Annotated in this window: 52 protein-coding genes, 1 tRNA gene and 2 riboswitches (1 of these 55 cut by a window edge); of the genes, 48 read left to right on the top strand and 5 right to left on the bottom strand. The window is 66.7% G+C overall.

The features are described from left to right. From HUW43_RS00810 to HUW43_RS00665, 31 genes are all read left to right on the top strand, one after another. Positions 1 to 843: the 3' portion of a cysteine synthase A gene (locus HUW43_RS00810; protein WP_188235695.1), read on the top strand. 126 nt of this gene lie to the left of the window's left edge; only the last 843 of its 969 coding nucleotides appear in the window; its start codon lies beyond the left edge, outside the window; its stop codon occupies positions 841 to 843. A gap of 8 nt (positions 844 to 851) precedes the next feature. Then, positions 852 to 1,250, top strand: coding sequence for a hypothetical protein (locus HUW43_RS00805; RefSeq protein WP_188235694.1), 399 nt, complete (start codon positions 852 to 854; stop codon positions 1,248 to 1,250). After that, positions 1,247 to 2,410, top strand: a complete 1,164-nt coding sequence (locus HUW43_RS00800; RefSeq protein WP_188235693.1) for a hypothetical protein — start codon at positions 1,247 to 1,249, stop codon at positions 2,408 to 2,410. Before HUW43_RS00805 ends, HUW43_RS00800 begins: the two co-directional genes overlap by 4 nt. 277 nt (positions 2,411 to 2,687) lie before the next feature. Then, positions 2,688 to 3,188: a division/cell wall cluster transcriptional repressor MraZ gene (locus HUW43_RS00795; RefSeq protein ID WP_188235692.1), complete on the top strand. Its 501-nt coding sequence runs from the start codon at positions 2,688 to 2,690 to the stop codon at positions 3,186 to 3,188. Beyond that, positions 3,185 to 4,174 carry a 16S rRNA (cytosine(1402)-N(4))-methyltransferase RsmH gene (gene rsmH / locus HUW43_RS00790; protein WP_317450799.1) on the top strand — a complete coding sequence of 330 codons (990 nt, stop codon included), beginning with the start codon at positions 3,185 to 3,187 and terminating at the stop codon, positions 4,172 to 4,174. Before HUW43_RS00795 ends, rsmH begins: the two co-directional genes overlap by 4 nt. Then, positions 4,168 to 4,764: a hypothetical protein gene (locus HUW43_RS00785; protein ID WP_223181161.1), complete on the top strand. Its 597-nt coding sequence runs from the start codon at positions 4,168 to 4,170 to the stop codon at positions 4,762 to 4,764. The genes rsmH and HUW43_RS00785 overlap by 7 nt, the downstream gene beginning before the upstream one ends. Continuing rightward, the gene (locus HUW43_RS00780; RefSeq protein ID WP_188235690.1) at positions 4,761 to 6,449 is read left to right on the top strand and encodes a peptidoglycan D,D-transpeptidase FtsI family protein; all 1,689 of its coding nucleotides are present in this window, start codon (positions 4,761 to 4,763) and stop codon (positions 6,447 to 6,449) included. Before HUW43_RS00785 ends, HUW43_RS00780 begins: the two co-directional genes overlap by 4 nt. After that, positions 6,449 to 7,888, top strand: a complete 1,440-nt coding sequence (locus tag HUW43_RS00775) for a UDP-N-acetylmuramoyl-L-alanyl-D-glutamate--2,6-diaminopimelate ligase (RefSeq protein ID WP_188235689.1) — start codon at positions 6,449 to 6,451, stop codon at positions 7,886 to 7,888. The genes HUW43_RS00780 and HUW43_RS00775 overlap by 1 nt, the downstream gene beginning before the upstream one ends. Then, entirely contained in the window at positions 7,885 to 9,261 is a 1,377-nt protein-coding gene (locus HUW43_RS00770; protein ID WP_188235688.1) for a UDP-N-acetylmuramoyl-tripeptide--D-alanyl-D-alanine ligase, read from the top strand. The genes HUW43_RS00775 and HUW43_RS00770 overlap by 4 nt, the downstream gene beginning before the upstream one ends. Beyond that, a complete protein-coding gene (gene mraY, locus HUW43_RS00765) occupies positions 9,261 to 10,331 on the top strand; it encodes a phospho-N-acetylmuramoyl-pentapeptide-transferase (RefSeq protein ID WP_188235687.1) in 1,071 nt (356 codons plus the stop codon). Before HUW43_RS00770 ends, mraY begins: the two co-directional genes overlap by 1 nt. After that, on the top strand, positions 10,328 to 11,632 hold the full coding sequence (gene murD, locus HUW43_RS00760; RefSeq protein WP_188235686.1) for a UDP-N-acetylmuramoyl-L-alanine--D-glutamate ligase: 1,305 nt from the start codon (positions 10,328 to 10,330) through the stop codon (positions 11,630 to 11,632). The genes mraY and murD overlap by 4 nt, the downstream gene beginning before the upstream one ends. Next, positions 11,629 to 12,861, top strand: coding sequence for an FtsW/RodA/SpoVE family cell cycle protein (locus tag HUW43_RS00755; RefSeq protein ID WP_188235685.1), 1,233 nt, complete (start codon positions 11,629 to 11,631; stop codon positions 12,859 to 12,861). The genes murD and HUW43_RS00755 overlap by 4 nt, the downstream gene beginning before the upstream one ends. A 10-nt stretch (positions 12,862 to 12,871) precedes the next feature. Then, positions 12,872 to 14,050 (top strand): undecaprenyldiphospho-muramoylpentapeptide beta-N-acetylglucosaminyltransferase, encoded by a 1,179-nt coding sequence (murG, locus tag HUW43_RS00750; RefSeq protein WP_188235684.1) that lies wholly within the window; start codon positions 12,872 to 12,874, stop codon positions 14,048 to 14,050. Continuing rightward, positions 14,050 to 15,480 carry a UDP-N-acetylmuramate--L-alanine ligase gene (gene murC, locus HUW43_RS00745; RefSeq protein ID WP_188235683.1) on the top strand — a complete coding sequence of 477 codons (1,431 nt, stop codon included), beginning with the start codon at positions 14,050 to 14,052 and terminating at the stop codon, positions 15,478 to 15,480. The genes murG and murC overlap by 1 nt, the downstream gene beginning before the upstream one ends. Next, positions 15,477 to 15,602, top strand: a complete 126-nt coding sequence (locus HUW43_RS15810) for a hypothetical protein (protein WP_262926776.1) — start codon at positions 15,477 to 15,479, stop codon at positions 15,600 to 15,602. Before murC ends, HUW43_RS15810 begins: the two co-directional genes overlap by 4 nt. Beyond that, a complete protein-coding gene (murB, locus tag HUW43_RS00740; protein ID WP_188235682.1) occupies positions 15,599 to 16,498 on the top strand; it encodes a UDP-N-acetylmuramate dehydrogenase in 900 nt (299 codons plus the stop codon). Before HUW43_RS15810 ends, murB begins: the two co-directional genes overlap by 4 nt. Further along, positions 16,495 to 17,421, top strand: a complete 927-nt coding sequence (locus tag HUW43_RS00735) for a D-alanine--D-alanine ligase (protein WP_188235681.1) — start codon at positions 16,495 to 16,497, stop codon at positions 17,419 to 17,421. Before murB ends, HUW43_RS00735 begins: the two co-directional genes overlap by 4 nt. Before the next feature lie 10 nt (positions 17,422 to 17,431). After that, positions 17,432 to 18,370 (top strand): cell division protein FtsQ/DivIB, encoded by a 939-nt coding sequence (locus tag HUW43_RS00730; protein WP_188235680.1) that lies wholly within the window; start codon positions 17,432 to 17,434, stop codon positions 18,368 to 18,370. 3 nt (positions 18,371 to 18,373) lie between these two features. After that, positions 18,374 to 19,630, top strand: coding sequence for a cell division protein FtsA (ftsA, locus tag HUW43_RS00725; RefSeq protein WP_188235679.1), 1,257 nt, complete (start codon positions 18,374 to 18,376; stop codon positions 19,628 to 19,630). Between the two features lie 152 nt (positions 19,631 to 19,782). Beyond that, positions 19,783 to 21,231 (top strand): cell division protein FtsZ, encoded by a 1,449-nt coding sequence (gene ftsZ / locus HUW43_RS00720; protein WP_188235678.1) that lies wholly within the window; start codon positions 19,783 to 19,785, stop codon positions 21,229 to 21,231. Between the two features lie 107 nt (positions 21,232 to 21,338). Further along, a complete protein-coding gene (locus HUW43_RS00715; protein WP_317450798.1) occupies positions 21,339 to 22,922 on the top strand; it encodes an SPOR domain-containing protein in 1,584 nt (527 codons plus the stop codon). Further along, the gene (locus tag HUW43_RS00710) at positions 22,919 to 24,091 is read left to right on the top strand and encodes a deoxyguanosinetriphosphate triphosphohydrolase (protein ID WP_188235676.1); all 1,173 of its coding nucleotides are present in this window, start codon (positions 22,919 to 22,921) and stop codon (positions 24,089 to 24,091) included. Before HUW43_RS00715 ends, HUW43_RS00710 begins: the two co-directional genes overlap by 4 nt. Next, complete coding sequence (locus HUW43_RS00705) at positions 24,084 to 24,731, top strand: NAD-dependent dehydratase (RefSeq protein WP_188235675.1); 648 nt, start codon at positions 24,084 to 24,086, stop codon at positions 24,729 to 24,731. The genes HUW43_RS00710 and HUW43_RS00705 overlap by 8 nt, the downstream gene beginning before the upstream one ends. 57 nt (positions 24,732 to 24,788) lie before the next feature. Beyond that, a riboswitch (glycine riboswitch) is annotated at positions 24,789 to 24,890 on the top strand. After that, a riboswitch (glycine riboswitch) is annotated at positions 24,891 to 25,013 on the top strand. It begins immediately after the preceding riboswitch. Positions 25,014 to 25,066: 53 nt separating this feature from the next. Then, on the top strand, positions 25,067 to 26,191 hold the full coding sequence (gcvT, locus tag HUW43_RS00700) for a glycine cleavage system aminomethyltransferase GcvT (protein WP_188235674.1): 1,125 nt from the start codon (positions 25,067 to 25,069) through the stop codon (positions 26,189 to 26,191). Positions 26,192 to 26,194: 3 nt separating this feature from the next. Next, complete coding sequence (gene gcvH / locus HUW43_RS00695) at positions 26,195 to 26,566, top strand: glycine cleavage system protein GcvH (RefSeq protein ID WP_188235673.1); 372 nt, start codon at positions 26,195 to 26,197, stop codon at positions 26,564 to 26,566. Between the two features lie 40 nt (positions 26,567 to 26,606). Further along, positions 26,607 to 27,428, top strand: a complete 822-nt coding sequence (locus HUW43_RS00690; RefSeq protein WP_223181159.1) for a glycosyltransferase — start codon at positions 26,607 to 26,609, stop codon at positions 27,426 to 27,428. A 3-nt stretch (positions 27,429 to 27,431) separates the two neighbouring features. Then, positions 27,432 to 28,790: an aminomethyl-transferring glycine dehydrogenase subunit GcvPA gene (gcvPA, locus tag HUW43_RS00685; RefSeq protein ID WP_188235671.1), complete on the top strand. Its 1,359-nt coding sequence runs from the start codon at positions 27,432 to 27,434 to the stop codon at positions 28,788 to 28,790. Further along, complete coding sequence (gene gcvPB, locus HUW43_RS00680; RefSeq protein WP_188235670.1) at positions 28,787 to 30,340, top strand: aminomethyl-transferring glycine dehydrogenase subunit GcvPB; 1,554 nt, start codon at positions 28,787 to 28,789, stop codon at positions 30,338 to 30,340. Before gcvPA ends, gcvPB begins: the two co-directional genes overlap by 4 nt. 51 nt (positions 30,341 to 30,391) lie before the next feature. Further along, positions 30,392 to 30,841: an abscisic acid-deficient protein Aba4 family protein gene (locus tag HUW43_RS00675; protein WP_188235669.1), complete on the top strand. Its 450-nt coding sequence runs from the start codon at positions 30,392 to 30,394 to the stop codon at positions 30,839 to 30,841. 14 nt (positions 30,842 to 30,855) lie between these two features. Then, positions 30,856 to 31,473: a DUF938 domain-containing protein gene (locus HUW43_RS00670; protein WP_188235705.1), complete on the top strand. Its 618-nt coding sequence runs from the start codon at positions 30,856 to 30,858 to the stop codon at positions 31,471 to 31,473. Positions 31,474 to 31,575: 102 nt separating this feature from the next. Then, complete coding sequence (locus HUW43_RS00665; RefSeq protein ID WP_188235668.1) at positions 31,576 to 33,135, top strand: fatty acid--CoA ligase; 1,560 nt, start codon at positions 31,576 to 31,578, stop codon at positions 33,133 to 33,135. A gap of 265 nt (positions 33,136 to 33,400) precedes the next feature. Here HUW43_RS00665 and HUW43_RS00660 read toward each other — a convergent pair whose 3' ends face one another. Together HUW43_RS00660 and HUW43_RS00655 are read right to left on the bottom strand one after the other, a co-directional pair. Beyond that, entirely contained in the window at positions 33,401 to 34,021 is a 621-nt protein-coding gene (locus HUW43_RS00660) for a glutathione S-transferase family protein (protein WP_188235667.1), read from the bottom strand. Further along, positions 34,018 to 34,962, bottom strand: coding sequence for a DMT family transporter (locus HUW43_RS00655; protein WP_188235704.1), 945 nt, complete (start codon positions 34,960 to 34,962; stop codon positions 34,018 to 34,020). Before HUW43_RS00655 ends, HUW43_RS00660 begins: the two co-directional genes overlap by 4 nt. A gap of 104 nt (positions 34,963 to 35,066) precedes the next feature. On the opposite strand from HUW43_RS00655, the gene HUW43_RS00650 reads away from it, so the two are divergent. The 5 genes from HUW43_RS00650 to leuC all read left to right on the top strand — a co-directional run bounded on the left by HUW43_RS00650 (position 35,067) and on the right by leuC (position 40,530). Further along, positions 35,067 to 35,142 (top strand) — tRNA-Trp (locus tag HUW43_RS00650). A gap of 220 nt (positions 35,143 to 35,362) precedes the next feature. Beyond that, positions 35,363 to 36,256 (top strand): EamA family transporter, encoded by an 894-nt coding sequence (locus HUW43_RS00645; RefSeq protein ID WP_188235666.1) that lies wholly within the window; start codon positions 35,363 to 35,365, stop codon positions 36,254 to 36,256. Between the two features lie 227 nt (positions 36,257 to 36,483). Further along, positions 36,484 to 37,767: a phosphotransferase family protein gene (locus HUW43_RS00640; protein WP_317450796.1), complete on the top strand. Its 1,284-nt coding sequence runs from the start codon at positions 36,484 to 36,486 to the stop codon at positions 37,765 to 37,767. A 16-nt stretch (positions 37,768 to 37,783) separates the two neighbouring features. Then, positions 37,784 to 39,079 (top strand): acyl-CoA dehydrogenase family protein, encoded by a 1,296-nt coding sequence (locus tag HUW43_RS00635; RefSeq protein WP_188235664.1) that lies wholly within the window; start codon positions 37,784 to 37,786, stop codon positions 39,077 to 39,079. Positions 39,080 to 39,087: 8 nt separating this feature from the next. After that, positions 39,088 to 40,530 carry a 3-isopropylmalate dehydratase large subunit gene (leuC, locus tag HUW43_RS00630; protein ID WP_188235663.1) on the top strand — a complete coding sequence of 481 codons (1,443 nt, stop codon included), beginning with the start codon at positions 39,088 to 39,090 and terminating at the stop codon, positions 40,528 to 40,530. A gap of 98 nt (positions 40,531 to 40,628) precedes the next feature. Here leuC and leuD read toward each other — a convergent pair whose 3' ends face one another. Next, positions 40,629 to 41,228, bottom strand: a complete 600-nt coding sequence (gene leuD, locus HUW43_RS00625; RefSeq protein WP_188235662.1) for a 3-isopropylmalate dehydratase small subunit — start codon at positions 41,226 to 41,228, stop codon at positions 40,629 to 40,631. Between the two features lie 173 nt (positions 41,229 to 41,401). Between leuD and HUW43_RS00620 the strand changes: the two genes are divergently transcribed. Then, a complete protein-coding gene (locus tag HUW43_RS00620) occupies positions 41,402 to 41,908 on the top strand; it encodes a MarR family winged helix-turn-helix transcriptional regulator (protein WP_188235661.1) in 507 nt (168 codons plus the stop codon). A gap of 69 nt (positions 41,909 to 41,977) precedes the next feature. Continuing rightward, complete coding sequence (locus tag HUW43_RS00615; RefSeq protein WP_188235660.1) at positions 41,978 to 42,598, top strand: NADPH-dependent FMN reductase; 621 nt, start codon at positions 41,978 to 41,980, stop codon at positions 42,596 to 42,598. A gap of 31 nt (positions 42,599 to 42,629) precedes the next feature. Here HUW43_RS00615 and HUW43_RS00610 read toward each other — a convergent pair whose 3' ends face one another. Further along, positions 42,630 to 43,070, bottom strand: a complete 441-nt coding sequence (locus HUW43_RS00610) for a MarR family winged helix-turn-helix transcriptional regulator (protein ID WP_188235659.1) — start codon at positions 43,068 to 43,070, stop codon at positions 42,630 to 42,632. A gap of 145 nt (positions 43,071 to 43,215) precedes the next feature. On the opposite strand from HUW43_RS00610, the gene HUW43_RS00605 reads away from it, so the two are divergent. The 7 genes from HUW43_RS00605 (at position 43,216) to HUW43_RS00575 (ending at position 52,041) form a co-directional block, all read left to right on the top strand. Further along, on the top strand, positions 43,216 to 44,850 hold the full coding sequence (locus HUW43_RS00605) for a long-chain-fatty-acid--CoA ligase (protein ID WP_188235658.1): 1,635 nt from the start codon (positions 43,216 to 43,218) through the stop codon (positions 44,848 to 44,850). 27 nt (positions 44,851 to 44,877) lie between these two features. After that, the gene (locus HUW43_RS00600) at positions 44,878 to 46,005 is read left to right on the top strand and encodes an alpha/beta hydrolase family protein (RefSeq protein ID WP_188235657.1); all 1,128 of its coding nucleotides are present in this window, start codon (positions 44,878 to 44,880) and stop codon (positions 46,003 to 46,005) included. A 1-nt stretch (position 46,006) separates the two neighbouring features. After that, positions 46,007 to 46,984, top strand: a complete 978-nt coding sequence (locus HUW43_RS00595; RefSeq protein WP_317450795.1) for an aminoglycoside phosphotransferase family protein — start codon at positions 46,007 to 46,009, stop codon at positions 46,982 to 46,984. After that, positions 46,981 to 48,279: a phosphopyruvate hydratase gene (eno, locus tag HUW43_RS00590; protein ID WP_188235656.1), complete on the top strand. Its 1,299-nt coding sequence runs from the start codon at positions 46,981 to 46,983 to the stop codon at positions 48,277 to 48,279. The genes HUW43_RS00595 and eno overlap by 4 nt, the downstream gene beginning before the upstream one ends. Further along, positions 48,276 to 49,196: a 2-hydroxyacid dehydrogenase gene (locus HUW43_RS00585; RefSeq protein ID WP_188235655.1), complete on the top strand. Its 921-nt coding sequence runs from the start codon at positions 48,276 to 48,278 to the stop codon at positions 49,194 to 49,196. The genes eno and HUW43_RS00585 overlap by 4 nt, the downstream gene beginning before the upstream one ends. Positions 49,197 to 49,317: 121 nt before the next feature. After that, positions 49,318 to 50,013, top strand: coding sequence for an alpha/beta fold hydrolase (locus HUW43_RS00580; RefSeq protein WP_188235654.1), 696 nt, complete (start codon positions 49,318 to 49,320; stop codon positions 50,011 to 50,013). 462 nt (positions 50,014 to 50,475) lie between these two features. Next, on the top strand, positions 50,476 to 52,041 hold the full coding sequence (locus HUW43_RS00575; protein WP_188235653.1) for a long-chain-fatty-acid--CoA ligase: 1,566 nt from the start codon (positions 50,476 to 50,478) through the stop codon (positions 52,039 to 52,041). A gap of 179 nt (positions 52,042 to 52,220) precedes the next feature. Here HUW43_RS00575 and HUW43_RS00570 read toward each other — a convergent pair whose 3' ends face one another. Beyond that, positions 52,221 to 54,524 (bottom strand): LPS-assembly protein LptD, encoded by a 2,304-nt coding sequence (locus HUW43_RS00570; protein ID WP_188235652.1) that lies wholly within the window; start codon positions 54,522 to 54,524, stop codon positions 52,221 to 52,223. Between the two features lie 132 nt (positions 54,525 to 54,656). Between HUW43_RS00570 and HUW43_RS00565 the strand changes: the two genes are divergently transcribed. The 3 genes from HUW43_RS00565 to ndk all read left to right on the top strand — a co-directional run bounded on the left by HUW43_RS00565 (position 54,657) and on the right by ndk (position 57,183). Further along, a complete protein-coding gene (locus tag HUW43_RS00565) occupies positions 54,657 to 56,102 on the top strand; it encodes a leucyl aminopeptidase (protein ID WP_188235651.1) in 1,446 nt (481 codons plus the stop codon). Positions 56,103 to 56,224: 122 nt separating this feature from the next. Further along, positions 56,225 to 56,674 carry a DNA polymerase III subunit chi gene (locus HUW43_RS00560; RefSeq protein ID WP_188235650.1) on the top strand — a complete coding sequence of 150 codons (450 nt, stop codon included), beginning with the start codon at positions 56,225 to 56,227 and terminating at the stop codon, positions 56,672 to 56,674. Between the two features lie 86 nt (positions 56,675 to 56,760). After that, positions 56,761 to 57,183, top strand: a complete 423-nt coding sequence (ndk, locus tag HUW43_RS00555; protein WP_188235649.1) for a nucleoside-diphosphate kinase — start codon at positions 56,761 to 56,763, stop codon at positions 57,181 to 57,183. Positions 57,184 to 57,337 lie beyond the last annotated feature (154 nt).

Genomic DNA, 57,337 nt, shown 5'->3' with positions numbered 1-57,337 from the left:
GTGAAGGACCGCGCCGCGCTGTATATTGTTCGCGATGCCGAAGCGAACGGCAGCCTGGCGCCCGGCGGAACGATCGTCGAGGGGACCGCGGGCAACACCGGCATCGGGCTTGCGCTCGTCGCCAACGCGCTGGGTTACAAGACGATCATCGTCATGCCCGACAATCAAAGCGCCGAAAAAATGGCGACGATCCGCGCATTGGGCGCCGAGCTGGTGCTCGTGCCGCCCGCGCCTTTCGCCAACCCCGGCCATTTCGTCCACACCTCGCGCCGAATTGCTGAGGAAACCGACAATGCGATCTGGGCGAACCAGTTCGACAATATCGCCAACCGCAAGGCACATGTGTGCGGCACGGCAGAGGAAATATGGGCGCAGATGGAGGGGCGGATCGACGGCTTTACCTGCGCCGCGGGGACCGGCGGGACGATTGCCGGGACCGGGCTGGGGCTGAAAGCCAGGGATCCCGACATCACCATTGCGCTGACCGACCCGCATGGCGCGGGCCTTTACAATTATTACCAGTGCGGTGAGCTGAAGGCCGAAGGGTCGAGCGTCGCCGAAGGCATCGGGCAGAACCGCATCACGGCGAACCTCGAGGGCGCGCCGATCGACACGCAATTCCGCATCTCCGATGCCGAGGGGCTCGCCGTCGTGCGCCGCCTGCTCGACGAGGAGGGGCTGTGCCTCGGCCTTTCGTCGGGCATCAATGTTGCGGGCGCGATGGCGCTGGCGCGGCGCCTGGGGCCGGGCAAGCGCATTGCAACCATCCTGTGCGACAGCGGGTTTCGCTATCTTTCGACGCTCTACAACCCTGAATGGCTGGCCAGCAAGGGACTGGCATAGGTGAAAGGATGAGTGTGCGTATCGACAGCGGTTCGACCACGCCGGCAGGACAGAAAGCCGCGCCGCCGCCCCCGCAGGCGCACGATGCCATGCGCCGACTGCAGATCGGCATCGCCGGGGTGTTGACGGTGCTGCTGCTCGTCGGCATGGCCGGGCTGATCGGCGACCGCGCGCGCGAACAGGTGGCGGCCGAAGAGGCATCGAGCGCGGAGGTCAAGCTGCCCGGCGACAATCAGGCGGGCGGCGCGCCGCTCGAAGAATTGGGGGTTCAGCCGGTGTCGCCCTCGTCGAAGGATGAAAATGTCGACCCGTCGATAAAGGTGCCACAGGCGGTGGCGCCGACGGCCACCGTCCCTGACCTTGAACCCGATCCCGAACTTCAGCGCGCGCGCCAGTCGGCGCCGTGACCGCGGGGTTACGCGGGTCTGTTCTGCGCGCGGGTTCGATTGCGATCCTGACTGTCGCGTTCACCTGGTGGGTCGGCGGGCAGGCGCTGCTCGGCCGGATCGACCCCGCGCTCACGGTTCCGCTGCTCGCGCCGCCGATGCTGTTGCTTGCCTGGTGGCAGCGGCGCGATCCCGCCATCATTCGGCGGTGCACCGTCCTGCTGGCACTGGGGCTGACCGCAGCGGCGCAGGCGGCGCTCGCTTTCGCGCTGGCCGGATTTGTGGCGACGCTCCAATTGCTGCTGGTCGCGCTGGCGGGCGGGGCTGCGGCGCTCGCCGCCGATGCACTGGTCCGGTGGCGCCCGTCGCTTCGCGCGCTGCCCTGGCTTGCGGCGCTGCTGTTCGTTTCCGTCTGGTGGAGCGCCGGTCATGCGCTGCTCGCAGCGCTTTATCGGCCCGCGACCGCGTCCGCCGATGCGCCCGCGGCGACGATGCTGACCGGCCTGCCGCTGCGTTGGCCGGGCGGCGAAAGTCTGGCGTCGATGATTGCCGCGGGCGCGAACGACGATCCCGCGCTGGTGCGGATCGAGCGGCTGGGACCGACGCTGCTTGTCGACAGTCTGGCTGACCATGTGCCGCCGCCGGGCGGGGCGCTGCTGATCGCGCACCCGCGCGCGCTGGCGCCGCAGGAACTGGTTGCAATCGACGCCGTTGTGCGCGGCGGCGCGCGCGCGGTCATCCTCGCCGATGCGCTGTCGAGCTGGCCGCCACGCCATCCGCTCGGCGATCCGCGCAACCCGCCGGTGACGAGCCTGCTCACGCCGCTGTTCGATCATTGGGGAGTCGCGCTGGGCGGCGCACCGGTCGGGGAAGGCGCGGCAGTTGCGGTCGACGTCGAACATGGGCGGCTCCGCCTGTCGAGCGCCGGGCGCTTTGACCGGCTTCCTTCGGCATGTCGGCGCCTTGCGGACGGTCATGTCGCTCATTGCCGGATCGGCAAGGGCGAGGTCTGGCTCGTCGGCGACGCCGATCTCTTTCATGCGTCGCTGTGGCGGCCGATTGTCCCCGGCGCCGATCATCTGCGGCAAGCCGATACGATGGAATGGATTGCGGCGCGACTGTGGCCCGGCGCTGGGCGGGCGACGCTGAACCCGATCTGGATTCATTCGCGCGCCGACTGAGTCGCGCCTTTCCGTCTCAAATCCCCCCGATAGCACCCGGTTCGGTTCCGCGACTTTGCGTCGTGGGACCGATATTTGCCCGGTTCGAGGGATGTTTTGCGGCAAATAGGGGCTAGAATCCCTATTCTGCCCTAAAATACCCCTTTTCACCCCGATCTATAGTTGATACTCAGATTGTCGGAGAGGGGCATTCTCCACTCGTGCCGACTCAGCCGGAATCCTGCGATTCCGGGGACGGGAAAGTTATGCCCGGTGACGCGAGGCAGGGGGCAGAGCGATGGCGATTGTGACGCCCGGCCAATATGCGGGCACCAGTTTCGCCGCGATCGATGGCAAGGGGCGCATCGCCGTGCCCTCGCAGTTCCGCAACAATGTGCCCCTCACTGCGGACGGTCAGCGCGTGCTATGGGTTGGCTTCCATGAAAAGCTGCCGTGCCTCGTTGCCTATGGCCAGGATCAATATGACCGGCTGAACGGCGAGATCGAACGCGACCGCGAAACCGCGCGGCTGCGCAACCTCGATTTTGACGAGGACAGCGAGTTCAAGAAGCGTTTCAGCTATACCGAGCCATATACGCTCGACGACAGCGGTCGTTTTCTGCCCAGCTTCATCCACCGCGACCGCGTCGGCGATGCCGGCGCGACGGCTTTTGTGGGGTCGGGCCGCCGCCTCGAAATCTGGTGGTTGCCGACGCTCGCCGAATGTGCCGAGGCCGATCCGGTGCTTCAGCGGCTTGCCGCCTCATGGGAGCAGACGAAAGGGAAGGCGCGCAAGTGACCGACCTTCCCGCCGAACTCCCCCGCGATCCCCGCCACGATCCTGTCCTGCTTGAAGAAGTCATTGCCGCGCTCGCCATTGCCCCTGGCGAGCGCCATGTCGATGCGACCTTCGGTGCGGGCGGCTATACACGCGCGATGCTCGCTGCGGGCGCCGAGGTTGTCGCCTGCGACCGCGATCCCGACGCGATCGCGGGCGGGCAGGCGCTGGTCGAAAAAGCGGGCGGCAGGCTGACGCTGATCCACGGCCGGTTCGGCGAAATCGACCGGCTGCTCGCCGAACGCGGGATCGACGCGGTCGACGGCATCACCTTCGACATCGGCGTGTCGTCGATGCAGCTCGATCAGGGCGAGCGCGGCTTTTCCTTCCAGAAGGACGGCCCGCTCGACATGCGCATGGCGCAAGAGGGGGAAAGCGCCGCCGACTGGCTCAACCGCGCCGACGAAGAGGAGATTGCCGATGTCCTCTATCATTATGGCGACGAGCGCCAGTCGCGCCGCGTCGCGCGCGCGATCGTCGCGGCGCGCCCGCTGACGCGCACCGCCGAGCTTGCGAGCGTGATCCGCAAGGCGCTGCGTCATCCGCCCGGTGCGCCGAAAGACCCGGCGACGAAAAGCTTTCAGGCGATCCGTATCCACATCAACCGCGAACTCGACGAGTTGGTCGCGGGTTTGGCCGCCGCGGAGCGTGTGCTGCGCCCCGGCGGCCGGCTCGCGGTGGTCAGCTTTCACAGCACCGAGGACCGGATCGTCAAGAATTTCCTGCGCGAGCGCAGCGGCGGCGACGCCGCGGGATCGCGCCACAGGCCCGCGCCGACCGTGCCTGCGCGCGCCGCAACCTTTGAACCCCCGGCGCGCAAGGTGCGGCCGGGCAAGGCCGAAGAGGCGCGTAACCCGCGCGCGCGTTCGGCCACGCTGCGCAGCGCCGTGCGGACCGCGGCGCCTGCCTGGCCCGCAACGTCGATAAAGGAGGCAATGTCATGCTGATGGCGGCCCGCAAGCTTCAGGGGATCGGGCTGGTCCTGCTCGTGCTCATCTTTGCGATGATGCTCTATCCGGTGTCGCTGAAGGTCGCGGCGACGCGAAGCGAACTTACTCGCGTCGAGCGCGAGATCGACCGGGCGCGCGCCAATATCCGCTATCTCGAATCCGAACTGGCGGTGCGCGCGTCGATGCGCCAGCTCGAACAATGGAATGCCGAGGCCTTCGGCTATTCGGCCCCCGATGCCAGTCAATATCTGTCGAGCGAACGCCAGCTCGCCTCGCTCGATCGCCTGCCGCGTGCGCGCGGCGCCAATGAGGTTGCGCCGGTGCTGATGGCGATGGTCTCGCCCGTCGCGGTGCCCGCCGCGCCCAAGGTCAGTCCGGCGGCCAGCTCCGGCGTGGCGGCGGCCAGACCCGTCGTGCTGGCGCAGGCCGACAGCGCGGTGCGCAGCGATACGCCGCCACGCATGGCGCCAACGCGCCGCCGCGAGCAATTGAAGATGATCGAGGATCAGTTGCTCGCCGAATCGACGCTCGCCGACCTGAAGCGTCAAGCGGCGATTGAAGCGGCGGGAGGCAAGCCCGCCCGATGAACACGCTGGTCGTCCGTCCGACCCGGGTGCGTACCGCTGGTGTGCGGCAGCAGATATTGCTGACCGCACAGCAGCGTTTGATGATCCTGATGCTGCTGTTCGCGGCGGCCTTTCTGCTTGTGTCGATGCGGCTTCTTTATTTCGCGCTCTTCGACACCTCGTCGGGTCAGCGCGTGTCGGGCGCCTTCATTCCCGCTCGCGCCGACATCGTCGACCGCAACGGCGTGCCGCTGGCGCGCACGATCGACGCCTATTCGATCCGCGTCGTGCCGTCGAAATTGCTCAACGACCGCAATTATCTGGCGGGCGAGCTGCACCGGATTTTCCCCGACATGTCGCGCGCCGAACTGCTCGCCAAGCTCACGGGGCCGCGCCCGACCTATATCCGCCGCCGCGCGCTGCCCGACCAGGTGGCGGCAGTCAATGCGATCGGTGACGTCGGGTTCGATTTCCCGCGCGAGAAGGAACGGCTTTACCCGCAGCTCACCCTTGCCGCGCATGTGCTTGGCTTTACCAATGCCGAGGGGCATGGCGTCACCGGCGTCGAGGGGGCGTTCGACGCGCGGCTGATCGACAAGGCGACGCGCGGCGAGCCGCTGGCGCTGTCGATCGACGCGCGTGTGCAGGGCGTGCTCGAAAGCGAACTCGGCGCGGCGGTCGCCAATCTGGAAGCGATCGGCGGTGCGGGCGTGATCCTCGACGTCCACACGGGCGAAGTTGCCGCGATGACGTCGCTGCCGACCTATAACCCCAACAAGCTGACCGGCAGCGACCCGACGACGCGGCGCAATGCCGTCACCTATAATCTTTACGAGCTGGGTTCGACCTTCAAGCCGCTCTCCATCGGCGCTGCGATCGACAATGGGACAGTGACCAGCATGGCGCGCCGTTATGATGCGTCGGCGCCGCTCCCGATCGCGGGGTTCCGCATTCGCGACAGCCATCCGGGGCGCTGGTACAACGTGCCCGAAACGCTCATCGAAAGTTCGAACATCGCGACCGCGCGCATCGCCGACGATCTCGGCCGCGAGCCGCTCGAAAAACTGTTCCGCGACCTTCATTTCGACCAGCGTCCGGGCATCGAGCTGAAAGAGCGCGCTTTCCCGCTGTGGCCAAAAAACTGGGGCCGGGTGACGACGATGACGACCAGCTATGGCCATGGGATCGCGGTGACGCCACTGCACCTCGCGAGCGCCTATGCCGCGCTCGTCAACGGCGGCCTTTATCGCCCGGCGACCCTGCTCAAGCTCGGCGACAAGGCGCCGCCGCAGGGGCGCCGCGTGTTCAAGGCCGCGACCAGCGCACGGATGCGCCAGCTTCTTCGCCTGATCGTCTCCGACGGCACGGGCAAACAGGCCGACGCGCCGGGCTTTCGCGTCGGCGGCAAGACCGGATCGGCCGAAAAGCCGGGCGCCGGGGGTTATCGCCGCCACTCGCTCGTCTCGACCTTCGCGGCCGCCTTCCCGATGGACAATCCGCGCTACGTCGTGATCGTGATGATCGACGAGCCGAAGGGCAACGCTTATAGTTCGGGACAACGCACCGCAGGCTGGACCGCAGCGCCGGTGGTGCGCAGGGTCGTGACGCGCGCGGGACCGATGCTCGGCGTCTTCCCCGACCAGAGCCGCGACGTCGACGTGTCCGAACTCACCCCCTTGCTGCGGAGAAACGAGGAGGCGCTCTGATGCGTCTCGCTGCGCTGCTGGACGATGCCGACCGGACGGGGACCGATCCCGTCGTGACCGGCGTGGCCATCGATCATCGCAAGGTGGCGCCGGGAACAATCTTCGGCGCCTTTGTCGGTGAAAGGTTCAACGGCGAGGATTTCATTCCCGACGCGGTGGCGGCGGGCGCCGTTGCCGTGGTTGCGCGGCCCGAAGCGGCAGTCGAAGGCGCGGTCCATGTCGCCGACGCCAACCCGCGCCGTGCCTTTGCGCATATCGCCGCGCGCTTCTTTCACCGTTTTCCCGCAACCTGCGTTGCGGTGACGGGCACCAACGGCAAGACCTCGACAGTCGAAATGACGCGCCAACTGTGGCGCATGGCGGGTTTCAACGCCGCGTCGATCGGCACGCTCGGCATCACCACGTCGATCGACAGCGCATCGACGGGGCTGACGACGCCCGACATCGTGACCTTCCTCAGCAATATGTCGGGGCTCGCGGCCGAAGGGGTGACGCACGCCGCTTTCGAGGCGTCGAGCCACGGGCTGGATCAGTATCGCACCGAAGGACTGCCGGTGAAGGCCGCCGCCTTCACCAACCTCAGCCACGATCATCTCGACTATCACGGGACGATGGAGGCCTATTTCGCCGCCAAGATGCGGCTGTTCCGCGAAATTGTCCAACCCGGCGGCGCGGCGGTCGTCTGGGCCGACGATGCCCATTCAGCGGCGGTTGCCGATGCGGCGCGCGCGCGCAATGTCCGTGTGCTCACGGTGGGGCAGGCGGGTGAGACGCTGCGTCTCGTGTCGCGCACGCCGACGCAGCTTGGCCAGATACTCGTCATGGCGGCAGGTGACGACACGCATAAGGTTACGCTGCCGCTGATCGGCGCCTATCAGACGGCGAACGCATTGGTGGCTGCGGGGCTCGTCATTGCGACCGGCGGCGATGTCGCACTGACGCTCGCCAATCTCGCGCGGCTTCAGCCGGTGCGCGGGCGGCTCGAACGGGCGGCGATCGCGCGCAGCGGCGCCCCCATCTATGTCGATTATGCGCATACCCCCGATGCCATCGAGGCGGCGCTCGACGCGCTGCGCCCGCACGCGACCGGGCGGCTGATCCTCGTCTTTGGCGCCGGCGGCGACCGCGATCAGGCAAAGCGGCCGGAAATGGGACGGATTGCCGCCGCCAAGGCCGACGTGGTCATCATCACCGACGACAATCCGCGCGGCGAAGACCCCGCCGCCATTCGCGACGCGATTGCCGCAGCGGCACCCGGCGCGCGGGTGATCGGCGACCGCCGCGCGGCGATCGCCGCGGCGATCGCCGGAGCGCACGCCGACGACATCATCTGCATTGCGGGCAAGGGGCATGAGCAGGGGCAGATCGTCGGGCGCGGCGACGATATGCGCGTCATTCCATTCGACGATGTGGCGGTCGCGCGCGAGGAGGCGGCATGAACCCGCTCTGGACCGCGCGCGCCATCGCCCAGGCCACGGGCGGCACCGCCAGCGCCGACTTCACGGTAAGCGGTGTTGCCTTCGACTCGCGCGAAGTCACCAAGGGCGATCTCTTTATCGCGATGAAGGGCGAAACGGCCGACGGGCACAGTTTCATCGACAAGGCGATCGCCGCGGGCGCCGCCGGCATATTGTGCGAAACCGCGGTCAGCCATCCGCATGTCCGCGTCTGTGACAGCGGTGCCGCGCTGAACGCGCTCGGCGCCGCGTCGCGCGCGCGCAGTCACGGCCGCATCATCGGCGTTACCGGATCGGCGGGCAAGACCGGGACGAAGGAGGCGCTGTTCGCCGCGCTCGACCGCTTCCGGCCCGGCAAGGCGCATCGCTCGGTCAAAAGCTATAATAATCATGTCGGTGTGCCCTTGAGCCTCGCGCGGATGCCGTCGACCGCCGATTTCGGCGTTTTTGAAATGGGCATGAACCATGCGGGCGAACTCGCCGCGCTGACGCGCATGGTGCGCCCGCACGTCGCCATCGTGACCACCATCGCCCCCGCGCACCTGGAGTTTTTCGGCAGCGAGGAAGCGATCGCCGACGCGAAGGGCGAGATTTTCGAGGGGCTGGAGCCGGGCGGCACCGCGATCGTTCCGTTCGACAGCCCGCATCATGAACGCCTTCGCGCCAAGGCCGGGCAGCACGCCGCAAATATCGTCAGCTTCGGCCTGAACGAGGGCGCCGATGTGCGCGCGGTCGACTGGCTCCCCGACGGACGGGGCGGCTCGCTGGTCACCGCGCAGGTGCAGGACGCGCTTCTTTGTTTTTCCATTGCGCAGGCCGGCGCGCATTGGGTCGCCAATTCGCTGGCGGTGCTGGCGGCGGTGAAGGCGGTCGGCGGCGACCTGCCCGCGGCGGGCCTTGCCTTTGCCGAGTTGCCGGGCCTTGCCGGGCGCGGCGCACGCCATCGGATCGCGGTGCCCGGTGGCCATATCCTTGTCATTGACGAAAGCTATAACGCCAATCCCGCCTCGATGGCGGCGACGATCGGTCAGCTGGCGAGCGAATCCGGCGACCGCAAGGTGGCGATTCTGGGGGCGATGAAGGAACTGGGCGCGGGCGGCGATACCTATCATGCGGGACTCGCGGCTCCGCTCGTCGCAGCAGGCGTGCAATTCGCCCTGCTTGTCGGCGAAGAGATGGCGCCGCTGGCCAAAGCGCTTGAGGGGCGCGTCGATTTCGCGCATGTGCCCGCGCACTCGGACGCCACGGCGCGGCTGGGCGGTCTCATCCGTCCCGGCGATGTCGTGCTTGTCAAGGGATCGAACAGCGTCGGCCTGTCGCATGTCGTGACCGCGCTGACCAACGGGGATTATTGATGCTGTATTGGCTGGCGGAATGGCTTGGCTTTCCGGGGGTGCTCAACCTCATCCGCTATCTGAGCTTCCGCTCGGGCGCCGCTGTTGCGACTGCGATGATTCTGGGGCTGTGGATCGGGCCGCGCTTCATCCTGATGCTGCGGATGCGGCAGGGGAAGGGGCAGCCGATCCGCGACGACGGGCCGCAAAGCCATCTCGCCAAAAAGGGCACGCCGACGATGGGCGGGCTGATGATCCTCATCTCGCTGATGATCTCGGCGCTGCTGTGGATGGATCTGTCCAACCGTTTCGTCTGGGCGTGCCTGTTCGTGACTGCGGGCTTCGCGATCGTCGGTTTCCTCGACGATTATGACAAGGTGACCAAGTCGAGCCATCGCGGCATTCCCGGACGGGTGCGGTTGCTGATCGAGTTTCTGATCGCCGGCGCCGCCGTGCTGCTGATCGTCTCGCGCACCGGCACGGACCTTTATCTGCCTTTTTTCAACGATATCGTGATTCCAATGGGGCCGCTCTATTATGTTTTTGCGATGGTGCTCATCGTCGGCTTCGGTAATGCGGTGAACCTGACCGACGGGCTCGATGGCCTGGCGACCTTCCCCGTCATCATCGCCAGCCTGACCTTTCTCGTCATCGTCTATCTGTCGGGCAACGCCAAATTTGCGGCCTATCTGGGCATTCCGCATGTCCCCGGCGCGGGCGAGCTGGCGGTATTCGCCGCGGCGATCATCGGCGCCTGCCTGGCATTCCTGTGGTTCAACGCGCCGCCGGCAGCGGTTTTCATGGGCGATACGGGCAGCCTCGCGCTCGGTGGCGCGCTCGCGACGATCGCGGTGACGGCGCAGCACGAACTGGTGCTCGTCCTTGTCGGCGGGCTGTTCGTGGTCGAGGCCTTGTCGGTCATCATCCAGGTTTTCTGGTACAAACGCACGGGCAAGCGCGTATTCCGCATGGCACCGATCCATCATCATTTCGAACAGCTGGGCTGGCCCGAATCCACCGTCGTCATTCGCTTCTGGATCGTCTCGATCGTCCTGGCGCTTGCGGGACTCGCGACCCTGAAGCTGCGGTGATTACCTCGCGCGCCTTTGCCGGTCGCCGCTATGCGGTGCTGGGACTGGCGCGATCGGGTCTCGCGACCGTCGAGGCGCTCGTCGCCAGCGGCGCGGGCGTCACTGCCTGGGACGAGCGCGAAGATGCGCGCGACGCCGCCATGGCGCTGGGCGCCGACATCGGCGACCCGCTCGGAATCGATCTGATCGGCTTTGCCGGCGTCGTCGTCTCGCCCGGCGTGCCGCTCAACCGCCACCCGATTGCCGCGCACGCGCGCGACGCCCATGTCCCCGTCATCGGCGACATCGAACTGTTCGCAGAAGCGCGTGGCGAGCTGCCGCCGCACAAGGTGGTCGGCATCACCGGCACCAATGGAAAGTCGACGGTTACCGCGCTGGTCGCGCATATGCTGGAAAACGCCGGCGTGCCCGCGCTGATGGGCGGCAATATCGGCCTGCCGATCCTGACGCGCCGGCCGCTTGCCGAAGGCGGCGTTTATGTGCTCGAACTGTCGAGTTACCAGATCGACCTGGCGCACAGCCTGGCGTGCGACGTCGCGGTGCTTACCAACATCAGCCCCGATCATCTCGACCGTTACGATGGGTTCGAGGGATATGCGGCGTCGAAAGCGCGGCTGTTCAGCCTTCAGCACCGCGATCAGATCGCGGTCATCGCGACCGACGGCGACCCGTCGAAAATGATCGCGAGCCGGGTGAGCCATCGCCTCCACCGCGTGTCGGCCAAGGACATCGACCCCGCCGATCAGGCGCGCTGGCCCGCGCTGCAAGGTCCGCACAATGCGCAGAACGCCGTCTGCGCGATCGCGGTGTGCCGCGTGCTGGGGCTGGGCGACGAGGCAATCGAACGCGGCCTTGCGACCTTCCGGTCGCTGCCGCACCGCATGGAATTGGTCGGCGAAGCCCGTGGCGCCCGCTGGTATAACGACAGCAAGGCGACCAACGCGGCCTCCGCTGCACCGGCGCTGGCGGCGTTTCCGCCGGCGCCGGACCAGCGTTTGCACTGGATCGCAGGCGGACAGGCGAAGGGCGACGGGCTGGCGGCGTGTCGGCCGTGGTTCGGCCACGTCAAGCGCGCCTATCTGATCGGCGAAGCGATGGAGCCGTTCGCCGCCGAGATTGGCGATGCGATTGCGGTGGAACGATCGGGCGACCTGGCGACGGCGGTTCAGCAGGCGGCGGCGGCGGTGCAGCCCGGCGACGTGGTGCTGCTGTCGCCCGCTTGCGCGTCGTTCGACCAGTTCAGGGATTATGAGGCGCGCGGCGATGCGTTCCGCGCCGCGGTCGAGGCGCTGGGGGCATGAGCGGGGGGGACAATATGGAAACGGCCGAACGCCCGGTGATCGCCGCCACGCGCAGCACGAAACGCCGCGGCCCGCGCTTCAGCCGCGCCGACCGCACCCCGCTCGGCCTGTGGTTCTGGGAAATCGACCGCGTGCTGTTGCTGCTCGTATCGATGCTGATCGCGATCGGGCTGGTCGCGGTTGCGGCGGCGTCGCCGGTGGCGGCGCAAAAGCTGTCGACCAGCAGCGCGTCGCTCGACCCGCTCTATTATTTCTATCGCCAGCTCATGTGGGTAATCGTCGGTGTCCCGGTGATGCTGGCGGTATCGATGCTGCCCAAACCGCAGGCACGGCGGTTCGCGATCTATGGAACAATCTTGTTCATCGTCCTGCTCTTTCTCGTCCCGCTGGCGGGGACATCGGTGAACGGCGCGCAGCGCTGGATCGGCAGCGGCGTTTTCCGGTTGCAGCCGTCGGAGTTTCTGAAACCCTTTTTCGCCGTGACGCTCGCGTGGATATTGTCGCTGCGCCTGCATGACCAGAGCCTGCCCGTCGTCCCGCTTGCCGCGGCGCTCACCGGCGTCATCGCGCTGCTCTTGATGGGGCAGCCCGACCTTGGCCAGACGGTGATCTTTGCCGCGACCTGGTTCGTGCTCGTGCTCGTCGCGGGACTGTCGATGCGGATCATGGGGATGCTCGCCGGCGCGGGGGTCGTAGGGCTGATCCTTGCCTATTTCTTCTATCCGGTGGCGCAGCAGCGCATCAACATCTGGCTGTTCGCCGAAGGCGACAGTTTCCAGGTCGACAAGGCGCACGCGACGCTGACCGCCGGGGGTTTGATCGGCACAGGGCCCGGCGCGGGTCTCGCCAAGTTCCAGCTGCCCGAAGCGCACACCGATTATATCTTTTCGGTGATCGGCGAAGAGTTCGGGATCATCGCGTGCATCGCGATCGCCATCCTTTATCTCGCGATCATCGTCCGTGTGCTCGTCCGCCTGCTCGACGAGGAGGACAGTTTCCTGATCCTCGCCGTCGCGGGGCTGATCGCGCAGTTCGGCGGGCAAGCGGTCATCAACATGGCGGTGAACACGCAGATATTTCCGTCAAAGGGGATGACCTTGCCCTTCATCAGCTATGGCGGCTCGTCCTTCATTGCCTTGTCGATCGGCATGGGTTTGCTCTTGTCGCTGACCCGTCGAAACCCCTATGCGGCGCGCGTGTCGATCACCCGCAACTGGAACAAGAAATGACGGCTTCCGCATGACCGCAACGCGCCACTTCCTCCTCGCCGCCGGCGGCACCGGCGGGCATATGCTTCCCGCCTATGCGCTGGCGGCCGAGCTGATCGCGCGCGGGCACCGCGTCGCATTGGTCAGCGACGACCGCGGCCTCAGGATTCCCGGCGCCCCCGCCGAAATGGAAACCCACGTCCTGCCGGCCGGGCGCGTGTCGGGCGGGCCGCTCGGCTGGCTCAAGGGCGCGCTCGCGATCCGCAAGGGGCGGGCACAAGCGATCGACCTGATCCATGATTTCGATCCGGCGGTCGTCGTCGGCTTCGGCGGCTATCCCTCGCTGCCCAGCCTGCTCGCGGCAGGGGCGACGAAGCGTCCGCGCGTGCTCCACGAGCAAAATGCCGTGCTGGGCCGCGTCAACCGGCTGATGACGCCGCGCGTCGATGCGGTGGCGGTCGCCTATCGCAATATCCAGCGCTATCCGGCGGGGCACGAAGCCAAGCGCCATATCATCGGCAATCCCGTGCGCGCCGAGATTGTCGCCATCCGCGAGGACGGTTTCCCGCCGCTCCCCGATGATGGCATCTTCCGTCTGCTCGTTGTCGGCGGGAGCCTGGGCGCGGCGGTGCTCAGCGAGGTCGTGCCGGCGGCGATCGCGATGCTGCCGCGCGCGCTGCTCGACCGCTTGCAGGTCGTCCAGCAATGCCGCGAAGCCGATCTGGAGGCCGTGCGCGCCAGATATGCCGAGCTTGGCGTTGCTGCCGAATGCGCGCCCTATATCCCGGATTTCCCCGATCGGCTGCGCTGGGCGCATATGGTGATCGCGCGCGCGGGCGCCTCGACCGTCGCCGAACTGGCCTGCGCGGGCCGCCCGGCGATCTTCGTGCCCTATCCGCACGCGATGGACGATCACCAGACCTGGAATGTCGTCGACCTGGTCGAGGCGGGCGGAGCGATTTCGTTTCAGCAGCCCGATTTTACCGCCGCCGAAGTCGCCAAGCATCTTCAGCGCATGGCGCTGGAGTCCGGCGCGCTCGAAGAGGCGGCCGAACGCGCCGCGAGCTGCGGGCTTCCCGATGCGACGCGCGATCTGGCCGACCTTGTCGAATCCTTTGCCGCGCCGCCGATGATGGACGTGATCCGGGTTGGCGCGACGGCGCCGCGCGGGGCATCGGGCGTTGCCGCAGCACGCCGGGAGGCAAAGTGATGCGCGGCGTTGCGACCGACATCGGCATCATCCATTTCATCGGCATCGGCGGCATCGGCATGTCGGGAATCGCCGAGGTGATGCACAATCTGGGTTACCGCGTGCAGGGCAGCGACATCGCCGATGGCTATGTCGTCGAAGGATTGCGCGCGCGCGGGATCAAGGTCGCGATCGGCCATGCGCCCGAAAATGTCGACGGCGTTGCGGTCGTCGTCACCTCGACCGCGGTAAAGCGCGGCAACCCGGAGGTCGAGGCGGCGCTGGCGCAGCGCATTCCCATCGTTCGCCGCGCCGAAATGCTCGCCGAGTTAATGCGCCTCAAGTCGACTGTCGCGATCGCGGGGACGCATGGCAAGACGACGACGACCAGCCTCGTTGCAGCGCTGCTCGACGCGGGCGGGATCGACCCGACGGTCATCAACGGTGGCATCATCAACAATTATGGTTCGAATGCGCGTCTTGGCGCGTCGGACTGGATGGTCGTCGAGGCCGACGAGAGCGACGGCAGCTTCCTGCGCCTCGACGGCACGATTGCTGTCGTCACCAACATCGACCCCGAACATCTCGACCATTATGGCAGCTTTGACGCGATCAAGGACGCGTTCGTCGAGTTCATCGAAAATGTGCCCTTCTATGGCGCCGCGATTCTCTGCCTCGACCATGGCGAGGTGCAGGCGATCATCCCGCGCATCCGTGACCGGCGGATCATCACCTATGGCTTTTCTGCCCAAGCCGACGTGCGCGGGACCAATGTGACACCGGGGCCCGACGGCAATCGGTTCGACGTCGTCGTGCGGGATCGTGAAGGGAACAGCCGGACGATCGAGGGCATCCACCTGCCGATGTCGGGGCGGCACAATGTCCAGAATGCGCTGGCGGCGATTGCGGTTGCGCTCCACATGGGCGTGTCGGACGACAAGATCGTGTCAGGCTTTCAGGGCTTTGCTGGCGTCAAGCGGCGCTTTACCAAGGTCGGAAAGATCGCGGTCGAAGGCGGCGTCGTCACGGTGATCGACGATTATGCCCATCACCCCGTCGAAATCCGCGCGGTGCTGTCGGCCGCGCGCGAGGGGGCGGGTGCCGGGCGCGTCGTCGCCGTCGTCCAGCCGCACCGATTTACCCGGCTGCGCGACCATATGGACGATTTCCAGCAGGCGTTTAACGACGCCGACATGGTGCTGGCGTTGCCCGTCTATGCGGCGGGCGAGGCTCCGATCGAGGGCGTTTCGTCGGACGCGCTGGTGCAGGGGCTGCGCGATCGCGGCCATCGGCACGCCCAGGTCGCCGCCGACGCCGATGCGCTGGCCGCCGCCATCGCCGCGAGCATCAGGGCGGGCGACCTTGGCGCAGGCGACATGATCATCTGTCTCGGCGCGGGGGACATCACCAGGATCGCGGCGGGCCTGGCGGCAGCGGTGGAGGCAGCGTGATTTTTTATCTGCCCTTCACCCCGTTCGTGTCGAGCGAAGTCGCGATACCCTTCGACCTGAAGTCAGGCCCGACGGGTATTGCGACATCGCGCGATGCGAGCGGAAAGGGGACGGCCGAATGACCGCGACCACCGCTCTCCCCGCTGTCCGCGGCAAGCTCACCCACAACGCTCCGCTGGCGCCGCTCGTCTGGTTCAAGTCGGGCGGCCCCGCCGACTGGCTTTTCGAACCGAAGGACGCCGACGACCTTGCCGATTTCCTCTGCGATCTCGATCCCGCGATCCCCGTCATGGCGCTCGGCCTTGGGTCGAACCTGATCGTGCGCGACGGCGGATTTCCAGGCGTCGTCGTCCGGCTGGGCAAGCCGTTCGCGAAGGTCGAGGCGATCGATGAAACCACGCTGCGCTGCGGCGGCGGTGCGTCGGGTATTCTCGTGTCCTCGACCGCCCGCGACGCGGGCATCGCGGGGATGGAGTTTCTGCGCTCGATTCCCGGCACCGTCGGCGGTTTCGTGCGCATGAACGGCGGCGCCTATGGCGGCGAGGTCAAGGACATATTGGTCGAAGCCGAGATCGTGCTGCGATCGGGCGAGCGCCGCACGCTCGCCCTCGCCGACCTCGGCTACACCTATCGCCACAGCGAATTGCCCGACGGCGCCGTGGTGATCGGCGCGATCTTCCGCGGTCGCCCCGGCGATCCCGCCGCCATCCAGGCCGAAATGGACCGCATCTCGGCGAGCCGCGAGGCGTCGCAGCCGTTGCGCTCCAAGACCGGCGGATCGACCTTCAAGAACCCCGACGGGCACAAGGCGTGGCAGCTGGTCGACGCGGCGGGATGCCGCGGCCTGGTTGTCGGTGGCGCGCAGGTCAGCGAAAAGCACGCCAATTTCCTTATCAACACCGGCGATGCGACGAGCGCCGACATCGAGGCGCTGGGCGAGGAAGTCCGTCGCCGGGTGAAGGACAAGAGCGGCGTGGAATTGCAGTGGGAGATTCAGCGCGTGGGGGTGGCGAAGTGAGTCGGGGTCCGTGGCATGTCGCCGTTTTGATGGGCGGCTGGTCCGCCGAACGCGAAGTGTCGCTGATGAGCGGCAAGGGCGTCGCCGATGCGCTTGAGTCGCGCGGCCACAAGGTCACCCGCATCGACATGGGCCGCGACGTGGTGCTGCGACTGGCCGAGGCAAAGCCCGATGTCGTTTTCAACGCGCTTCACGGCGTTCCGGGCGAGGACGGGACGGTGCAGGGGATGCTGGACCTGATGGGCCTGAAATACACCCACAGCGGCCTCGTCACCTCGGTGATCGCGATCGACAAGCAATTGACGAAACAGGCGCTGGTGCCGCATGGAATCCCCATGCCGACGGGAATAATGGTCGACAGCGAAAGCCTCTTTTCCATCGACCCGCTGCCGCGCCCCTATGTCCTTAAACCCGTCAACGAAGGTTCATCGGTCGGCGTCGCGATCGTCAAGGACGACAGCAATTACGGCAATCCCATCTCGCGCGATGCGATGGGGCCGTGGCGGGAGTTCGACCGCCTGCTCGCCGAACCTTTCATCAAGGGGCGCGAGCTGACCGTCGCGGTGCTTGGCGACACGGCGCTGGCCGTTACCGAGCTGCGCGTGAAGTCGGGTTTCTATGACTATGACGCCAAATACACCGACGGGCTGACCGAGCATGTCTGCCCTGCCGAAGTGCCCGCCGAAATTGCCGAACGAATGAAGGAACTGGCGCTTCGGGCGCACCGCCTGCTCGGCTGCAAGGGCGCGTCGCGCTCGGATTTCCGTTGGGACGACGAACATGGTCTTGCCGGCATCTTCCTGCTCGAAGTCAATACCCAGCCGGGAATGACGCCGCTCAGCCTCGTGCCCGAACAGGGGCGCGCGGTCGGCATGGATTATGCCGAGCTGGTCGAACGCATCGTGGAGGAAGCGCTGGCATGAGGGGGCGGTGGTGAGCAGCACGAAGATCAGGCGCGCCAAGGCGCCGCCGCGGCGGCCCGCACGCGCGCCGAAAAAGCGTCGCAAGATCCAGCAATCGCGCCTCAACGCGATCATCAACGCGCTGCCGATCAGCCCGCAGCGGTTGCAAAAAATCGCCAATTGGACGGTGGGCGTCAGCCTGTTCGCGGTTGCGGGCCTTGCCGCGCACGCGACGGGGGTGACGGCAAAGGTCCATGAGGAATATGCGCAGGCGGTCGGCCGTGCGGGCTTTCAGGTCAAGAAGGTCGAGGTGGTCGGCGCCGATCGGATCGACCGGCTGAAAGTCTATGACATCGCGCTTGCTCAGAAGGATCGCTCGATGGCGGCGGTCGATCTCGAAGACGTGCGCCGCGACCTGATGCAATATGGCTGGATCAAGGACGCGCGCGTGACGCGCCGCCTGCCCGACACGCTGGTCGTCGACATCGTCGAGCGCACCCCGGCGGCGATCTGGCAGCACAATAATCGCCTGTCGCTGATCGACGAAAAGGGTGTCGTGCTCGAACCCGTTACCGTCGCGACGATGCCCGACCTGCCGCTGGTGATCGGGCCGAGGGCGAACCAGCGCTCGCAGGATCTTGCCCGCCTGCTGGCCGAGGCGAGCAGCCTCAAGGAATTGCTTGCCGGCGCAACATGGGTCGGCAACCGCCGCTGGGATCTGCGCTTCCGCAGCGGCGAGACGCTGTCGCTGCCCGAAGGCGAAGAAGCGGCGAAGGCCGCGCTCGCCAAATTCGCGCATATGGATGGCGCCAACCGTCTGCTCGGCCGCGGCATATTGCGCTTCGACATGCGTGATCCCGCGCGTTTCGTGCTGCGCCTGCCGCACGAAGGGCAGGTCGCGCCCGCGAAGCTCGACGACGCGCGCGCCGTGGTCGACGCCGTTGCGGCCAACCAGTCGAACGAAGGATAGAGGATGGCGCCACCGCGCATCGAAAAGCTCATCACGGCGCTCGATGTCGGGTCGTGGAAGGTCTGCGCGCTGATCGCGGGGCAGACCGCCGACGGCCAGCTCCATGTGCTCGGCACCGGCCAGCGCGAAAGCCGCGGCGTCCAGCGCGGCTATGTCGCCGACATGGAACAGACCGAGCACGTCGTGCGCGAGGCGATCGAACAGGCCGAACGCATCGCCGGGCTCAATATCGACGATGTGTGGGTCAGCTTCTCGGCCGGGAGCCTGCTGAGCGACGTTGCGCCGATCGAAAGCGAGCTTGGTGGCCACCGGATCGAGCAGGAGGATATCGACGACCTGCTCGCCGCCGGGCGGGCGGGGATCGACCCCGAAGGGCGAATGATCCTGCACGCCCAGCCGGCGCTGTACACAATTGACGGACTGACCGGGGTGAAGAACCCGATCGGGCTGCACGCCGACCGGCTTGGCGTCGACATTCACATCATCATGGCCGACGGCGCCCCGGTGCGGAACCTCGAGGCCGCGGTGCGGCAGGCGCATCTCGACGTCAACGCCGTGGTCGCCTCGCCGATCGCGGCGGGGCTGGCCTGCCTGTCGGACGAGGAGCGCGACCTCGGCGTTGCGCTGGTCGAGATGGGCGCGGCGGTGACGACGGTGTCGCTCTATGCCGGCGGGATGCTCGTCGAAATGGCGTCGCTGCCCTTCGGCGCGAGCGACATCACCGACGACATCGCCTCGGCCTTTGGCATAAGGCGCAGCCAGGCGCAGCGGCTCCAGAGCTTCTACGGCTCGGCCTCGGCCAGCCCGCGCGACAATAATGATGTGATCGAACTCGAACCCGGTGCGCCGGCGGGCGGCGATTCGCCGCGCATCACGCGCGCGCAGCTCGTGTCGGTGATCCGCCAGCGGCTCGACGCGATGATGGGCGAAATCGGGCGGACGCTCAAAGACCTGCATTTCGTCGGGCCGATCGGGCGCCAGGTCGTGCTTGTCGGCGGCGGCGCGGACCTGAAAGGCATCGCCGACTATACGCAAAGCGCGCTCGGCCGCGCCGCGCGCGTCGGGCGACCGCGCGGCTTGCACGGCCTGCCCGATGCGCACAGCGGCCCCGCTTTCGCGACGCTCGCGGGTCTGGTTCTCTATGCCGCGTCGGACCCGGTCGACCTGCGCGACCTGCCGATGATGGCGCAGGATGTGTACAAGCCGTCGGGGACCTCGATCCTGCATCGGTTGATGGCTGCGCTGAAAAGCAGTTTTTGAATGACACGCGACGAAAAGGTTAATTTTTTGGGTGATTCCGGCGTCACAATAGTGCAATGCGGTGACAGGAATCCGGGCGGATGGACTGCCGCCCGACCGGGTCGCAAGGTTGGGGAAGCGGCAGTTGTCCGCCGCTGCAGGGAGACTTTTTGATGAGCATCAACATTGGCCCGCCGCAGGTCGACGAGCTCAAGCCGCGGATCGCAGTGATCGGCGTCGGCGGTGCGGGCGGCAATGCCATCGCCAATATGATCGCGGCGCGCGTCGAGGGTGTCGATTTCATCGTCGCCAACACCGACGCGCAGGCGCTGAACGCCTCGCCCGCCGAACGGCGCATTCAGCTGGGGGTGCAGATCACGCAGGGCCTGGGCGCGGGTTCGCGGCCCGAAGTCGGGCGCGCCGCGGCCGAAGAAAGCATCGCGCAGGTCGAAGAGGCGCTGAACGGCGCGCATATGTGCTTCGTCGCGGCGGGCATGGGCGGCGGCACCGGCACCGGCGCGGCGCCCGTGATCGCCAAGGCGGCGCGCGACCGCGGCATCCTGACCGTCGGCGTCGTAACCAAGCCCTTCATGTTTGAAGGCGCGCGGCGGATGCGTTCGGCCGATGCCGGGATCGCCGAGCTTCAGGATCATGTCGATACGTTGATCGTCATTCCCAACCAGAATCTCTTCCTTGTCGCCAACCCGAACACGACCTTCAAGGAAGCCTTCACCATGGCGGATGAAGTGCTTCAACAGGGCGTGCGCGGCATCACCGACCTGATGGTCATGCCCGGCCTCATCAACCTCGACTTTGCCGACGTGCGCAGCGTGATGCGCGAAATGGGCAAGGCCATGATGGGCACGGGCGAAGCCGAAGGCGATGGCCGCGCATTGGAAGCGGCGCAGAAAGCCATCGCCAACCCGCTGCTCGACGGCGTGTCGATGGCGGGTGCAAAGGGCGTCATTATCTCGATCACCGGCGGCGAGGACATGCGCCTGATGGAAGTCGACGAGGCCGCGAACCATATTCGCGAGCTGGTCGATCCCGACGCGAACATCATCTGGGGCAGCGCCTTCAACGACAGTCTCGACGGAAAGATCCGCGTGTCGGTCGTCGCGACCGGTATCGACGGGACGGGCGAGGCAGCCCCGTCGGCGCCTGCGACGCGCAGCTTTTCCTTCGCGCCTGCGCGCACGGTGGCCCCCGCGCCGGTGGTCGAGGAAGTGGTCGAACCCGCGGTGGAGGAAAAGCCCGTCGCCGATGAAGCGCCGGTTGCACAAAGCAACGACCCCGCGCCGGGTTTCTCGCTGGGCGATCCGGTCGAGCCCGCGGTGGCGGCAGCCGCCGAGGAAGAGCCGATGGAGCTGTCACAGGTCGCCGCGACCTATGACGACACCGCCGACGAACTTGTGCTCGACGCGCCCGCGGCCCCGGCGATCAGGGACGATGCAGCGCCCGCCGCGGCACCGGCCGAACCGCCTGCACGCCCGATCGGCGGCGGAACGCTGTTCGAGCGCATGTCGCGCCTGTCGCGCGGCGCAAGCACGGCGGACGCCGATGAGGGCAAGGGCGATTCGGTCGACATTCCGCGCTTCCTGGGGCGGCAGAACAACCAGTAACAGGGCTTTCGGACGGCCGACCGCCAGGATTGGCAGGCCGGAAACGGGATGATTTGCCCATGCGGCAAGCGAGATTGACGGCGAAGCCGGCGCACACACGGCGTAGTGTGGGTGTGCTGGGCGCGCTGTTGCTGGGGACGGTTGGCCTCCCGGCGGCGCAGGCGATGCAGGCGGCGTCGCCCGATGCGGCGACCCGCGCTGCGATGGAAAAACGCACCGCGGCGCGCACGCTCCTGTCTTCGTCGCTGGCGCGCTTGGCCTCGAACAGCAATGATGCCGCGGCGCTGCTCGACGCGGGGCGTGCGTCGATTGCGCTTGAGGATTATCGTGCGGCGCTGGGTTTCTTGCTGCGCGCCGAACAGGCCAGTCCGCGCGACGGTGCGGTGAAGGCAGCGCTCGGATCGGCGATGGTGCATTCGGAAAATCCGACGCGCGCGCTCGACTATTTCGGCGAAGCGCAGCTTTTGGGCGCGCCCGAACGGCTGTTCCTTGCCGACCGCGGCCTCGCGCGCGATCTGCTGGGGCAACAGGATGCCGCGCAGCGCGATTATCAGCTTGCGTTGTCGATCGCGCCCGATGCCGAACTGACGCGGCGCTATGCCCTTTCGCTCGGCATCAGCGGCGATCCCGATCGCGCCGTTCAGTTGCTCACGCCGCAACTGCGCGCGCAGGATCGCGGCGCGTGGCGGCTTCGCGCGATGATCCTGGCGATGAACGGCCGTGACAAGGAAGCAGGCGACATCGTCAACGCGACGATGCCCGCGCCGATGGCGGCGAATATCCTGCCCTATCTGACGCAGATGGACCGGCTCAACCCGGCGCAAAAGGCCGCCGCGGCGCATTTCGGCCGCTTCCCGAACGGTCGGCCCGCCGCGGCGCAGCAGCCGGTGCAGGTCGCCGCCGCGCCGTCAAGGCCCGCCTCGACGCCCAGCGCGCGCCGGGACGCGCCGACTCCCGCGCCCGCGGTTGCGGCTCCCGCTCCGAAGCCGACGCCGCCGCCCGCCGCGGTGCCGTCCAGCCGTCCGCGCGTCGAAACGCCCGCGCCATTGCCTTCACCGCCCGCGCAGCCGCCAGCCTCCGCGGTAAAAGCGCCGGCAGGTCCGGGCTTTTCGATCGCCGACATCAGGCCATCGGCCCCGCCCGCTGCGGCTCCGGCGCCTGCGCCGCTCCCAGCCGCGCCTTCTCCCGCCGCGTCGCCGCTCGCTTCGCTCGCCGACATCGTGGGATCGATCGAAATACCGCCCGAGGAACTCGCGCGTCCCGACGATGCCATCGGCGCCGACACGCTCGCGAGGCTGCTCGAAGACAAGCGCAAGGCCGAAGCCGCCGAAGCGGCAAAGCGCGAAAAGGATGAAGCGGCCGCCAGGGCAAAGGCCGAGGCCGATGCCAGGGCGAAGGAAGAAGCCGCCAAGAAAAAGGCGCATCCCGCGCGTATCTGGGTGCAGATCGCCACCGGCGCCAATCCGAAGGCGCTCGCCTTTGACTATAACCGCTTTGCCAAGCGCAACGCGGCGCTGTTCAAGGGCAAGGCGGGCGCGATCGCCGAATGGGGGCAGACGCGGCGCCTGCTTGTCGGCCCGTTCGCGAACCGGAAGGCGGCGCAGGACTGGCTCGGCGAATATAAGAAGGCCGAAGGCGACGGTTTTCTGTTCAACAGCGAGGTCGGCGAGATCGTCGAGCCGCTCCGGTGAGCGTCGCCCGCTGCGCCAGCGACCCGGCGCACAGCCGCGGGCGCCGTCATGCCGAATCGGGGCGCGTCGTGCGCGGGCCGCGCGATGCGTTTCAGCGCGACCGCGACCGCATCATCCATTCGATCGCCTTCCGCCGCCTGCGCCACAAGACGCAGGTGTTCATCGCCCCCGACGGCGATCATTATCGCGTCCGGTTGACCCACAGTATCGAAGTGGCGCAGATCGGCCGCGGCATCGCCCGCGCGCTGGGGCTGAACGAGGATCTGACCGAGGCGCTGTGCCTGGCGCACGACATAGGCCATCCCCCGTTCGGACATGCGGGCGAGGATGCACTGAAGGCTGCGATGGCGGCGCATGGCGGCTTCGACCACAATGGCCACACGCTGCGCACGCTGGCGTGCCTCGAATGCCCCTATCCGATGTTCGACGGGCTGAACCTGTCTTGGGAGACGCTTGAAGGGCTGGCGAAACACAATGGCCCGGTGCGGCACCCCGGCTGGGCGCTTGCCGAGATCGACGCTGATTTCGGTCTCGACCTTGCCAGCCACGCCAGCCTTGAGGCACAGGTCGCGGCGGTCGCCGACGACATCGCCTATGACAATCACGACATCGACGATGGCCTGCGCGCCGGGCTGCTCGATTTCGACCAGCTGATGGAACAGCCTTTCATCGCCGCCAATTATCGTGCGGTCGAAGCGCGCTTTCCGGGTGCGCCGCGCGAACGGCTGCTGCGCGAACTGGTGCGCGACCAGATCGGCGTGATGGTCAACGACGTGATTGCCGCGACCGCCGCCCATGTCGCCGCGGCGGGGGTCGCCAGCGCCGACGAGGTGCGCGCCGCGGGTCGCACGCTCGGCGGCTTTTCGCCCGAACTTGCCGCCGCCGAGCGCGAACTCAAGCGCTTCATGTACCAGAATCTCTATCATCATCCCGAACAGCTCGCGGCGGCCGAGGCGGCAAACAAGGTGGTGGGCAGGCTTTTCGCCGCCTATGCCGCCGATCCGCGGCTGATGGGCGCGGACTGGTCGGCGCGCCTCCCCGGCGAAGAATGCGCGACACATCGGCATATCGGCGACTATATTGCCGGAATGACCGACCGCTTCGCGATCGACCGATACGCCGAAATCTTTGGCCGCGATGCTGTCCCCGCGGCGCTCGCCCATGCCTGATACGCTGATCGTCGGCGCGACCGGCATGGTCGGACGCGCGGTGATCGAATGTTTCGGCCCGGCAACGCTGACCATCCTCTCGCGCCGCGATGCCGACCGGCTGGCGCCGCATCACAAGCAGGTGGTTGCGCCGCCAGACCGCTGGAGCGACATCATCGTCGCCGAAAGACCCGCCGTCCTGATCTGCTGCCTCGGCACGACGATCCGCGAGGCGGGATCGCAGGCCGCCTTTCGCGCGGTCGATCACGATCTGGTGCTCGCCGCGGCCGAGGGGGCGAGGGCGGGCGGGGCGCGGCAGATGATCGCGGTCAGTTCGGTCGGCGCGTCGGCGAACAGCGGCAATTTCTATCTGCGCACCAAGGGCGAGACCGAACGCGATCTGATCGCGCTTGGCTTTGACCGGCTCGACCTCGTCCGCCCCGGTCTGCTTCGCGGCGACCGGCGCGGACCGCCGCGGCTGGGCGAGGGGCTTGCGACCATTGCGGCGCCGCTTACCGATGCGCTGCTCCACGGACGCTTGCGCCGTTACCGTTCGATTTCGGCAACCGATGTCGCTGCGGCGATCGCGCGACTTGCCGCGCAGGGCGGTTCGGGCGTGCATATCCACGAAAACGACGCAATTCGCGCGCTCGCCGATTGACTCCGCAAGGGGGCATCGCCAAGGCTCGGGCGTCCGTCGGGTCTCGCAAGAGATTCGACCGGCCGCGCGGGAGAGCGTGGGGGCAGGGCAACCGGCGCCTCACCACCGAAGGAGCAACCGCCCCGGAAACTCTCAGGTCAGAAGGACCGCGCAGGCTGGAGGGGACACTCTGGAAAGCGTTCCGGCTGTTTCGGCCGGAACCACCGAAGGGGTAACTCCATGTCCGCCTCCAACGCGGGGCATGGAGGAAAACTCTCAGGTTCCCGTGACAGAGGGGGCATGGCGACCGCGCGGCATCGGGCCGCGCCGCGCCGTGTCAACGACGGGAAAGCGATATGCACGAAGACGACGAGATCCCCATCGAAACGGCGACCTTGCCGCTCGACGCCTGGCACCGCGCGAAGGGCGGCCGGATGGTGGCGTTCGCAGGCTACTGGATGCCAATCCAATATGAAGGCATCATGGCCGAACATCTCTGGACGCGCGAACATGCCGGCCTGTTCGACGTCAGCCATATGGGCCAGCTCGCGCTGAGCGGCGAAGGCGTCGCTGCGGCGCTCGAAATGCTGGTTCCCGGCGACATTTCGGCGCTGAAGCCGGGGCGGATGCGTTATTCGCTGTTGCTGAACGATGACGGCGGCATCCTCGACGATCTGATGATCACCAATGAGGGCGACCAGTTCGGCATCGTCGTCAACGGCGCGGTCAAGTGGGACGATATCGCGCATCTGCGCGAATATCTGCCCGACCACATCACGCTCAACCACAAGGACGACCACGGCCTGCTTGCCTTGCAGGGGCCAAAGGCGGTGACGGCGCTTTCGCGCCTTGTGCCCGAAGCGGCCGGGCTCGTCTTCATGCAGGCAATCTCCGCGACGTGGAACGGCCATGCCATCGGCCTCAGCCGGTCGGGTTATACCGGCGAGGACGGGTTCGAGATTTCGCTGCCGAATGCGGCGCTGGAAAGTTTTGCCGAAGCGCTCTGCGCGATGAAAGAGGTGAAGCCGATCGGCCTCGGCGCGCGCGACTCGCTGCGGCTGGAGGCGGGTTTGCCGCTCTATGGCCACGATCTCGACGAAAATACCGACCCGGTCGAGGGCGATCTGGCCTTTGCGATCAGCAAGCGCCGCCGCGAGCAAGGCGGTTTCCCCGGCGCGGCGCGCATCCTTGGTCATCTGGCCGACGGATCGCCACGCAAGCGCGTCGGGCTTCTCGTCGAAGGGAAAATACCGGTGCGCGAAGGCGCCAGATTGTTCGATGGCAACGCCGAAATCGGCGTCGTGACGTCGGGCGGCTTTGCCCCCAGCGTCGGCGCGCCGATCGCCATGGGTTATGTCCCGACCGGACTGGCCGGGCCGGGCACCGCGGTCGCCGCCGAGGTGCGCGGCAAGCGCGTCGCCTGCACCGTCACCGCCATGCCATTCATTCCGCACCGTTATGTGCGCAAACAGGGAGCCTGACCGATGCCGCGTTATTATACCGAAGAACATGAGTGGATCGACGTCGACGGCGACGTTGCGACGGTCGGCATCACCGACTTTGCGCAGGGCCAGCTGGGCGACATCGTCTTTGTCGAGGTTCCCGACACCGGCGCCGAACTCAGTCAGGGCGGCGACGCCGCGGTGGTTGAATCGGTGAAGGCGGCGAGCGACGTCTATGCTCCGGTCGACGGCACGGTGACCGAAGGCAATGCGCAGCTTGAGGAAGATCCCTCGCTCGTCAATTCGGACCCCGAAGGCGAAGGCTGGTTCTTTCGCATGACGCTGGCCGACAAGAGCCAGCTCGACGGCCTGATGGACGCAAAGGCCTACAAGGCCTTCTGCGACGCCCTGTAACCGACCGCCCCTCCCGCACGTGGGAGGGGAAGGGGACATGATGACCGCAACCGATCCCGCGCTGGCCGATTGCCGCCTGATGGTGGCGACGCCCGTCTATGAGGGCGCGCAGGGCACCTATGTCCGCGCCGCGCTCGACCTGGCGCTGCGCGCGCAGGCGATGGGGGTGCCGGTGCGGTTCGAGTTCATCCTCTATCAGCCGTCGATCACGCGCGCGCGCAACCTGTTGACCGCCATGTTCCTGGCCAGCGACTGCACGCACCTGCTGTTCGTCGACGCCGACATCGATTTTTCGGCGGACGACGTGTTTTCGATGGTGCGCGCGATGGATGCGCGTGCCGACGTCGGGGTGCTCGGCGCGGCCTATCCGCGGCGCATGATCAACTGGCGCAACGTGGCGCGCGCGGCGGAGCTTGGGATCGCCAAGGATAATCCCGCAGAGCTTGCGCGCTTTGCGGGCGAGTTCGCGCTGCATTTCCTGAACCCGCAGCAAAGCTTCAGGATGACCGATCTGGTCGAGCTGTCGCGGCTCGGCACGGCGATGATGATGATCCGGCGCGGGGTGCTCGAAACGATGCGCTCGCGATTCCCCGATCTGGTGTTCCGGCCCGATCCGGCCGAACAGCAGGCGCATGGCGTCGGCGACGTCGCGCCCGCATTTTTCTTTCCCTTCATCGACCCCGAAAGCCGGGCGTTGCTGTCGGACGATTATTCCTTTTGCCACCGCGTCCGCGACGCCGGTTTTCGCATCTGGCTCGCGCCGTGGGTCCGCACGACCCATGCGGGGCCGATGGTCTTTGCCGGCGCGCTTGCCGACACGGCGCAGCTTTATTCCGTCAATCCCGCCCCTTCTGTGGAGTAGTTCATGCGTTATCTCCCGCTCACCCCCGATGACCGCGCGGCGATGCTTGGTGTCATCGGCGCGTCGTCGATCGACGAGCTGTTCGCCGATGTCCCCGCCGAGGCGCAGCTCGACGGTCCGATCGCCGGCTTGCCGATGCGCGCGAGCGAGCTTGCGGTCGAACGCCATATGGGCGCGCTTGCGCGTCGCAACCGCGCGGCGGGCGACGGACCCTTCTTCCTTGGCGCGGGCGCCTATCGCCATCATGTGCCCGCCAGCGTCGATCACCTGATCCAGCGCGGCGAGTTTTTGACCGCTTACACCCCCTATCAGCCCGAAATCGCGCAAGGCACGCTCCAGATGCTCTTCGAGTTCCAGAGCCAGGTCGCGCGGCTGTTCGGCACCGACGTCGCCAATGCGTCGATGTACGATGGTTCGACCGCGTGCTGGGAAGCGATCGTGATGGCGCGCCGCATCACGAGGCGCAGCAAGGCCTTGCTCTCGACGGGCCTGCACCCCCATTATCGCAGCGTCGCGCGCACGATGGCGAAATATACCCGCGACATGCTCGTCGACGGCGATCCGACGCTCAGGCCGGGCACCGACTGGGCGGCACTGGCGGGCAGCATCGACAAGGAAACCAGCTGCGTCGTTGTCCAATATCCCGACATCCTCGGCCGCATCGACGACATGACGGCGCTTGCGGAGGCCTGTCAGGCTGCGGGCGCGCTGCTGATCGCGGTCGTCACCGAACCCGTCGCGCTTGGCCTCATCAAGTCGCCGGGCGAGATGGGCGCCGACATTGTGGTGGGCGAGGGTCAGTCGCTCGGCGTCGGCCTGCAATTCGGGGGGCCCTATGTCGGCCTGTTCGCGTGCAAGAGCAAATATGTCCGCCAGATGCCGGGGCGCCTTTGCGGCGAGACCGTCGATGCCAATGGCAAGCGCGGTTTCGTGCTGACGCTTTCGACGCGCGAACAGCATATCCGGCGCGAGAAAGCGACGAGCAATATCTGCACCAATGCAGGACTCTGCGCGCTGGCTTTCAGCATTCACATGACCTTGCTGGGCGAGGCGGGGCTGCGCCAGCTGGCGGCCATCAACCACGGCCGGGCCAAATCGGCGGCCGCCGAGCTGGCCAAGGTGCCCGGCGTGTCGGTGATGAACGACAGCTTTTTTAACGAATTCACCCTGCTGCTGCCCGTCGCGGCGCGGCCGGTCGTCCACAAGCTGGCGGAGAAGGACATTTTGGGCGGCGTGTCGCTCGGCCGACTCTATCCTGACAATGCCGGTCTCGAAAATGGCCTGGTCGTCGCCGTGACCGAAACCGTGACCGACGACGATATCGCCGCCTTTGCCGCGGCGCTGAAGGAGGTGCTGGCATGACCGCGCTCAACCGCGCCGGATGGCGCCCCGAAATGAACGCCGCTGGCGGCGCCGACGACGCGGCGACCTTCACCGGCAATCGCGCGCTGATGCTTGATGAACCCCTGATCTTCGAGATCGGATCGACCGAAACCACCGGCGTCGATTTCGACGAAGCGGCGCCCGCCGCTGACCTTGACGGCCTCGCGCGCACCGCGCCGATCGGCCTGCCCGGGCTCAGCGAATCCGAAACCGTGCGCCATTACACGCGCCTGTCGCGCCAGAATTACGCGATCGACCTCGGCCTCTTTCCGCTCGGCAGCTGCACGATGAAGCACAACCCGCGCCTCAATGAAAAGGTCGCGCGGATGCCGGGCTTTGCCGACGTCCACCCGCTCCAGCCGCAGGAAACGGTGCAGGGCGCGCTCGCCGTCATCAACGAGCTGGCCGTCTGGCTGATCGGCCTGACCGGAATGTATGGCGTCGCCATGTCGCCCAAGGCCGGCGCGCATGGCGAGCTGTGCGGCATCCTGTGCATCAAGGCGGCGCTCGAAGCGCGCGGCGAGGATCGGCGCGTGCTGCTCGTCCCCGAAAGCGCGCATGGCACCAACCCCGCCACCGCCGCCTTCGCAGGCTTCACCGTCGAGGATATTCCCGCGACCAAGGAGGGCCGGGTCGATCTGGAGGCGCTGAAGGCGCGGCTCGGCCCCGATGTCGCGGGGGTGATGATCACCAACCCCAACACCTGTGGCCTGTTCGAGCGCGACATGAAGGCGATTTCGGACGCGGTTCACGCGGCGGGCGGCTATGTCTATTGCGACGGCGCCAATTTCAACGCGATCGTCGGGCGCGTGCGTCCCGGCGACCTTGGCATCGATGCGATGCACATCAATTTGCACAAGACCTTCTCGACCCCGCACGGCGGCGGCGGGCCGGGGTCGGGGCCGGTCGTGCTGTCGGAAGCGCTGGCGCCCTATGGTCCGCTTCCCTTCGTCGCGCGTTATGCCGACGGCACATACAGGCTGATCGAGGAGGAAAATGCGGGCGAGGAGCATCCCGCGACCTTCGGCCGCATGACCGCCTTCCACGGACAGATGGGCATGTTCACCCGCGCGCTCGCCTATATCCTCAGCCACGGAGCCGACGGGCTGAAGCAGGTCGCCGAAGATGCGGTGCTCAACGCCAATTATGTGCTGCGCAGCCTGGAGGACGTCCTCGACGCGCCCTTCGCTGCGTCGGGTCCGTGCATGCACGAGGCGCTGTTCAGCGACAAGGGATTGGCCGAGGGTTTCTCGACGCTCGACATCGCCAAGGGGCTGATCGACGAAGGCTATCACCCTATGACGGTCTATTTCCCGCTCGTCGTTCATGGCGCGATGCTGATCGAGCCGACCGAGACGGAGAGCAAGGCGGCGCTGGACCAGTTCATCGGCGCGCTGCGCAGCATCGCGATGCGTGCAAAGAACGGCGACCCGGCGCTTAAATCGGCGCCGCATTTCGCCCCGCGCGCGCGGCTCGACGAAACGGCGGCGGCGCGCAAACCCGTGCTGGCGTGGGAAGGTGATCTGTAATCCATCGTCATCCCGGCGAAGGCCGGGATGACGGATAAAGGGGAGGGTGCAATGAGCTGGGACAGCCTGTTTCTGCCGGCGAATTATTGGGCCATTGCGGCGTGGATCGCGCTCGCTTTCCTGCCGCGCGGGCCAAAGACGCTCGCGCTCATCCTCTATCTGGGCGTCGCATTGCTGTGCCTCGCTTACACCGTGCTGATTGCGGGATTCCTGACCGGCGGCATCGACCCCGGCGGTCCGGGCGGCGGCGACTTCACGACGCTGAAGGGCGTGATGGCGCTGTTCGACAGCCCCGGCGGCGCGACGCTCGGCTGGATCCATTATCTGGCCTTCGACCTGTTCACCGGCATGTGGATCGCGCGCGACGCCGATCAAAAGGGATTCAGCCGCATCGCGCAATTCCCCTTTCTGCTGCTGACCTTGCTCGTCGGGCCGGTCGGGCTGTTCGCCTGGCTGATCGTCCGCGAACGCCGCGCGCGGGCACAGGCGAAGGCGAAGTGACGCCGCAGCCGTGGATGCCGGGCGACGGCGGCGCAGCGGACAAGCGCCACGCACCGGCGACCTTGCGCAACCGCGACGCCATCGCCGCGGTGCTCGCCGACTGGCTGCCCGCGTCAGGCACGGTGCTGGAGGTTGCGAGCGGATCGGGCGAACATGCCGTTCATTTCGCCGCCGCCTTTCCGCACCTCGACTGGCAGCCGAGCGATCCCGACCCTGCCGGGCTGACCTCGATCGCCGCCTGGCGCGCCGAGGCAAAGCTCGCCAATCTTGCGCCACCGCTCGCGCTCGATGCGACGGCACCCGCCTGGCCGCTCGGCCAGGCCGACGCGATCCTGTGCATCAACATGGTGCATATCAGCCCGTGGGACGCGACGCTCGGCCTGTTCGCGGGCGCGGCGCGGCTGCTCGCACCCGGCGCGCCGCTGATCCTCTATGGCGCCTTCATCGAGCCCGACGTGCCGACCGCGCAGAGCAACCTCGACTTCGACGCCAATCTGCGCGCGCGTGACCCGGCATGGGGGCTGCGCGACACCGATGCGATCAAGGCGGCCGCCGCGGACGCCGGACTGGCGTGCGCCGAACGCCGCGCGATGCCCGCGAACAATCTGATGCTGTTGTTCCGCCGCACCTGACGGACCTGACAGGGTCGGGCATCGACGCTTTACCTTGCGGGCGGAACCGTTAGCTTTCTCACCAACTGCGCGCAAAAGACGCGATTCGAGGAGAGAGAGGCGATGGGCCGCGACGTTTCGGACCTGTTCACATTCGACGAGTTTCTGACCCATTGGGCCGCCGAGCGGCCCGATCGCGTCGCGATGCGCGAAGAGAATCGTGTCTACAGCTATGCCCAGCTCGACGATCTGACGGCGCGCGCCGCCTCTGCGCTGATCGCGGCGGGGCTGAAAAAGGGCGACCGCATCGCGTGGATCGGCAAGAACAGCGACCTTTATTTCACCCTCTTCTATGGTGCCGCGCGCGCGGGCATCGTGATGGCGCCGATCGGCTGGCGCCTGTCGCCCGCCGAGTGGGCGTTCATCGTCAACGATACGCAGGCGAAGATGGTCTTCGCCGGGCCGGGTTTCGACGGGCTTGCCGATCAGCTCGCCGATAGGCTCCGGAACGATCCGACGATTGTCGGTGCGGCGGATGCCTGGGCGATGATTGAGCGCGCCGGGCGTGCGCCCTTCGAACCTTCCGCAGTCGATGACGCCGTGCTCCAGCTTTATACGTCGGGCACCACGGGTAACCCCAAGGGCGCGGTGCTTTCCAACCGCAACCTGTTCGCGCTGCGCAAACATTCGAGCACGCTCGACATGCCCTATACCAAATGGGACGATGACGAGGCGGTGCTGGTGGCGATGCCCTGCGCGCATATCGGCGGCACGGGGCTGGGCATCATGGCGCTCGCGGCGGGGCTTCCGGGGATCGTCCTTGCCGAGTTCAACCCGGACGGCGTGTTCGACGCGGTCGAGCATTATGGCGTGACGCGCTTCTTCATGGTTCCGGCAGCGCTTCAGATGCTGCTGATGCATCCGCGCTGCGCCAGCGTCGATTTCAGCCGCCTCAAATATATTCTCTATGGCGCCGCGCCGATTCCGCTCGAGCTGCTGCGCCAGTGTATCCAGATGTTCGGCGCACAGTTCATCCAGGCTTATGGCATGACCGAAACCACCGGCACCATTTCGATGCTGCCGCCCGAGGACCATGATCCGGCGGGCAACAAAAGGATGCGCTCGGCGGGCAAGGCGCTGCCCGGCGTCGAGATCCGCATCGTCGATGCCGACGGCAATCCCGTGCCGACGGGCGAGGTGGGCGAGGTCGTGACACGATCGTCGAACAATATGCTGGGTTATTGGAACCTGCCCGACGCCACCGCGCGGACGTTGACCGATGACGGCTGGATCCGCACCGGCGACGCCGGTTATCTGGACGAGGACGGCTATCTGTATATTCACGACCGGATGAAGGACATGATCATCACCGGCGGCGAAAATGTCTATCCGGCCGAGGTCGAAAGCGCGATCTTCGGCCATCCCGCGGTGCAGGAGGTCGCGGTGATCGGCATTCCCGACGCGAAATGGGGCGAAACGGTAAAGGCGGTTGTCGTCGCCAAGCCCGGCGCCAGCATCGACGAAGCCGACATCATCGCCTGGGCGCGCGAACGCATCGCGCCCTTCAAATGCCCGCGCAGCGTCGATGTGGTCGACGCGCTGCCGCGCAATGCCAGCGGCAAGATTTTGCGCAAGGATCTGCGCGCACCCTATTGGGAAGGCTATGAGCGGATGGTGAATTGATGGGCGTCGGGGACGCGACCGAAAGCGGCCATAACCCCAAAAAACCCCTTCGCTGAAAGAGAGGGGCTTAGAGCGGCGAGCGTTGGATCAGAGCCATTTTTCCCGCTCGACACCCACGAATGGAAGCGTTGCCGATGTGGCGCACGACGCGCGAAACGGCCGCTACGTCCGCTCCCCGCCCCGAAGGGCCGGTGCGTTTTCCTTGTTGGCATTGCGATGCACGGGGGCGCCAACGGCTTCGTGCGCGAGGGTGAAGCCCGTTTCGTCAGGCGACCGCCTGACGCGCGCGCGCGCGTCGGAATCCATCGCGCGCCATGCAGCGCCCAAGCCATGCCCTGGTCGCCTCACCCAGCACATCGCCGGCGCCCAGCGTCGTCGCAAGGAAGGCGGCATAGCCGATCGCAATGTCGGCAATGGTGAAGCGTCCCGCGACAAGCCACTCGCGCCCGTCGGCGAGCGCCGCCTCGATGCTTTTGGCGCGACCGCCGAAAAACGCCCTATAGTCCTCGACGGCCTGGGCCAGCCGCCGCTCTTCGGGTTCGACCCGCGTGTAGCGGATCATGATCGCAAGCGGAAAGGTCAGCGTTGCGTCGCTGCGATGGAGCCAGTTGCGATAATCCCAATAATCGGCTTCGTCGCGGCGCACCTCGAGCGGCGTCCCTTCGGCGATGCGTTCGCAGATCGCTGCCGATTCGGTCATCAGCCGACCATCCTCCACCCAGCCGGGCACGGTCATCAACGGGTTCACGGCGCGATAATCGGGCTCGAAGGCGCGCGGCGGAAACCGCAGCAGCTTGAGGTCGACGTCGATCGCCGCCTCTTCTGCCGCCCACAGGCAGCGCAGCGAGCGGGCATCGGGGCAGTGATACAATGTCGGCGGCGTCATGCGGCAACCTCCTTTGGACGCTCGATATGGCGGCGATGCTCGCGCCAGGCGATGAACAGTCCCGATGCGACGATCAGCGGCGCGCCGATCCAGGTCGTGTCGGCGGGCAGCGTGCCGAAGAACCACCAGCCCGCGGCGATCGACCAGAGCAGGCTGGAATAGTCCATCGGGATCACGACCGACACGGGGGCAAGGCGCAGGGCGCCGGTCAGCGCCATCTGCACGACCGCGCCCAGCAAGCCGAGTCCGATCAGCAGCAGCCATTCGTGCGCGTCGTGCGGCGTAATGACAAAGGGCAGCGCAAGGCCGAGCGGGATCATCGACAGCAGGCTGAACCAGAAAACGATCGTCGCGGCATTTTCGGTGCGGCCAAGGTCACGCACGGCGATGGTTATAAGCGCGGTCATGATCGCGCCGCCGACCGCGACGAGAGTGCCGAGGCCATGGTCGCCGCCGAAGCCGCCTGCGAAACCGGCGAAGGGGTCGAGCACGAGCAGCACGCCGACAAAGCCGACGATCACCGCGCCCCATCTTTGCCATCCGGTCGCCTCGCCGAGCAGCAGCGCGGCGAAGATGACGGCAAAGATCGGCACCGACAGGCTGATGGTCGTCGCCTCGGCCATCGGCAGCAGGATCATTCCGCCGAAATTGCACGCCATGCCCGTCAGCCCCATGATCATGCGCCGCATGTGCGCGCCGATCCGCCGCGTCCTGAGCGACGCGAGCCCGCTCGTCGCCATCACCCAGGCGAGCAGGAAGGGCAGAACAAGCGCCTGCCGCCAGAACAGGCTTTCGACGATATGCACGCCCGCGGCGTCGACATATTTGACGAGCACGAACATCAGCGAAAGGCTGACCATCGCGATCAGCCGCAGCGCGATGCCCCCAAGATAATGTTGCGGCTGGTCAGCGGGCTGAGCAAGGGAAGGGGCGGCGGTCATGAGCCCCAAGCGCATATCAGCCCCGCCCGCGCGCGCAAGCCGTGATGCCCGCGTCATCCCCCTTGCCCCGCTTCGCCAATCGGGCTAGGGGCGCACTCCGGCCTAGGGGTATAGCTCAGTTGGTAGAGCATCGGTCTCCAAAACCGAGGGTCGCGGGTTCGAGTCCTGCTGCCCCTGCCAGGCCGGTCGGCAAAGCCCGGGGCAAAGGTCGGTCGCCGCGCATCGTCACGGCCGGGCGCGCCGGTCATCGGTCCATCGAACAAGTCCCTCATTTATGTTGCGGGAACGCTCGCGGTCCCGCGCCCGGCTCCTTTCGGCATCCTTCGCATTTTGCAGATTGGGTGCTTTCTTAACGCCGCGAGACCGCCTAACCAGACGCCCGGCAACGACAGCGAGCGGCATGACAATCTCTCCAGCCACCCCCACATCGCCGGGTCGTATCGACCTGCTCGCGCTCGGCGCCCTGTTCATCGGGCTGGTGTCGGTGACCGGCGGCGCGGCGCTCGCCAAGAGCCTGTTCCCGCTCGTCGGTCCCGCGGGCGCGACCGCGCTGCGGCTGATCTTCGGTGCGCTCCTCCTGTCGATCGTGCTGCGTCCTTGGCGGCTCGATCTTCGCGGGGGCTGGCGGTCGGTCCTTGTCTATGGCGCCGTTCTCGGACTGATGAACCTCAGCTTCTATCATGCGCTGGCCTATATCCCGCTGGGTATCGCGATCGCGATCGAGTTCATCGGACCTTTGGCGGTGGCGGTGTTCACTTCGCGCCGACGCCGGGATCTCCTGTGGATTGCGATCGCGGTGGCGGGGCTTTTGCTTCTGCTGCCGCTGCGCGCGGGCGTCGCCGCGCTCGACTGGCGCGGCGTCGCGCTCGCGCTTGTCGCGGGGGCCTGCTGGGCGGCCTATATCCTGCTGGGCAAGCGCGCGGGGGTGGAGCATGGCCCCGCTGCCGCCGCGGCCGGCACGGTCGTCGCGGCGGTGCTGGCTGCGCCGGTCGGGATCATCGCGGCGGGCTCGACGCTGCTCCAGCCGGAGATTCTGGCGCTTGGCCTCGCGGTCGGGCTGGTATCGAGCGCCATTCCCTATGGGTTCGAGATGGTCGCGCTCCGTCGCTTGCCGCCGAGCAGCTTTGGCACCTTGCTCAGCGCCGAGCCCGCGGTCGGCGCGCTGATCGGGGTTTTTTTGCTCGGCGAATGGCTGTCGGCGGCACAATGGGTGGCCATCGGGCTCATCATGGCGTCGTCGATCGGCGCGGCGGCGGGCGCGCGGGATGACGCCGTTGCCGATCCGCCGCCCTGAAGAGGAGTGCCGGTCGCCCAGCCCTTGCCCGCATCCCCTTCTTTCTATACAATTAGTATACTAAGTAATTGCATCGACCTGTCGACAATGACAGGCTCGGTTCGTTGGGGATTGCAAATGCGGGGATTTTCCCATTGGTTCGACCGCATGGGTTGCGGGACGCGGGCATGAATGACTTGGCGGAACGGCTGGCGGCAGCAATGCGGCGATGGTTCGGGAAGGGGGAAGTGTCCGCGCTTTCGCGCCTGTCGGGCGGCGCCAATATGGAAAGCTGGGCGTTCGAGTGGGCCGCCGGCGGCCGCACCGCGCCCTATGTCCTGCGGCGCGCACCGTCGGCGGCCTATATGGCGGACCGTCCCTTTGGCCATGCGGACGAGGCGGCGCTGGTCATCGCCGCGCGCGCGGGCGGGGTAAAGGCGCCCGAGGTGGTCGGCGTGCTGGATGACGCCGACGGTCTGGGCACCGGCTATGTCATGCGCCGCGTGCTGGCGGAGGTGGCGCCCGCGACGATCCTTGCCGACCCGCCGCCGTCCTTGCTCGCCGATCTGGGGCGCGAACTGGCGCATATCCACGCCATTCCGCTCGACACGATCCCGGCGGCGATCCCGCACATGGACACTGGCGAGGCGCTCGCGGCGCTCAAGGCGCGCTTCCTGGGCCATGGCGGCGACCGGCCGGTGATCGCGCTGGCGATCAAATGGTGCGAGGATCATCTGCCCGCGCCCGCCGATCCGGTGCTTGTCCACGGCGATTATCGCATGGGCAATATCATGGTCGATGCCGACGGACTTGCCGCGGTGCTCGACTGGGAACTGGCGCATCGCGGCGACGCGCACGAGGATCTGGCGTTCGGTTGCATGAGCGTGTGGCGGTTCGGCCAGCTCGACCGGCCCGCCTTCGGACTTGGCAGCCTTGACGATTATTTTGCGGCCTATGAAGCCGCGGGCGGCCGCCCCGTCGACCGCGAACGGTTCCGTTTCTGGCTGGTCTATCGCACGCTGTGGTGGGCGCTGGGCTGCCTTCAGATGGGCGAGGCGTGGCGCAGCGGCGCCGACCGGACGGTCGAGCGCGTCGTCGTCGGGCGGCGCGCCGCCGAACAGGAACTCGACCTTGTGCGGCTGCTGGAGATCGAGGCGCCCGAAGCCGAACGCGCCCGCCCGCTTCCGCCACCAGCGCACACTGCGCCCGCACCGACCGGCGAGCCGACGAACCGCGAGATGGTGCAGGCGGTGCGCGACTGGATCGGGGGCGCGATCAAGCCGCGCGCCGTCGGCCACGCCAAGTTCGAGGCGGTGGTGGCGATGAACGCGCTCGGCATCGTGCTGCGCGACCTCGATGCGGGAGCGCGCGCCGAGGACAAGGCGCTGGCGGACGAGCTGCTGGCGGGGACGGCCACGCTTGCGCGCCCCGGCCTGCTGGCACGGCTGCGCCGCGCGGTGCTCGACAAATGCGCGGTCGACAGCCCGAAATATGCCGCGCTCGCCGCGGCGCGTGCCGAATGGGGCGGATAAGGACAGGGAGAGAGACATGGATTTTGCGGTTCCCGCCGAATTGCAGGCCTATCTGAACGAACTCGATGCTTTCATCGACGCCGAGATCAGGCCGCTCGAACAAGCCGACGACAATATCCGCTTTTTTGACCATCGCCGCGAACATGCGCGCACCGACTGGGACAATCGGGGCCTGCCGCGCCCCGAATGGGAGGCGCTGCTGAAGGAGGCGACGCGCCGCGCCGATGCCGCCGGACATTGGCGCTTTTCGGCGCCGAAAAAATATGGCGGCAGGGACGGATCGAATCTGTGGATGGCGGTGATCCGCGAACATTTCGCCGCCAAGGGGCTGGGGCTGCACAACGACTTGCAGAACGAGCACAGCATCGTCGGCAATTTCCCCTTCGTCGAAATGTTCGAGCAGTTCGCGACGAGCGAGGAACAAAAGGCCGAGTTCATCCTCGGCGGCTTCGAGGGCAAGCGCCGCACCGCCTTTGGCCTGACCGAACCCGAACATGGCAGCGACGCAACGCATATGGAAACGCGCGCGGTGCGCGAAGTCCGTGACGGCGTCGACGGCTGGCGCATCAACGGGGCGAAGATGTGGACGACGGGGATGCACGTCGCCACACACTGCGCGACCTTTTGCCGGACGAGCGGTGCGGACGGCGATGCACAGGGGATCACCTGCCTGCTGGTTCCCAATCCGTCGCCGGGGCTCAAAATCGAAGAATATCTCTGGACTTTCAACATGCCGACCGACCATCCGCGTGTCAGCTTTACCAATGTGTGGGTGCCCGACAGCGCGCGGCTGGGGCCGGAGGGCGGCGGCCTGTCGATCGCGCAGAGCTTCGTTCACCAGAACCGCATCCGCCAGGCGGCGAGTTCGCTTGGCGCCGCGGTCTATTGTATCGAGGAAAGCGTTCGCTACGCGCGGACACGCAAGCCCTTCGGCGAAGCGCTCGCCCGAAATCAGGCGATTCAGTTCCCGCTCGTCGAACTGGCGACGCAGGCCGAAATGCTGCGCCTGCTGATCCGCAAGACCGCCTGGGACATGGACAACACCCCGCACAAGGAAATCGAGCGCACGCTGTCCGACAAGGTCAGCATGTGCAATTACTGGGCGAACCGCCTCGTCTGCGAAGCCGCCGACCGGGCGATGCAGGTCCATGGCGGCATCGGATATTCGCGGCACAAGCCGTTCGAGCATATCTATCGCCACCACCGCCGCTATCGCATCACCGAAGGCGCCGAAGAGATTCAGATGCGCAAGGTCGCGGCCTATCTCTTCGGATATCTTGGCCCGCGGCGCGAGACGCTGGGGCGGATCTGACGCGCGCCATGGCCTTGCCCCGCACGCTGTATGACAAGATATGGGATGCGCACGCCGTCGCCGAGGATGATGGCGAGACGTTGCTCTATATCGACCTCCACTTGCTGCACGAGGTCACCTCGCCGCAAGCCTTTGCGGGGTTGGATGCGGCCGGGCGCGCGGTGCGGCGCCCCGAACGCGCGCTCGCGCTGTCGGACCATAATGTGCCTACCGTGGGGCAGGCGCGGGGTCCGGCAGGGGTCGCCGACGCGCAGGCGCGCGCGCAACTGGAGGCGCTGGTCGCCAATACGCGGCGCTTCGGAATCGAAAATGTGCCGATGGGCGATCCGCGCGGCGGCATCGTTCACGTCGTCGGGCCGGAACAGGGGCGATCGCAACCGGGGATGACGATCGTTTGCGGCGACAGCCACACCTCGACCCACGGCGCCTTCGGCGCGCTCGCATTCGGTATCGGAACGTCGGAGGTCGAGCATGTGCTGGCGACGCAGACGATTCGTCAGCGCCGCGCGCGCAACATGCGCGTGAGGGTCGAGGGCGCGCTGGCGCCGCATGTCCAGGCCAAGGATCTGGCGCTGCACCTGCTCGGAACGATCGGCGTCGATGGGGCGGGCGGGCATATCATCGAATATGGCGGCGCGGCGGTGCGGGCGCTGTCGATGGAAGGGCGCATGACGCTGTGCAACCTCAGCATCGAAATGGGCGCGCGCGCAGGCCTGATCGCGCCCGACGCCACGACTTTCGCTTATCTGAAAGGCCGTCCGTCGGCACCCGATGGCGCCGCATGGGACGCGGCGGTCGCGCGCTGGCGGGCGCTCGCCAGCGACAAGGACGCCATGTTCGATCGCGAGATGCGGATCGACGCCCGCGACGTCCGGCCGATGGTGAGCTGGGGCACCAATCCGTCGCAGGTCGTGCCGATCGACGGATGCGTCCCCGACCCGGCGGCGCTCGGCAGCGCCGACGCCCGCGCCGCGGCGGCGCGCGCGCTGACCTATATGGACCTTGAACCGGGAAGCCCCATCGCCGGACAGCGGCTCGACCGGGTGTTCATCGGCAGTTGCACGAACAGCCGGATCGAGGATCTGCGCGCCGCTGCCGCGGTGGTGCGCGGCCGCCGCGTCGCGCCCCATGTCCGCGCAATGGTCGTCCCCGGATCGGGGCTGGTCAAGCGGCAGGCGGAGGCCGAGGGCATCGCCGCCACATTGCGCGCCGCGGGGTTCGACTGGCGCGAACCCGGCTGTTCGATGTGCGTCGGCATGAATGCCGACCGGCTTGCGCCCGGCGAACGCTGCGCCGCGACGTCGAACCGCAATTTCGAAAATCGGCAGGGGCGCGGCGGGCGGACGCACCTGATGAGCCCGGCGCTGGCCGCGGCAAGCGCCATCGCGGGCGCCATCGCCTCGCCCGATATGCTGGATAAGGGCGGAAAGGTCGGAACGGGATCGTTCTGAATCCGTTCGTGCATCGACGCCGGCCACAGGGGCGAAGTTTATCCGGCACGCCCGCAAGCCAGCCCAGGGGTTTTACGCAAACGGCAGGAGCGGTCAGGTCAAGCGCATTTCGGGCCATGCTCCGCCTCGAAGCGCGCGATGGCGTCGGCGTGGCGCAGCGTGCGCTCGATGTCGTCGAGCCCTTCCATCAATATCCGCCGGTCGCCCGCGTCGACGGCAAAGCCGATCGACTGACCGGAAGCGAGGCGGATCTGCCGGGCTTCAAGGTCGACTTCGACCGGCGCATAATCGGTGGCTTCAACCTCGTGGCGCAACGCGGCGCATGTCGGGTCGGGCAGGCGGATCAGCAGCAGCCCGCTCTTGCGCGCATTGCCCGCGAAAATATCGCCGAAACTTGGCGCGATGACACAGCGGATGCCGAAGTCGACCAGCGCCCACACCGCATGTTCGCGCGACGAACCGCATCCGAAATTGCGGTCGGCGATCAATATCTGCGCATCGCGGCACGGCGGGCGATTGAGGATGAAGTCTGCGCGCTCCTGGCCGCTCGCGTCATAGCGCAGCTCGCGGAACAGATGCCGCGCCAGCCCCGTCCGCGTCAGCGCCTTCATGTAAAGCGCGGGAATGATCATGTCGGTATCGATATTGGCGATCGGCAATGGCGCCGCCACGGCCGTCACCCGAACAAACTTCTGCACCTTGCCTCCATTATCTTAGATTACTAAGTAAATGGAGCGACGGCGCTTGTCCAACCTTATCGCGGGCCAGGCGGCGACGAAGGGAGTTGCCGCGCGAATCGCCGCGCCCTAAGAATTGGAAATCGAAGGGAAGGGCGCCCCGGCGTCCGGGTCCGCGGCAGGGGAGCAGGAAGTTGGCGAAGAGCAAGCAGGCGTACCGGCATCCGGCCGAATATTATACCGATCCCGAAAACAGCATCGGCTATCTTGCGCGCGTCGTCTTTCGTTCCTTTTCGCGGCTGCTGGAGCGGCGCACGCTGACCCACGATGTGTCGGCCGGTCAGTGGCGTTTCCTGCGCCAGTTGTGGCGCGAGGACGGGATTACCCAGCGCGAGCTGAGCGAACGGGTGGGAATGCGCGAACCGACCACGGTGGTTGCGCTCAAGGGGCTTGAAAAGGCGGGACTGATCACCCGCAAAAAGACCGCCGACGACCGGCGCAAGACTTTCATCTATCTGACCCCGCACGCGAGGAAGCTCGAACTCATCCTCGCGCCGATGAACGCCGAAATCCACGAGATCGCGACCAAGGGCATGACCGATGCGGAGGTCGAAATGCTCCAGGCGCTGATGCGCCGCGTGATCGACAATCTGGCCGAGGAAACGCGCAAGCTGGCGGTGCTGTCCGAAATCAAGGCCTGAGCATCTGTCCCTTGCCCTCGCGACGGGAAACAGGTTAGTATTCTAACCATTGTTTCGCGGGGAGGAATGATGACCAGTATCGCCGTTGTCGCCGGAAGCACGCGCGAAGGCTCCTATAATCGCGCGCTCGCCGAACTGGCCGCCGCCAGCCTCGCTACGCAGGGCGCGGCGGTGACGCGCGTGGATCTTGGCGCCTTCGACCTGCCGCTCTATTCGGCGGCGATCGAGGCGACCGCCTTTCCCCCCGACGCCGCGCGATTGAAGGCGCTGTTCGTTCAGCAGGACGGCCTGTTGTTCGTGTCGCCCGAATATAATGGCTCGCTGCCGCCGCTGCTCAAAAATGCGATCGACTGGGCCTCGCGGCCGAGCGGCGACGAAGGGCTGGTTGCGCTGACCGCCTATCGCGGCAAGGCGGCGGCGATCATGGCGGCGTCGATCAGCCCCTTTGGCGGGCTGCGCGGGTTGATGCACCTGCGCCAGATCCTGTCGACGGTGCAGATGCTCGTGATTCCCGAACAGGTGGTGGTGCCGAACGCGCACGCTGCCTTTGCCGAGGATGGCCGTTTGAAGGACGCGCTGCCCGCATCGCTCGTCGACCAGACCGCGGCGCGGCTGATCGCGGTTGCAAAGGCGCTGTCGGCCCAGGACGCAATCCCTGTCGGATCGTCATCCCGGCCTTCGCCCGCATGACGAATGCGGGAAACGGCGGTCATTCGCCCGATCAGCGCTTGGCAGCGCGCTCGATATTGTCCCCCCAATCGGCTTCGAGTGCGTCGAGCAGCGCAGCAAACCGATCCTGACCGATTCGCGCCGCGATCTGCGCCGTCAGCGAATCCATCGCGCGCTGTGCGTCCTTGCGCATCCGGGCGCCGGTTTCGGTGAGCGAGACGATCATGTGCCGCCGGTCGTCGGGGTCGACGTCAAGCCGGACGATACCGAGCTTCACCATCTGGTTGATCGTGCTGTGAATGGCCTGCCGCGACACGCCGAGGTTGCGGGCGATGTCCGACGGGCGAACGATGCCGCTGACGATGTTGGTCATCACCATGGACTGCGGCCGGCTGACGTCGGGCCAGCCGAGGTCGTGGAGCCGCGCCTGCAACCCTTCGTCGAGCCAGCAGAAACGTTGAAACAGTGCGATGATCAACTGGTTGGTGCGCATAGGATGGAAAGGACGATCCCGCCGCCGACGGCGTGTCGGCGCGCGCACGCTAGTGGAGCGGGCGGCGCGAGGCAAGGCAGACCAGCCATTGCCAGGATAAAATACTTAGTATACTATCTATTGTGCAAATGCGGAGAGGAACGGCATGGACGGCTTGATGCAGAATGTGCCGCTGACGGTCGACCGGATCATCGACCATGCGGCGGCGTGGCATGGCGCGCGCGAAATCGTCTCGCGCGATGCCGAAGGTCGCGTCAGCCGATCGACCTACGCCGGTGTCCATGCCGATGCGAAGCGTGTGTCGAACGCTTTGGCTGCGGAGGGTATCAAGCCGGGCGACCGGGTCGCGACGATGGCGTGGAACGGCGCGCGGCACCTGGCCGCCTGGTATGGCGCGGCGGGGATGGGGGCGGTGCTGCATACGCTCAACCCGCGGCTGTTCCTCGAACAGATTGCCTATATCGCCAACCATGCGGGCGACCGGCTGCTGCTCGCCGACCCGGCGACCGCCGAACTCGTCGAACAATTGTTGCCGCAGGTGCCGTCGATCGAAAAGGTGATCTTCTTCTGCGGCGCTGCATCGTTGCCCCAGACGAGCGTTGCCGCGATCGCTTTCGACGACTGGATCGCGGGGCAACCGGCCGAACATGCCTGGGGCGGGTTCGACGAAAATGCGGCGTGCGGCCTCTGCTACACCAGCGGGACGACGGGTAATCCCAAGGGCGTGCTCTATTCGCACCGCTCCAACTATATCCATGCGCTGATGACCTTGCAGCGCGACGCGCTGGCGCTGTCGGCGCGCGACACCGTGCTGCTGGTCGTGCCGATGTATCATGCCAATGCGTGGGGGGTGGTCTATTCGGCGCCAGCGGTGGGCGCCAAGCTGGTGCTGCCGGGGCAGCGGATGGACGGCGAATCCATCTATAATCTCATCGAGGAAGAGGGCGTCACTTACTCGGCGGCGGTGCCGACCGTGTGGCAGATGCTGCTGCAATATATGCAGGAGAACGGCAAACGCTTCACGACATTGGAGCGCGTGACGATCGGCGGGTCGGCGTGCCCCGAATCGATCATCCGCACCTTCCGCGACGATTATGGCGTCGATGTCATTCAGGGGTGGGGCATGACCGAAACCTCGCCGCTTGGCACCGTATCGGTTCCCAACGCGTCGGTCGCCGCCAAATCGGACGCCGAGCAGATGGCGTACAAGCTGAAGCAAGGTCGGCTGCTTTGCGGGCTGGAGATGAAGCTGGTCGACGACGCGGGCAATCGCTTGCCGCACGACGGCAGGACGCCGGGGCGGTTGATGGTGAAGGGACCGACGATCGCCGCCGCCTATTTTGGCGGCGAAGGCGGCGACGTGCTCGACGCCGAGGGTTTCTTCGACACCGGCGACGTCAGCACGATCGACGGCGAAGGCTATATGCAGATCACCGATCGCGCCAAGGATGTCGTCAAATCGGGCGGCGAGTGGATCAGTTCGATCGAGATCGAGAATATCGCGATGGGGCATGACGCCGTCGCCAACGCGGCGGTCGTCGGCGTTGCACATCCGAAATGGGACGAACGACCGATCCTGCTGTGCCAGCTCAAACCCGGCGCGAGCGCCTCGGCCGACGATCTTCGCGCCTATCTGGACGGCCGGATCGCCAAATGGTGGATGCCCGACGATGTGCTGTTCGTCGGCGAAATCCCGCTGGGTCCGACCGGCAAGATCGACAAGAAAGCGATCCGCGCCGGGCTGGAGGGGTATAAGCTGCCCTTTGAAGTCACCCGCTGACCAAGACCATAAGTAGGAGAGATGCGAATGGACCCGAACGGGATCGAAGGACTGGACGCGCAATTCGTCGGGCGGGTGTCGCCGACCGCGCCGCGCATCCAGGCGGGGGGGCATCCGTGCCAGGGCATCTACTGGACCGCGGCGGGCAAGCGGCCCAGGGTCGCGATCATCGCGACGCATTATAATGTCGATTTTTCCGAACATTATATCGCGCCCTGGTTCGCGCGCCAGGGCTTTGGCTTCCTCGGCTGGAACACGCGCTATCGCGGGTTCGAGGACCAGTTTCTGCTCGAACATGCGGTGCTCGACATCGGCGTCGGCATGAAATGGCTGAAAGAAGAAGCGGGGGTCGAAGCGATCATTATCCTCGGCAATTCGGGCGGCGGTTCGCTGATGGGCGCCTATCAGGCCGAGGCGATTGCGCCGACCCTGACCGACCGCCTGCCGCCCGCGGGTCAGGACGCACTTGCGCAACTGGTGAAGGGCGACCTCTATATCAGTTTCAACGCGCATCAGGGGCGCCCCGAAGTGCTCACCGACTGGATGGACGCATCGGTGATCGACGAGAATGATCCGACCCTGACCGATCCCGAACTCGACCCGTTCAACCCCGACAATGGCCCGCCCTATTCGGACGCCTTCATCGCAAAATATCGCGCCGCACAGCGCGCGCGCAATCAGCGGATCACCGACTGGGCGAAGGCCGAACTGGCGCGCCTCAACGCCGCGGGCATCCCCGACCGCATCTTTCCGATGTTCCGTTGCTGGGGTGACCTGCGCTGCGTCGATCCGGCGATCGACCCGTCGGACCGCAAGCCCAACTGGTGCTATCGCGGCGACCCGGCAATCGCCAACCGCACGCCCAGCATTGGCCGTGCCAATACGCTGAAAACCTGGCTCAACATGTGGAGCCTCGAAACCTCGCCCTGCCAGGGACAGCCGCATCTTGCGAAACACGACACCCCCGCGCTTGTCGTGCAGGGCACCGCCGACACTGGTGTTTTTCCCAGCGATGCGCGCAAGATCTTCGACTTCCTGGGAAGCAGCGACAAACGGCTCGAACTGATCCCCGGCGCGCATTATTTCGAGGATTCGGTGGAGGAACGTCGGGGCGCCGCCGACCTCGTCGGTGCCTGGATCCGGGAGAAGCTGTAACGTGACGGCGGATGCCGACATCATCGAGGAGCTGCGCGCCGCCGGGCTGTTGGGCGAGGGCGATGTCGTGATCGAACCGCTCACCGGCGGGGTATCGTGCGACGTCTGGAAGGTGGAGGCGCCGACGGGGCCGATCGTCGTCAAACGCCCGCTCGAACAATTGCGCGTCGCCGCCGAATGGCACGCGCCGGTCGAGCGCGGGCAGAGCGAGGTGCGCTGGCTCAGGCGCGCGCGCGGCGTCGATCCCGCGATCGCGCCCGAAGTGCTCGCCGAACTGCCCGGCTATGGCTTTGCGATGCGTTTCCTGCCGGGCGCGCCGGTGTGGAAGGATGAGCTGATCGGGGGGCGCGTTGATGCCGCTTTTGCGGCAGCGGTGGGGCGCAGCCTTGCCGCGGTCCATTCGGCCACGGCCAACAGCGCCGCCGACCGCGACGCCTTTGCAACCGATGCGATGTTTCGCGCGCTGCGCATCGACCCCTTCCTTCTGTATGTGGCGCAGAAGGACGCCGAGGTGGCGCCGGCGCTTTACGCGCTCGCCGACGATCTTGCGGCTCGCAAGGTCGCGCTCGTGCACGGTGACGTCAGCCCCAAGAATATCCTTGTCGGCGCCGCTGGCCCCGTGCTTCTCGACGCCGAATGCGCCGTCTATGGCGATCCGGCGTTCGACCTTGGCTTTTGCACGACGCACCTGCTCTTGAAAGCGGTGTGGCTGGACGACGCCCGCCTGACCCACGCCGCGACTGCGCTCGTTACGTCCTATCGCGCCGGTATCGACTGGGAGCAGGCCGACGGGCTGCTGCTTCGCGCAGGGCGCCTCACCGCCGCGCTGCTCCTCGCGCGCGTCGAGGGCAAGTCGCCCGTGCCCTATCTCACCGACCCCGATCACCGGCGCATCGTGCGCGACCAGGCGCGCGCGCTGTTGCTGGCGCCGCGGCCCATCGACGCGCTCGTTGCCCATTGGACAAGGATATCATCATGACATCGCGTATCGCCTCCGTCACCGGCCGCCAGCTATGGGATTCGCGCGGGCGCCCGACCGTCGAAGCCGAAGTCACGCTTGAATCGGGTGCGATCGGCCGCGCCATCGCCCCGGCGGGCGCATCGCGCGGCGCGCATGAGGCGATCGACCTGCGCGACGGCGGTGACGCCTTCGGCGGCTTTGGCGTGAACTGCGCAGTCGCGGGTATCGGGTCCGAGATGGCGGATGCCATCGCGGGCATGGATGCGCGCGATCAGGCGGCGGTCGACGGGGCCTTGTGCGATCTTGACGGCACGCCGAACAAGGCGCGGCTTGGCGCGAACGCGGTCGTGGCGGTGTCGATGGCGGTGCTTCACGCCGCGGCGGCGGACGCGCGCGCGCCGCTGTGGCGCTTTCTGGCCGACGGACGCAAGGTTCGTGTGCCGCTGCCTGAAATCCAGATTTTCGGCGGCGGCGCGCACGCCGGGCGGCGCACCGATGTGCAGGATTTCATGGTGATGTGCCCCAAGGCGGGCAGCTTTCGCCGGGCGCTGGAGATGACGGGCGATGTCTATCGCGCCGCGGGCAGGCTGATGGAAGCCAAAGGCCCGCTGGCGGGCGTCGCCGACGAGGGCGGCTGGTGGCCCAGTTTCGCGTCGAACGAGGATGCACTCGACACGCTGACCAAAGCCATCGAGGCGAGCGGGCACCGCGCGGGCGACGAGGTGTTCATCTCGCTCGACATCGCCGCGAACGAACTGGGTGACGCGGGCGGTTACACGCTCGCGCTCGACGAGGGGCGGCTGTCGGGCGAGGACATGGCGGCGCGCATCGTCGAATGGGCCGCGCGCTACCCGATCCTGTCGGTCGAGGATCCCGCAGGGCAGGACGACTGGACGACGATGGCGGCGGTCACGGCGGCGATCGGCGAGCGGGTGCAGATCATCGGCGACGATGTGCTCGTCACCGACGCGGCGCGTGTCGAGCGCGCGGCCGAAGCGGCGGTGTGCAACGCCGCGCTTGTCAAGGTAAACCAGGTCGGCACGGTGACCGAGGCCAAGGCCGCGCTCGATGCCGCGATGCAGCGCGGCTGGGGCACGATCGTTTCGGCGCGGTCGGGGGAGAGCGAGGACGTCACCATCGCGCATCTCGCGACCGGCTGGGACGCCGGGCAGTTGAAAGTCGGCAGCTTTACCCGCTCCGAACGCATGGCGAAGTGGAACGAAATGTTGCGGATCGAAGAGGCGATGGGGGCCGACGCCGAGTTCGCTGGTTTTTCGGCCTTCGCAGGGACGATCGGTCGGGTCGCGGCATGATTGTCCTGCACGCGCGCCCCAGCCCCGGCTTTCGCGCAGCCGTCGATGCGATCTTCGGCCCCGGCACCGTCGTGCATGTCGACGAGGCGGCGCCGCTCGACGATGTTGCGAACGACATCACCGCGCTGCTCCATGTCCTTACGCCCGTCACGGCTGAGTTCATTGCCGCGGCACCAAAGCTGAAATTGATCCAGAAGCTGGGCGTCGGGGTCAACACCATCGCACTCGATGCGGCGCGCGGGGCCGGCGTTGCGGTGTGCAACATGCCCGGCACCAACAGCCAGGCGGTCGCCGAAATGGCGCTGTCGCTGATGATGGCGGTGCTGCGCCGCACCTGTTTCTTTGATGCGCGCACGCGCGCGGGCGAGGGGTGGAGCGCCGACCCGTCCGAACTCGATGCGGTGGGCGAGGTTGGCGGGCGCACCGTCGGGCTCGTCGGCTTTGGCCATTCGGCGCAGCGGCTCGCGCCGGTGCTGGCGGCGCTGGGCGCGAAGGTCGTCTATACCGCGCGCAGCCCGCGCGACGTGCCTTATGATTATTTGCCGCGCGATCGGCTGCTCGCGGAAAGCGACATCGTCTCGCTGCACATCCCGCTGACCGACGAGACGCGCGCCAGCGTCGATCCTTTCGCGATGAAACAAGGCGCGGTGCTGGTGAACACGGCGCGCGGCGAACTCGTCGACGAAAACCGATTGGTCCGGGCGCTGACCTCCGGCCATCTGCGCGGCGCGGGCCTTGACGTCTTTGCCGAAGAGCCGCTGCCGCGTGGCAATCGCCTGCTCGGCCTTCCGAACGCCGTGCTCGCGCCGCATATCGCCTGGCTCACCCCCGAAACGCTGGTGCGCAGCCTGACGGTGGCGCATGAGAATTGCCGACGGCTTGCGGCGGGTGAAGCATTGATCCACCGGGTAGTTTAGGCGCTACCCTTGTTGCCGTTCGTGCCCGGCTTGGCGAAGCGCCGTCCTTTCTTGCCGCAGGGCAAGGACGGCCCTTCGACAAGCGCAGGGCGAACGGCGTGATGGAAAGGAAAGCGTCCTTATGTCGTCCCTCCCCATCGTCCTCATCACCGGCCAGCTGCTCACCGATGCCGTCTGGCAACCCTTGCTCGACGCCTGGCCCGACCGCGACGTCATCGTCGCCGACAATCGGCGCGATGACACGATAGCGGGCTTCGCACAGCGCCTGCTCGACACGGCGCCGCCGCGTTTCATGCTGGTCGCGCACGCCATGGGCGGCTTCGTCGCGTTCGAAGTGATGCGCCGCGCGCCCGAACGCATCGCCAAGCTCGCGCTCATTTCGACGCTCGCCTCGGCCGACGGGCCCGCGCAGACGGCGCGGCGGCAGGGCTATATCGATCTGGTGCAAAGCGGCCGGTTCGATCAGGTCGTCGAGGAACGCATCCCCATGCTCTTTCCCGAAGCAAGGCGCGGCGACGAACGCCTGCTCGCCATCGCGCGGAAAATGGCGGCCGACACCGGCGCCGACACTTTCCTTGCCCAGCAGCGCGCGATCATGGCGCGCATCGACAGCCGCCCGCACCTGCATGCGATCGCGGTGCCGACCCTGCTGATCTGGGGCGAGCAGGACGGCATCACCAGCCGCGCGCATCAAGAGGAGATCGAGGAGGCGATACCGGGAGCGCGGCTGGAGGTGATTGCGGGGGCCGGACATCTGCCGACCATCGAGGCAGCGGGGGTGGTGGTGCCGTTGCTGACCGATTTTATCGATCAATAGCCCATCGGGCCCGCGAAAGCGCGAATGTCGAACTCGCGACCGTTCCGCCCCCACCGTCGCCGTCGCATCGACCATCGCTTTCGGATCCGCCTGGCCAGAGCGTCGTGGGCCAGATCGGCAACGTGTCAGTTCGGTTCGTGTCCCGACTTTGACCAAAGGTCGACGTTTATCCTGAGCGCCTGCAAGGCCGTCGAAGGGACCGACACGAAGGGGACAATGGCTCTGATGAAACGCTTGCCGCTCCAGGGGGCGCCTGTGATATGCCATGCCGCCGCCGGGCGCGATCGACAGCCGCTGCGCACCGATGTGGCGCAACGCCGCGCCGCTGGGGGTGGGTTCCGGCGATTCGTGTCGGCAGGATGGGATGGTCGGACCAGGCCCGTCCTCTTGCTTTTTTGGGGCTGGCCAAGCATTTGATTAGCATACTATCCAATTAAACCGAAACGGGCGTGGGAGAGCGAGATGATCGACCTGGAGGCCATCCGGACGCTGGCGGACATTCCGGCGGCGCAGGCGCGTACGCGCGGGCAGGCGACGGCGGTGAAGTTCGGAACACGCGAGACAAGCTTCGCCGCGCTCGACGCGGCGTCGAACCGCGTCGCCCATTCGCTGATCGCGGCGGGCGTCGCGCCCGGCGACCGCGTGTCGGCGCTGACCAAGAATCACGACAGCTGGTATCCGCTTTTTTTCGGCACCGCGCGCGCCCGCGCCTGTTTTGCGCCGATCAATTGCCGCCTTGCGCCCGCGGAGATCGCCTTCATCCTGGGTGATGCCGGGCCGAAGCTGCTTTTCGTCGGCGAGGATTTTTTTGACTGCGCGCTCGCGGCGGTGGCCGATCTGGCCGCGCCGCCGCGCCTGATCGCGCTTTATGGCGAACATCCGGCGTTTGAACCCTTCGACAGCTGGCTTGGCGACGCATCCGATGCGCCGCCAGCCGATCCGCCGCAGCTCGCCGACGATGTGCTTCAGCTTTATACCAGCGGCACCACCGGACTGCCGAAGGGCGTCGTGCTGACCAACGCCAATTATCGCACCTTTCTGGAAGCGGCGACGCGCGTGGACGGTTTTGCTTATGGCGAGGACGAGACGGTGATGATCGTCATGCCGCTCTTCCATGTCGCGGGCACCAACGTCAGTTTTTCGGGGCTGGCGCAGGGCGGGCGACTCGTGCTGGTCAAGGATTTCACCGCCGCCGACGCAGTGCGGATGCTGCGCGACGAGGACGTCGCGCACGCCTTCCTTGCCCCGGCGATGATCCAGATGATGCTGCTCGATCCATCGGCGGGTGCGGGCGGCTATCCGCAGCTCCGGTCGATCGCTTACGGCGCCTCGCCGATCGCCGAAGATGTGCTGCGCCGCGCGCGGGCGACCTTCGGCTGCGACTTCGTGCAATTTTACGGGATGACGGAATCGGCGGGCGGCGGCTCCTATCTGTCGCCCTCCGCGCACGACTTGCCCGGCAAGCTCACCTCGTGCGGCCAGCCGTGGCCGGGGGTCGAAATGGCAATCCTTGATGGCGAGGGGAAAGAGCTTGGCGACGGCGAGATAGGCGAGATCGCGATCCGCGGCGGCATCGTGATGAAGGGCTATTGGAACCGCGCGAGCGCGACCGAAGAGACGATGGCGGGCGGCTGGCTTCACACCGGCGACGTCGGTTACCGCGATACGGACGGCTTTTATTACGTCCACGACCGGATCAAGGACATGATCGTATCGGGCGGCGAAAATGTCTATCCGGCCGAGGTCGAAAGCGCGATCATGGGCTGTCCGGGCGTTGCCGATGTCGCGGTGATCGGCGTCCCCGACGACAAATGGGGCGAGGGGGTGAAGGCGCTGATCGTTCCCGCCGCGGGCACGGCGCCCGACGCTGCCGCGATCATCGCCTGGGCGCGCGAGCGCATCGCGGCGTACAAGGTGCCCAAAAGCATCGAGTTCATCGATGCGCTGCCGCGCAATCCGTCGGGCAAGGTGCTCCGCCGCGAACTGCGCGCGCCTTATTGGGAAGGCCGCGACCGCGCGGTGGGGTGATGGGGGCCGATATCTGGATCAGAAACCGATTGTTTTCCTATTCGACATGCTGAACCGGTTTCGGAATCGATGGTCTGGCCCATGGTCCAACGCCGCGCCCAAGGACGCGGCTGGCAATGGCCCCTGAAACAGGTTCAGGGGACGAGGATGAATATGGCGGCGTCGGTCGATCGCCGCCCTCAGAACCCCAGATTGCGGAACGCCACGCGGAACGAAAAGCTGTTCCCGCGCCGCGCGTCGCCCGTGTCGGCATAGTCGCGGCGCCAGGTCAGCGCGATCGACAGGCATTCGTCGTCATAGGCGATACCGAGCCGGTGACGGATCGGTTCGAAACCGTCGGCCTGCGCCAGAGGGTCGTCGTTGCGACTGGTCAGGTCGACGATCGCCGATCCGAAGATCGACCAGTTGCGCGCCACCGCGACGCGCCCGCCCGCGCGCACTTCCTCGCGGTCCTGCAAATCCTCGCCGAGCAGCAAGATGTCGCGATTGAGCCGTGAATAGCCGATCACGGCATAGGTCGAGCGATTGCCGATCGTCGCGTCGAACTCGTTGCGGCGCACCGCCAGATTGTCCTTGTCGAGCCGGAATCGATGCGTGAGGCGCAGGAAATCCCTGTAGGCGATCGTCGTGCGCCCGACGATGTCCGACGTGCGGTCGGTCAGCCCGGTGCCGTCGGGAAACAGGCTGGGCTTGTCGGTCAGCCGATAGCTTTGCCCGATGATGCTGTTGATGCTGAACCCTGGGCGACTGTAATTCCATTCGACGCCATAGGTGACGCGTGCGCCATCCTCGAACCGGTCGTGGCCGTTGAAGCGGTTGATCGCGAAGATATTGCTGTCCTCAAGGTCAAATGCGCGTGAATCTTCGTTCGGAATATCGATGTTCTTGATCGGCGGCGTCGCGACAAGCTGGATGCGCGGGGTAAGCGTCTGCGTCCCCCCTGCGAACTCGCCGATAAAGGGCCAGCGCATATCGGCGGCCACCGCCGCAATGCCGCGCGCCTGCCATCCCGACTTGCCGCGATAACCGGGGATCGCGGTCAACAGATTTTCGTCGCTGTGATAGACATCGCCGCGCACCAGCGCGGTCAAGGTCACTTCCTGCCCCAGCCGGGTCAGTCCGCGCAGATTCCATTGCGCCCCGGCAAAGGCCCGCTGCGTATCCTGCCCGGCGGTGCGCCCGATCGCGAGCGTGTTCAGCTGTAGCTCGAACTGCCCGCCAAAAATCGGATCGTCGAGCCGCTGGCGATAGTCGATGATGGGCAGCGCGACCGGCTGCTGCCCCTGCACATCGTTGACGCGCAGCGTCTGCGTCGCCCAGCCCGCAATCGACAGATAGGAGTTGCCGCCGATCCGTTCGAGTTCGAAGGTCGAGCGCAGCCGGTCGTCGCGGCTGATGTCATATCGGCGCATGAAAGTGCGGTCGGTCGCGATGCGCCCCGAATAGCTGAGGCTCCAGCGCGGGTCGAACTGGAACCGGCCCACACTTTCCAGATAGCCGCGAAAGCGTTTCTGCCGATCGGGGTCTTCGCCGACCAGCGGGACAAGCGAGCCATAGGTCGCATAGCCGTTGATGCGGAACGATCCGATGTCGGTGAGCGCCCGAAACTCGCCCTCCAGCATCGGTGCCGCGTCGGTGTAAAGGTGCGGCGTGATCGTCACGTCGCGGTCGGGCGCGAGGCGGATATAATAGGGCACCGCAATCTCGAACCCGTTGCTGCGGTCGAGGCGGATTTCGGGGACCAGGATGCCGCTTCCCGCCTCGCGGTTTGCGGGATGGCTGAGCCCCGGCAGCGGGATCAGCGGCAGGCCGAAAATCTCGACGCGCGCGCCCTTGTATCGGATCTTGTTCTTTTCGCGATCATATATCACGCGCACGGCGCGGATCTGCCAGCTCGGATTCTTGGGGCACCCCGCCTCATCCTCGACGGGACAGGGCGTATAGGCGGCGTTGTCCAGCTCGATATTGCCGTTGTCGAAGCGCGTGCCCTTCACCGCGGCAAGCCGCGCGCCATTATCGAGCACGACGAGCAGGTTTTCCACCACGCCGTCGCGCAGGCTGTCCGTCAGTTCGATCCGCTCGCCATAGGCGGTGTCGCCTTCGGGGTTGCGGACCATCACATTGCCTTCGGCAACGACCTGGCCCGTCGTGCGGTTCCACGTCACCCTGTCCGCCCGCATCTCGATCGCGTCGCGATTCATCAGGACATTGCCCTCGGCGACGACGACATCGGCGTCGCTATCGTAATCGAGCTTATCGGCGGCAAAGCCGATCTGCTGATCGCCCGCCGCTTCGGGCGCGTCGGCGGGGGCGGACGGAAGGTCCGGGGTTTGCAGGTCAGGTTCGGCGGAAATGTCCGGCGCCGCGGTCCGATTCGGCGCACCCTGGGCGAGCACCGGGCCCGCCGCCAGCGCCAGCCCGCTCGCCGTCGCAAGCCAGAACGGCCGGGCAAGCGCCGCCTGATGGAACAAAGTCCAGCTCATTTAATCCCTTTGTCCCGAACCCACTATCGACGTTTCCCGGCTTGGACCGGCCGCTTTGTTTTTGCAACTCGCAGGCGAAACCCCTATCGGTCCGGCACGTTCCAATCAATCATCGCATAAGAAAGTTAAGGCATGGACATTCAGTTTGTCGCGCAAATCGACGTGTCTGCCGACGTCGTCGCTTTCCCCGTCCGCAAGGGCGAGGCGGAGGCGCTCGGTGCGCTCCTTGGCGCCGCCGCGGCCCAGGCGCGTTTCGACGGTTCGGCAGGCAGCATCGCCGAAACCGCGGCGCTCGACGGCGAGCAGGCGAAGCGCCTGTTGCTCGTCGGCATCGGCGAGGGTAGCGAGCACGACCTTGAACGCGGCGGCGCGGCGCTCACCGCAAAGCTTCAGACGAGCGGCGCGACCGAGGTTCATGTCGATTTCGCGGGCACGGGGCCGAGCGACGCCGACGATGTCCTCGCCTTTGCGATGGGCGCGCGGCTCAGGAACTGGCGGCTCGACACCTATCGCACCCGCCTTGCCGACAAGGCGAAGCCCAGCCTCAACACCGTGATCATCGCATCGCCGCACGGTGACCTGTCGGCGCGCTGGGCGGCGAATGAAGCCATTGCCGAGGGTGTCGCCTTCACCCAGACGCTCGTCGCCGAGCCGCCGAACATCCTCTATCCTGAAAGCTTCGTCGAACGCTGCCAGCATCTCGCCGATCTTGGCGTCGAACTGGAAGTGCTCGACGAACGCCAGATGAAAGCGCTCGGCATGGGCGCGCTGCTCGGCGTGGCGCAAGGTTCGACACGGCCGCCGCGGCTGCTTGCAATGCGCTGGAACGGGGGTAATCCGGGCGATGCGCCGGTGGTGTTCATCGGCAAGGGCGTCACCTTCGACACCGGCGGCATCAGCCTGAAACCCGGCCCCGGCATGGACATGATGAAATGGGACATGGGCGGCGCGGGCGCCGTCGCGGGTGCGATGAAGGCGATCGCGGGGCGCAAGGCGAAAGCGAATGTCGTCGGTGTCGTCGGTCTCGTCGAAAATATGCCCGACGGCAATGCGATGCGCCCCGGTGACATCGTGACCACCATGTCGGGGCAGACGGTCGAGGTGCTCAACACCGACGCGGAGGGCCGTCTCGTCCTGTGCGACGCGATCAGCTGGGCGCAAAAGACCTATGCCCCCAGGGTGATCGTCGACCTCGCCACGCTGACCGGCGCGATGGTCATCTCGCTCGGCCACGAATATGCGGGCCTGTTCGCGAACGACGATACGCTTGCCGCCGACCTTATCGCCGCGGGCGAGGCGTCGAACAACAAACTGTGGCGCTTCCCCCTGTCGCCCGCCTATGACAAGCTGATCGACAGCCCGATTGCCGACATGAAGAATATCGGCCCGCGCGAAGGCGGATCGATCACCGCGGCGCAGTTTCTGAAACGCTTTGTCGATGAAGGCGTCGCCTGGGCGCATCTCGACATCGCGGGCATGGCGTGGGCCGACAAGGACGGCCCGGTCTATGCCAAGGGCGCGACGGGCTATGGCGTGCGCTTGCTCGACCGCTATATCGCGGCAAAGCACGAGGGGTGATGCCCACTGGCTCGTCATTGCGACCCCGGCGAAAGCCGGGGGAAGCAATCCAGGGCGCTTTACGCGGGCTCTGGATCGCCGCGTCGTCTCGCTCCTCGCAATGACGAGGCTGATATAGCGAAATGCCCCGCGTCGATTTCTACCGTCTGACCCGCGATCCCGTCGAACGGGTGCTGCCCGCGCTCGCGGCGCGCGTCCTCGGCAATGGCGAGCGGCTGCTGGTGGTCGCGGCCACGGCGATGCAGCGGCAGGATATTGACGCGGCGCTGTGGACGGCAAATCCAGCGAGTTTCCTGCCGCACGGCCATGCGGGATCGCCCGACGAAGCAATCGAGCCGATTCTGCTCGCGGGCACGCTCGACGCGCCAGCGCCCAATGGCGCAACCCACGTTGCGCTCGCCGACGGCGAATGGCGCGACGCGGCGCTGGCGTTCGATCGCATTTTCTTTCTCTTCGACAACAGCCGTATCGACGATGCGCGCGCGACCTGGCGCGTGCTTGCGGCGCGCGAGGATGTCGACAACCGCTTCTGGAAACAGGATGAAGGCGGCCGCTGGTCCGAGGGGCCATGAGCATCGGCCGTTCGGTCCTTGCGGGACAGCCAAAGCGCGGCTAGAGGCGCGCGCATCGCAAACCATAACATCGCAGGAGCTTTCCCATGGCGGTCACCCGCACTTTTTCGATCATCAAGCCCGACGCGACGCGCCGCAACCTGACCGGCGCCGTCACCAAGATGCTGGAAGACGCGGGCCTTCGCGTCATCGCGTCGAAGCGCATCCACATGACACGCGAACAGGCCGAGGGCTTTTATGCCGTTCACAAGGAACGCCCCTTCTTCGGGGAACTCGTCAGCTTCATGATTTCGGGCCCGGTCGTCGTGCAGGTGCTCGAGGGCGAAGACGCCGTGAAGCGCAATCGCGACGTGATGGGCGCGACCAACCCCGCCGATGCCGCCGAAGGCACGATCCGCAAGACCTTTGCGGAGAGCATCGAGGCCAATTCGGTCCACGGTTCGGACAGCGACGAAAATGCCGCGATCGAAATCGCTTACTTCTTCAAGCCGGAAGAAATTGTGGGCTGACCCTCTATTCCGCTTCATGCCGAACCTGGTGCAGCATCCATGGCCCGTCCGCGTCAGGCGCTGCGTCTGACGATGGCATCGGCCATGGACCCTGAAAGGATTTCAGGGTGACGGCATTCGAAAAAATGTTGGCGTTGACAGGAAAGGCCGCCGG

This window comes from Sphingopyxis sp. LK2115 (assembly GCF_014595975.1).
Taxonomy (GTDB): domain Bacteria; phylum Pseudomonadota; class Alphaproteobacteria; order Sphingomonadales; family Sphingomonadaceae; genus Sphingopyxis.
The sequence above is the reverse complement of the archived record's forward strand: the minus strand, read 5'-3'. Positions and strand labels throughout refer to the sequence as shown.

Coding starts and splice junctions, on each gene's coding strand:
- eno (WP_188235656.1), top strand. CDS start 46,981: ATGACATCGCGTATCGCCTCCGTCACCGGCCGCCAGCTATGGGATTCG.
- ftsA (WP_188235679.1), top strand. CDS start 18,374: ATGGCGCCACCGCGCATCGAAAAGCTCATCACGGCGCTCGATGTCGGG.
- gcvH (WP_188235673.1), top strand. CDS start 26,195: ATGCCGCGTTATTATACCGAAGAACATGAGTGGATCGACGTCGACGGC.
- gcvPB (WP_188235670.1), top strand. CDS start 28,787: ATGACCGCGCTCAACCGCGCCGGATGGCGCCCCGAAATGAACGCCGCT.
- HUW43_RS00635 (WP_188235664.1), top strand. CDS start 37,784: ATGGATTTTGCGGTTCCCGCCGAATTGCAGGCCTATCTGAACGAACTC.
- HUW43_RS00660 (WP_188235667.1), bottom strand. CDS start 34,021: ATGACGCCGCCGACATTGTATCACTGCCCCGATGCCCGCTCGCTGCGC.
- HUW43_RS00770 (WP_188235688.1), top strand. CDS start 7,885: ATGAACCCGCTCTGGACCGCGCGCGCCATCGCCCAGGCCACGGGCGGC.
- gcvT (WP_188235674.1), top strand. CDS start 25,067: ATGCACGAAGACGACGAGATCCCCATCGAAACGGCGACCTTGCCGCTC.
- HUW43_RS00565 (WP_188235651.1), top strand. CDS start 54,657: ATGGACATTCAGTTTGTCGCGCAAATCGACGTGTCTGCCGACGTCGTC.
- HUW43_RS00675 (WP_188235669.1), top strand. CDS start 30,392: ATGAGCTGGGACAGCCTGTTTCTGCCGGCGAATTATTGGGCCATTGCG.
- gcvPA (WP_188235671.1), top strand. CDS start 27,432: ATGCGTTATCTCCCGCTCACCCCCGATGACCGCGCGGCGATGCTTGGT.
- HUW43_RS00585 (WP_188235655.1), top strand. CDS start 48,276: ATGATTGTCCTGCACGCGCGCCCCAGCCCCGGCTTTCGCGCAGCCGTC.
- HUW43_RS00665 (WP_188235668.1), top strand. CDS start 31,576: ATGGGCCGCGACGTTTCGGACCTGTTCACATTCGACGAGTTTCTGACC.
- HUW43_RS00785 (WP_223181161.1), top strand. CDS start 4,168: ATGCTGATGGCGGCCCGCAAGCTTCAGGGGATCGGGCTGGTCCTGCTC.
- HUW43_RS00610 (WP_188235659.1), bottom strand. CDS start 43,070: ATGCGCACCAACCAGTTGATCATCGCACTGTTTCAACGTTTCTGCTGG.
- ndk (WP_188235649.1), top strand. CDS start 56,761: ATGGCGGTCACCCGCACTTTTTCGATCATCAAGCCCGACGCGACGCGC.
- HUW43_RS00615 (WP_188235660.1), top strand. CDS start 41,978: ATGACCAGTATCGCCGTTGTCGCCGGAAGCACGCGCGAAGGCTCCTAT.
- HUW43_RS00645 (WP_188235666.1), top strand. CDS start 35,363: ATGACAATCTCTCCAGCCACCCCCACATCGCCGGGTCGTATCGACCTG.
- murB (WP_188235682.1), top strand. CDS start 15,599: ATGACCGCGACCACCGCTCTCCCCGCTGTCCGCGGCAAGCTCACCCAC.
- ftsZ (WP_188235678.1), top strand. CDS start 19,783: ATGAGCATCAACATTGGCCCGCCGCAGGTCGACGAGCTCAAGCCGCGG.
- HUW43_RS00755 (WP_188235685.1), top strand. CDS start 11,629: ATGAGCGGGGGGGACAATATGGAAACGGCCGAACGCCCGGTGATCGCC.
- HUW43_RS00690 (WP_223181159.1), top strand. CDS start 26,607: ATGACCGCAACCGATCCCGCGCTGGCCGATTGCCGCCTGATGGTGGCG.
- murC (WP_188235683.1), top strand. CDS start 14,050: ATGCGCGGCGTTGCGACCGACATCGGCATCATCCATTTCATCGGCATC.
- HUW43_RS00655 (WP_188235704.1), bottom strand. CDS start 34,962: ATGACCGCCGCCCCTTCCCTTGCTCAGCCCGCTGACCAGCCGCAACAT.
- HUW43_RS00775 (WP_188235689.1), top strand. CDS start 6,449: ATGCGTCTCGCTGCGCTGCTGGACGATGCCGACCGGACGGGGACCGAT.
- HUW43_RS00580 (WP_188235654.1), top strand. CDS start 49,318: ATGTCGTCCCTCCCCATCGTCCTCATCACCGGCCAGCTGCTCACCGAT.
- murG (WP_188235684.1), top strand. CDS start 12,872: ATGACCGCAACGCGCCACTTCCTCCTCGCCGCCGGCGGCACCGGCGGG.
- HUW43_RS00560 (WP_188235650.1), top strand. CDS start 56,225: ATGCCCCGCGTCGATTTCTACCGTCTGACCCGCGATCCCGTCGAACGG.
- HUW43_RS00605 (WP_188235658.1), top strand. CDS start 43,216: ATGGACGGCTTGATGCAGAATGTGCCGCTGACGGTCGACCGGATCATC.
- HUW43_RS00670 (WP_188235705.1), top strand. CDS start 30,856: ATGCCGGGCGACGGCGGCGCAGCGGACAAGCGCCACGCACCGGCGACC.
- HUW43_RS00570 (WP_188235652.1), bottom strand. CDS start 54,524: ATGAGCTGGACTTTGTTCCATCAGGCGGCGCTTGCCCGGCCGTTCTGG.
- HUW43_RS00600 (WP_188235657.1), top strand. CDS start 44,878: ATGGACCCGAACGGGATCGAAGGACTGGACGCGCAATTCGTCGGGCGG.
- HUW43_RS00795 (WP_188235692.1), top strand. CDS start 2,688: ATGGCGATTGTGACGCCCGGCCAATATGCGGGCACCAGTTTCGCCGCG.
- HUW43_RS00805 (WP_188235694.1), top strand. CDS start 852: ATGAGTGTGCGTATCGACAGCGGTTCGACCACGCCGGCAGGACAGAAA.
- HUW43_RS00780 (WP_188235690.1), top strand. CDS start 4,761: ATGAACACGCTGGTCGTCCGTCCGACCCGGGTGCGTACCGCTGGTGTG.
- mraY (WP_188235687.1), top strand. CDS start 9,261: ATGCTGTATTGGCTGGCGGAATGGCTTGGCTTTCCGGGGGTGCTCAAC.
- leuC (WP_188235663.1), top strand. CDS start 39,088: ATGGCCTTGCCCCGCACGCTGTATGACAAGATATGGGATGCGCACGCC.
- HUW43_RS00705 (WP_188235675.1), top strand. CDS start 24,084: ATGCCTGATACGCTGATCGTCGGCGCGACCGGCATGGTCGGACGCGCG.
- HUW43_RS00575 (WP_188235653.1), top strand. CDS start 50,476: ATGATCGACCTGGAGGCCATCCGGACGCTGGCGGACATTCCGGCGGCG.